At 45.3% G+C, this 46,929-nt stretch carries 47 protein-coding genes and 3 pseudogenes; 23 read left to right on the forward strand and 27 right to left on the reverse strand.

Annotated elements, in window-relative coordinates:
- Positions 1-76 precede the first annotated feature (76 nt).
- The 5 genes from H6F74_RS24945 to H6F74_RS24965 all read right to left on the reverse strand — a co-directional run bounded on the left by H6F74_RS24945 (position 77) and on the right by H6F74_RS24965 (position 9,615).
- Positions 77-664, reverse strand: a complete 588-nt coding sequence (locus tag H6F74_RS24945; RefSeq protein ID WP_190444835.1) for a ParA family protein — start codon at positions 662-664, stop codon at positions 77-79.
- A gap of 87 nt (positions 665-751) precedes the next feature.
- Positions 752-1,024, reverse strand: a complete 273-nt coding sequence (locus H6F74_RS30735; RefSeq protein WP_190444836.1) for a recombinase family protein — start codon at positions 1,022-1,024, stop codon at positions 752-754.
- A gap of 13 nt (positions 1,025-1,037) precedes the next feature.
- The gene (locus tag H6F74_RS24955) at positions 1,038-7,112 is read right to left on the reverse strand and encodes a hypothetical protein (RefSeq protein ID WP_190444837.1); all 6,075 of its coding nucleotides are present in this window, start codon (positions 7,110-7,112) and stop codon (positions 1,038-1,040) included.
- Positions 7,109-8,458: a P-loop NTPase fold protein gene (locus tag H6F74_RS24960; protein ID WP_190444838.1), complete on the reverse strand. Its 1,350-nt coding sequence runs from the start codon at positions 8,456-8,458 to the stop codon at positions 7,109-7,111. The genes H6F74_RS24955 and H6F74_RS24960 overlap by 4 nt, the downstream gene beginning before the upstream one ends.
- 392 nt (positions 8,459-8,850) lie before the next feature.
- Positions 8,851-9,615, reverse strand: a complete 765-nt coding sequence (locus H6F74_RS24965) for a LuxR C-terminal-related transcriptional regulator (protein WP_190444839.1) — start codon at positions 9,613-9,615, stop codon at positions 8,851-8,853.
- Positions 9,616-9,713: 98 nt separating this feature from the next.
- Between H6F74_RS24965 and H6F74_RS24970 the strand changes: the two genes are divergently transcribed.
- From H6F74_RS24970 to H6F74_RS24980, 3 genes are all read left to right on the forward strand, one after another.
- Positions 9,714-10,136: a DUF6220 domain-containing protein gene (locus tag H6F74_RS24970; protein ID WP_190444840.1), complete on the forward strand. Its 423-nt coding sequence runs from the start codon at positions 9,714-9,716 to the stop codon at positions 10,134-10,136.
- Between the two features lie 78 nt (positions 10,137-10,214).
- Positions 10,215-10,574, forward strand: coding sequence for an MAPEG family protein (locus H6F74_RS24975; protein ID WP_242022451.1), 360 nt, complete (start codon positions 10,215-10,217; stop codon positions 10,572-10,574).
- 617 nt (positions 10,575-11,191) lie between these two features.
- Positions 11,192-11,656, forward strand: coding sequence for a hypothetical protein (locus tag H6F74_RS24980; RefSeq protein ID WP_190444842.1), 465 nt, complete (start codon positions 11,192-11,194; stop codon positions 11,654-11,656).
- Positions 11,657-12,043: 387 nt separating this feature from the next.
- On the opposite strand, the gene H6F74_RS24985 is transcribed toward H6F74_RS24980, so the two are convergent.
- Positions 12,044-12,391: a hypothetical protein gene (locus H6F74_RS24985; RefSeq protein ID WP_190444843.1), complete on the reverse strand. Its 348-nt coding sequence runs from the start codon at positions 12,389-12,391 to the stop codon at positions 12,044-12,046.
- 101 nt (positions 12,392-12,492) lie between these two features.
- Here H6F74_RS24985 and H6F74_RS24990 point away from each other — a divergent pair.
- Together H6F74_RS24990 and H6F74_RS24995 are read left to right on the forward strand one after the other, a co-directional pair.
- A pseudogene (locus tag H6F74_RS24990) lies at positions 12,493-13,560 on the forward strand (IS630 family transposase).
- A gap of 24 nt (positions 13,561-13,584) precedes the next feature.
- Positions 13,585-15,528 (forward strand): AbiA family abortive infection protein, encoded by a 1,944-nt coding sequence (locus H6F74_RS24995; RefSeq protein WP_190444844.1) that lies wholly within the window; start codon positions 13,585-13,587, stop codon positions 15,526-15,528.
- A gap of 191 nt (positions 15,529-15,719) precedes the next feature.
- On the opposite strand, the gene H6F74_RS25000 is transcribed toward H6F74_RS24995, so the two are convergent.
- From H6F74_RS25000 to H6F74_RS25010, 3 genes are all read right to left on the reverse strand, one after another.
- Positions 15,720-16,133: an HNH endonuclease signature motif containing protein gene (locus tag H6F74_RS25000; protein ID WP_190444845.1), complete on the reverse strand. Its 414-nt coding sequence runs from the start codon at positions 16,131-16,133 to the stop codon at positions 15,720-15,722.
- Positions 16,134-16,343 carry a hypothetical protein gene (locus tag H6F74_RS25005; protein WP_190444846.1) on the reverse strand — a complete coding sequence of 70 codons (210 nt, stop codon included), beginning with the start codon at positions 16,341-16,343 and terminating at the stop codon, positions 16,134-16,136. It lies immediately after the preceding gene.
- 251 nt (positions 16,344-16,594) lie between these two features.
- Complete coding sequence (locus H6F74_RS25010; protein WP_199301613.1) at positions 16,595-16,786, reverse strand: ribbon-helix-helix protein, CopG family; 192 nt, start codon at positions 16,784-16,786, stop codon at positions 16,595-16,597.
- A 176-nt stretch (positions 16,787-16,962) separates the two neighbouring features.
- On the opposite strand from H6F74_RS25010, the gene H6F74_RS30220 reads away from it, so the two are divergent.
- From H6F74_RS30220 to H6F74_RS25025, 3 genes are all read left to right on the forward strand, one after another.
- Complete coding sequence (locus tag H6F74_RS30220) at positions 16,963-17,547, forward strand: hypothetical protein (protein WP_190444847.1); 585 nt, start codon at positions 16,963-16,965, stop codon at positions 17,545-17,547.
- The gene (locus H6F74_RS25020) at positions 17,544-17,846 is read left to right on the forward strand and encodes a helix-turn-helix domain-containing protein (protein WP_190444848.1); all 303 of its coding nucleotides are present in this window, start codon (positions 17,544-17,546) and stop codon (positions 17,844-17,846) included. The genes H6F74_RS30220 and H6F74_RS25020 overlap by 4 nt, the downstream gene beginning before the upstream one ends.
- Before the next feature lie 96 nt (positions 17,847-17,942).
- Positions 17,943-18,089: a hypothetical protein gene (locus tag H6F74_RS25025; RefSeq protein WP_190444849.1), complete on the forward strand. Its 147-nt coding sequence runs from the start codon at positions 17,943-17,945 to the stop codon at positions 18,087-18,089.
- 95 nt (positions 18,090-18,184) lie between these two features.
- Here the strand turns inward: H6F74_RS25025 and H6F74_RS25030 are convergent, their stop codons facing one another.
- Positions 18,185-18,634, reverse strand: coding sequence for a hypothetical protein (locus H6F74_RS25030; RefSeq protein WP_190444850.1), 450 nt, complete (start codon positions 18,632-18,634; stop codon positions 18,185-18,187).
- Positions 18,621-19,421 carry a ParA family protein gene (locus tag H6F74_RS25035; RefSeq protein ID WP_190444851.1) on the reverse strand — a complete coding sequence of 267 codons (801 nt, stop codon included), beginning with the start codon at positions 19,419-19,421 and terminating at the stop codon, positions 18,621-18,623. The genes H6F74_RS25030 and H6F74_RS25035 overlap by 14 nt, the downstream gene beginning before the upstream one ends.
- A gap of 501 nt (positions 19,422-19,922) precedes the next feature.
- Here H6F74_RS25035 and H6F74_RS25040 point away from each other — a divergent pair.
- Positions 19,923-20,870 (forward strand): class I SAM-dependent methyltransferase, encoded by a 948-nt coding sequence (locus tag H6F74_RS25040; protein ID WP_190444852.1) that lies wholly within the window; start codon positions 19,923-19,925, stop codon positions 20,868-20,870.
- Complete coding sequence (locus tag H6F74_RS25045; RefSeq protein ID WP_190444853.1) at positions 20,867-21,706, forward strand: SDR family oxidoreductase; 840 nt, start codon at positions 20,867-20,869, stop codon at positions 21,704-21,706. The genes H6F74_RS25040 and H6F74_RS25045 overlap by 4 nt, the downstream gene beginning before the upstream one ends.
- On the opposite strand, the gene H6F74_RS25050 is transcribed toward H6F74_RS25045, so the two are convergent.
- Both H6F74_RS25050 and H6F74_RS25055 read right to left on the reverse strand, forming a co-directional pair.
- The gene (locus tag H6F74_RS25050; RefSeq protein WP_190444854.1) at positions 21,681-21,842 is read right to left on the reverse strand and encodes a hypothetical protein; all 162 of its coding nucleotides are present in this window, start codon (positions 21,840-21,842) and stop codon (positions 21,681-21,683) included. The two genes, H6F74_RS25045 and H6F74_RS25050, sit on opposite strands and share 26 nt — an antisense overlap.
- Positions 21,843-21,888: 46 nt before the next feature.
- Positions 21,889-23,247, reverse strand: a complete 1,359-nt coding sequence (locus tag H6F74_RS25055; RefSeq protein WP_190444855.1) for a TrpB-like pyridoxal phosphate-dependent enzyme — start codon at positions 23,245-23,247, stop codon at positions 21,889-21,891.
- 446 nt (positions 23,248-23,693) lie between these two features.
- On the opposite strand from H6F74_RS25055, the gene H6F74_RS25060 reads away from it, so the two are divergent.
- The 3 genes from H6F74_RS25060 to H6F74_RS25070 all read left to right on the forward strand — a co-directional run bounded on the left by H6F74_RS25060 (position 23,694) and on the right by H6F74_RS25070 (position 25,086).
- Complete coding sequence (locus H6F74_RS25060; protein WP_190444856.1) at positions 23,694-23,909, forward strand: element excision factor XisI family protein; 216 nt, start codon at positions 23,694-23,696, stop codon at positions 23,907-23,909.
- 198 nt (positions 23,910-24,107) lie between these two features.
- A complete protein-coding gene (locus tag H6F74_RS25065; RefSeq protein WP_190444857.1) occupies positions 24,108-24,491 on the forward strand; it encodes a hypothetical protein in 384 nt (127 codons plus the stop codon).
- 7 nt (positions 24,492-24,498) lie between these two features.
- Entirely contained in the window at positions 24,499-25,086 is a 588-nt protein-coding gene (locus H6F74_RS25070; RefSeq protein WP_190444874.1) for a YdeI/OmpD-associated family protein, read from the forward strand.
- An 89-nt stretch (positions 25,087-25,175) separates the two neighbouring features.
- Here H6F74_RS25070 and H6F74_RS25075 read toward each other — a convergent pair whose 3' ends face one another.
- Both H6F74_RS25075 and H6F74_RS25080 read right to left on the reverse strand, forming a co-directional pair.
- A complete protein-coding gene (locus H6F74_RS25075) occupies positions 25,176-25,628 on the reverse strand; it encodes an Hsp20/alpha crystallin family protein (RefSeq protein ID WP_190444858.1) in 453 nt (150 codons plus the stop codon).
- 245 nt (positions 25,629-25,873) lie between these two features.
- Positions 25,874-26,899 (reverse strand): tyrosine-type recombinase/integrase, encoded by a 1,026-nt coding sequence (locus H6F74_RS25080; RefSeq protein ID WP_190444859.1) that lies wholly within the window; start codon positions 26,897-26,899, stop codon positions 25,874-25,876.
- 242 nt (positions 26,900-27,141) lie between these two features.
- Between H6F74_RS25080 and H6F74_RS25085 the strand changes: the two are divergent.
- Positions 27,142-27,243: pseudogene (locus H6F74_RS25085) on the forward strand (antibiotic biosynthesis monooxygenase); the annotation flags it as partial.
- On the opposite strand, the gene H6F74_RS25090 reads toward H6F74_RS25085, so the two are convergent.
- Positions 27,240-27,860 carry a heme-binding protein gene (locus tag H6F74_RS25090; RefSeq protein ID WP_190444860.1) on the reverse strand — a complete coding sequence of 207 codons (621 nt, stop codon included), beginning with the start codon at positions 27,858-27,860 and terminating at the stop codon, positions 27,240-27,242. The pseudogene H6F74_RS25085 and the gene H6F74_RS25090 sit on opposite strands and share 4 nt — an antisense overlap.
- A gap of 489 nt (positions 27,861-28,349) precedes the next feature.
- Complete coding sequence (gene pyrC / locus H6F74_RS25095; protein WP_190444861.1) at positions 28,350-29,402, reverse strand: dihydroorotase; 1,053 nt, start codon at positions 29,400-29,402, stop codon at positions 28,350-28,352.
- Between the two features lie 250 nt (positions 29,403-29,652).
- On the opposite strand from pyrC, the gene H6F74_RS25100 reads away from it, so the two are divergent.
- The gene (locus tag H6F74_RS25100) at positions 29,653-30,150 is read left to right on the forward strand and encodes a cupin domain-containing protein (RefSeq protein ID WP_190444862.1); all 498 of its coding nucleotides are present in this window, start codon (positions 29,653-29,655) and stop codon (positions 30,148-30,150) included.
- A gap of 152 nt (positions 30,151-30,302) precedes the next feature.
- Entirely contained in the window at positions 30,303-30,821 is a 519-nt protein-coding gene (locus H6F74_RS25105) for a DUF1993 domain-containing protein (protein ID WP_190444863.1), read from the forward strand.
- A gap of 21 nt (positions 30,822-30,842) precedes the next feature.
- Here H6F74_RS25105 and H6F74_RS25110 read toward each other — a convergent pair whose 3' ends face one another.
- Positions 30,843-31,295 (reverse strand): phage integrase N-terminal SAM-like domain-containing protein, encoded by a 453-nt coding sequence (locus tag H6F74_RS25110; RefSeq protein WP_190444864.1) that lies wholly within the window; start codon positions 31,293-31,295, stop codon positions 30,843-30,845.
- Between the two features lie 387 nt (positions 31,296-31,682).
- On the opposite strand from H6F74_RS25110, the gene H6F74_RS25115 reads away from it, so the two are divergent.
- Positions 31,683-32,723 (forward strand): restriction endonuclease, encoded by a 1,041-nt coding sequence (locus H6F74_RS25115; RefSeq protein WP_190444865.1) that lies wholly within the window; start codon positions 31,683-31,685, stop codon positions 32,721-32,723.
- Between the two features lie 163 nt (positions 32,724-32,886).
- Positions 32,887-33,240, forward strand: coding sequence for a 4-fold beta flower protein (locus H6F74_RS29720; RefSeq protein ID WP_206756352.1), 354 nt, complete (start codon positions 32,887-32,889; stop codon positions 33,238-33,240).
- Between the two features lie 394 nt (positions 33,241-33,634).
- Here H6F74_RS29720 and katG read toward each other — a convergent pair whose 3' ends face one another.
- Positions 33,635-35,863, reverse strand: a complete 2,229-nt coding sequence (gene katG / locus H6F74_RS25120; protein WP_190444866.1) for a catalase/peroxidase HPI — start codon at positions 35,861-35,863, stop codon at positions 33,635-33,637.
- A gap of 365 nt (positions 35,864-36,228) precedes the next feature.
- Positions 36,229-37,731, reverse strand: a complete 1,503-nt coding sequence (locus H6F74_RS25125; RefSeq protein ID WP_190444875.1) for a Rieske 2Fe-2S domain-containing protein — start codon at positions 37,729-37,731, stop codon at positions 36,229-36,231.
- Positions 37,732-37,893: 162 nt separating this feature from the next.
- Between H6F74_RS25125 and H6F74_RS25130 the strand changes: the two genes are divergently transcribed.
- Entirely contained in the window at positions 37,894-38,514 is a 621-nt protein-coding gene (locus H6F74_RS25130) for a DNA-3-methyladenine glycosylase (protein ID WP_190444867.1), read from the forward strand.
- Positions 38,515-38,624: 110 nt separating this feature from the next.
- On the opposite strand, the gene H6F74_RS25135 is transcribed toward H6F74_RS25130, so the two are convergent.
- From H6F74_RS25135 to H6F74_RS25145, 3 genes are all read right to left on the reverse strand, one after another.
- The gene (locus tag H6F74_RS25135) at positions 38,625-38,810 is read right to left on the reverse strand and encodes a DUF2283 domain-containing protein (protein WP_190425484.1); all 186 of its coding nucleotides are present in this window, start codon (positions 38,808-38,810) and stop codon (positions 38,625-38,627) included.
- Positions 38,811-39,015: 205 nt separating this feature from the next.
- The gene (locus H6F74_RS25140; protein ID WP_190444868.1) at positions 39,016-40,140 is read right to left on the reverse strand and encodes a GUN4 domain-containing protein; all 1,125 of its coding nucleotides are present in this window, start codon (positions 40,138-40,140) and stop codon (positions 39,016-39,018) included.
- Between the two features lie 55 nt (positions 40,141-40,195).
- A complete protein-coding gene (locus H6F74_RS25145) occupies positions 40,196-40,555 on the reverse strand; it encodes a hypothetical protein (RefSeq protein WP_190444869.1) in 360 nt (119 codons plus the stop codon).
- Positions 40,556-40,854: 299 nt separating this feature from the next.
- Here H6F74_RS25145 and H6F74_RS25150 point away from each other — a divergent pair, with 299 nt between their 5' ends.
- Both H6F74_RS25150 and H6F74_RS25155 read left to right on the forward strand, forming a co-directional pair.
- Positions 40,855-41,238 carry a hypothetical protein gene (locus H6F74_RS25150; RefSeq protein WP_190425458.1) on the forward strand — a complete coding sequence of 128 codons (384 nt, stop codon included), beginning with the start codon at positions 40,855-40,857 and terminating at the stop codon, positions 41,236-41,238.
- Positions 41,216-41,575: a DUF5615 family PIN-like protein gene (locus tag H6F74_RS25155; RefSeq protein ID WP_199301617.1), complete on the forward strand. Its 360-nt coding sequence runs from the start codon at positions 41,216-41,218 to the stop codon at positions 41,573-41,575. Before H6F74_RS25150 ends, H6F74_RS25155 begins: the two co-directional genes overlap by 23 nt.
- Positions 41,576-41,615: 40 nt before the next feature.
- Here H6F74_RS25155 and H6F74_RS25160 read toward each other — a convergent pair whose 3' ends face one another.
- Both H6F74_RS25160 and H6F74_RS25165 read right to left on the reverse strand, forming a co-directional pair.
- Positions 41,616-42,980, reverse strand: a complete 1,365-nt coding sequence (locus tag H6F74_RS25160; RefSeq protein WP_190444870.1) for an aminotransferase class V-fold PLP-dependent enzyme — start codon at positions 42,978-42,980, stop codon at positions 41,616-41,618.
- A 360-nt stretch (positions 42,981-43,340) separates the two neighbouring features.
- The gene (locus tag H6F74_RS25165) at positions 43,341-44,237 is read right to left on the reverse strand and encodes a pirin family protein (RefSeq protein WP_190444871.1); all 897 of its coding nucleotides are present in this window, start codon (positions 44,235-44,237) and stop codon (positions 43,341-43,343) included.
- A gap of 414 nt (positions 44,238-44,651) precedes the next feature.
- Between H6F74_RS25165 and H6F74_RS31205 the strand changes: the two genes are divergently transcribed.
- Positions 44,652-44,783: a zinc ribbon domain-containing protein gene (locus tag H6F74_RS31205; protein WP_190444877.1), complete on the forward strand. Its 132-nt coding sequence runs from the start codon at positions 44,652-44,654 to the stop codon at positions 44,781-44,783.
- A gap of 91 nt (positions 44,784-44,874) precedes the next feature.
- On the opposite strand, the gene H6F74_RS25175 is transcribed toward H6F74_RS31205, so the two are convergent.
- Complete coding sequence (locus tag H6F74_RS25175) at positions 44,875-45,543, reverse strand: TetR/AcrR family transcriptional regulator (RefSeq protein WP_199301619.1); 669 nt, start codon at positions 45,541-45,543, stop codon at positions 44,875-44,877.
- Between the two features lie 164 nt (positions 45,544-45,707).
- Here H6F74_RS25175 and H6F74_RS25180 point away from each other — a divergent pair, with 164 nt between their 5' ends.
- A complete protein-coding gene (locus H6F74_RS25180; protein ID WP_190444872.1) occupies positions 45,708-46,877 on the forward strand; it encodes an FAD-dependent monooxygenase in 1,170 nt (389 codons plus the stop codon).
- Here the strand turns inward: H6F74_RS25180 and H6F74_RS25185 are convergent.
- Positions 46,841-46,929: pseudogene (locus H6F74_RS25185) on the reverse strand (IS1 family transposase); the annotation flags it as partial. The gene H6F74_RS25180 and the pseudogene H6F74_RS25185 overlap by 37 nt on opposite strands.

A 46,929-nucleotide genomic window follows, 5' to 3' on the forward strand; every position in this document is an offset into this window, starting at 1 on the left:
TCGGGTTCTTTATCCTTAGAACGAGCTTGGGAGAGCAGGGATTTGAACATAGAAGGCTTGTCATCTTTTTTGGAGGTCATTGTAAAACCTCCTTGCCCATTGCTAAGTATCCTGACCATCCATCTTTTGCACGAGCATCGGGATAATCTTTGATCGTCGTCCCCAGTAGCGGCGCTCGCTCAAAAGCAACCAATCTTTTAATTTCTGCCTTAAATACAGGCAGTCCCAATTCTTCCAAAGATTTTCTAGCATCTCGTGCTGCTGTACTTCGCGGTGGAACCTGCGTGAGCAGGATTTTAAACGTAGCACCCATTTGCTTTAACACATCTACTGTCTGTGCCAGGGCATCTAAATCTAATGCTCGTGGAGTTGTCGGCAATACAAGCAGGTCGCATCCATCGGCTAATTCTTCAAAATCTTTCGGAGATGGTCGAGCCTGGGTGTCGATAACAATGTGGGTATAGTCTTTGATGTATTTCGGTGCCGCTGTTTCCGAAACAACCTTGAAAGAAAGCTTCTCTGGTTTCGCCCAGGTTAGTGCTGAGCGATTTTTATCTGCATCAATGAGTAGAGTAGGTGCTTTCTTTTGGAGGTAAGCTGCCAGATGAATAGCAGTAGTGGTTTTTGAGCAGCCACCCTTTAGGGATGCGATCGCAATAATCATGGTGTTTTCAAGAGTGCTTCCACAAGCTTACCTGAAACGATAGCTCACTGAAATACCAGTATTTTGCGTATGCAAAATTACACAATGCTATTTATACAAATTCATGCGACGCCTGTAATACGTTGCTTTCGAGATCCCGAAGGAGTGACAAATTTCTTCAATTATTTCGGGGCTGTCATCAGCCAACTTGATCGCGGTGAGAATTTTCTTGTCAGAGTGCTGTTCTTTTCTACCACTCTTTCGACCTCTAGCTCTGGCAGTAGCTAATCCTGCAAAAGTTCTTTCTTTGATAATCTGCCGTTCAAATTCCGCGAAGCGCAAGCGCGACGACCAGTCGTTCGCGCCAAAGATGCTACTCACGGGCGTAACCCTGCTAATTTTGAGTTTCAACCCCATCGCAAAGAGCGCGATCGCTTTCGCCCACATTCGGGTTCGTCTTTAGATAATCCCGTACCTGACGGCAACCTCGCTCTAAAAGCTCATCAAGATTCAAACTCCAAAGTGAAGGTTGTCTCTTACCAAAGTATTCATTCCAGACCAAAATCTTCTGTCCATCAGAGCTGAAGCTGATGTTTTGGCCTTCCAATCCCGAGCTAAAGCTTTTCAGCAATGTCCCGTCATGGCTCCAGATTTTTACTTCATCGTTATCATCAGCCGAGGCAAGCATCTGAATCTGACTATTTGGGTTGAAACTGACATTTTTGATACTAGCGCTGTGTCCTTGCAAAGCTCGATAATTGTTATTATCAATATTCCAAAGGATAATAGTGCCGTCATCACTACCTGAAGCAATTATTTTGCTATCGGGGCTGAAAATTACATCCCGAACGTCACTTTTATGTCCTTCCAGTGGTTTTAGAAGCGTGCCGTTTTGGTTCCAAATCCTCACAATTTTATCGCTGCTGGCAGAGACAATAAACTGACCGTCAGGGCTAAACCGAACGCGATTAACTTTATCTGCATGCTCTGGCAAAACCTTTAGTTGAGTGCCGTCAAGCCTCCAAAGTCTCACCGTTTTGTCATCGCTGGCGGAGGCAATAAGCTGACCTTTGGGACTAAAGCTGACACTATTAATGATATCTTGATGGCCTTTCAATAGGGCAATTATCTCCCCCTTGCTGTTCCAGAGTTTCACCACATCTTCAACACCGGAAATGGCAACTGTCTTACCGTTAGCACCAAAGCTGACACGCTCAACCCGATTGCCATGTCCATTAAGAGTTTGAATCAGCGTGCCGTCAGTGCGCCAAAGTTTTACGATTTTATCTTTATCCACAGTTGCAAGCGTTTGACCATTTGAGCTGAAACTTACCAAAGTAATTTTGCTCTGATGTCCCTTAAGAATTTGAATCAGCGTGCCATTACTGCTCCGAAGAGCTACCTGATGATTCTTATTAACAGAGGCAATAAACTGACCGTTAGGGCTAACACTGATTTCAGGAGCTTCATCTTCTTCATTTTTTATCGTTGTAATCAGCTTACCTTCTCGGCTCCAAAGACTGATACTATCTTTACTAATTAAAGCAATAGTCTGACTGTCAGGGCTGAAACTAATCTTAAGCTTTTGATCACCCTGTCCTGTAAGAGTTCCAATCAGCTTGCCGTCACTACTCCATAATTTCGCTGTACCCCAATTGGCAGTGACGAGCAGCTTGCTGTCAGGGCTGAAACTGACATCAGTTCTATAGAATTCTTCCTCTAGTGTTTTAATCGGCGTGCCGTTCCGTTTCCAAAGTTTTACCTTGTTATCATCACTAGCCGCAGCAATTATTTGACTATCGGGGCTGAAACTTACGCTATTCACCTGCCCGTCATCCTTCTTGAGGGTTTGAATCACTTTTCCATCTCGACCCCAGAGTTTCACATCGTTGTAATCGCTGGGAACAAATAGCATTTGGCTGTCGGGACTGAATGTTACCTCCCTATTTAAGAAATCTCCGAATCGATCTACTCCATCGTCGTACTCCTCACTAGCTTGAATCAGCTTGCCCTTACGATCCCACAACTTCACTGTGTTATCCCAACTTACAGTAGCTATGAGCTGACTATCATCGCTAAAAATTACCTCCGTAATGCGCTCTTTATGACCTCGCAGTGTGTTAATTAACTTACCATCACGATTCCACAGCTTTACCGTATTGTCTCGACTAACAGTGCCAATAAGCTGGTTACTAGGGCTAAAAACTACCTTAGTAATACGATTTTTATGACCTCGCAGTGTTTTAATTAACTTGCCGTCAGCTCTCCACAGATGTGCTGTATTATCCGAATTGACGACAACAATTAGCTGGCTGTCAGGGCTGAAATCGTGAGATAAAGCATTCCCACCAAAGGTCTTGACGGGAGTTCCATTACGATTCCAAACTTTGACGGTTGCATCAGTAGCAGTTGAAGCAATAATCTGACCATAGTGACTGAAACTTACGCTATCAATATCATCTAAGACCTTAATAGACCTGGCTAGAGTACCGTTGAGATTCCAGAATTTCAATGTGTCGTTATCAACCGATACTGGAGAATTGCTAGGGCTAAATCCTACAATCCTGCTTCTACCCCTATCATCCTCTTGAACTTTAAAATTCTCCGTTTGAAGGCTTATAAGTGTCACTACATTGTCCTTACTAGCTAAGGCAATAATTTTCCCGTCGGGGCTGAAGTCACCACCCGTAGGAATAGGCAACTGTAGGTTTTCCAATAGTTTAAATTTACTACCTTCAATTTTCCAGAGTCTCCCCTGACCATGCCTGTCAACGACTAGCACCTTATCATCAGGACTGAAAATGGTGAAAACAGGTGTACTCCAGGAAATATTGTTAGTGGTTTTGAGCAAAGTACCATCAAGACTCCACATTTTAAGGGTGCTATTGCTACTTACCGCGAGCAACGCTTTGCCATCCGAGCTAAAGGCGAGGCTAAGGACACTAACGGGATTCTTGATAGTTTTAGATTTCTTGCTCTGTAGGTTCCATAGTTTAATGGTGCCATCCTCGCTAGCCGAAGCAATTGCTTGACCATCTGGACTAAAACGCACGACTGTAACCTTAGATTCATGCTCTTTAAGAGCTGCAATTGGAGTATTATCGCCATCAATCCTCCAAAGCCTTACGGTTTTATCCTCGCTAGCCGAAGCAACAATCTGACCGTTAGGGCTAAAGCTAAGGTCTCTCACCCAATCAGTATTTCCTCTTAACGTTTTTATCTGTGTACCATCAAGATTCCAGAGGATAATGTTTTTATCCTTACTACCAGAGGCGATGATTTCCCCATCGGGACTAAAAGCAACGCTAGTAACACCATCGCTATGCCCCCGTTGTAAGGTCTTAAACTCTTTACCATCACGACTCCAAAGTTTCACAGTTTTATCATTACTGGCAGTAGCAATTAGTTCGCCATTGTGGCTAAAATTAATATCTGTAATGGTATCAGTATGTCCTTCTAAGCGATTGCGCTCTCTTACGCCATAAATCACCTCTTGCAATCTGGACTCCACTTGATTGCGGGTATTCTCTTCCACTCCAAATTTGTGCTTCAGTTTTTTCCCAGCTTTTATACCTCCTACCAACGCCTCTAACTGTTTGTCTGAAGCAAAAAGAGATTCTGATGCGGCGCTAATTTCCTTCAATTCTGCATTAGCCTCACCAATTTTCGCTTGGACTCCGAATATACCTGCCATGACAGCAAGAACTGCCATTAGGATTCCACCTGTGAGGGCTAGTTTTAATTGTTGTTTCAGGACTCGATTTAACTCAGCTTCACTACGTTTTCTCTGCTCTCTTTCTTGTTCCAACTCTTCAATAAGTTCGTTATTTTTTTGCTGACGAACAAAAGCAGCTAGATAATCATGAACCAGTTGATAAAGATTTTCTGGAAAACTTGGTAACAGCAATACTAGCCCAGATTTTACAAAAATTTCTAAGACTAAATCGAGGTTACTGGTGTCTGTTATTAATTCTTTTAAACTGTTTTTTAAATCGTCTTGAGTTCTGAGAGGACGAGTGCTATTTTCATCGGTTAATAGCCACAATACGAGTTCGGCAAGCTGCTGGTTTTCCGAACCACAATCTTTAATGACTTCTTCTAAAAATCTCTCTACCAGCGCGGATTTTGGGCCTTGTTTTTGATATTGAACTAGCGTAGTAATATTCTCAGCTTGTAATTGTGCACCCACAATTTGCAACTCGACTGGACGCACTTCGTTAATTCCTCCTGCTAAATCTTTGACAAGTTCATCGATTAAAGCGGGTTCTAGATAAAACTGAGTTTTTTCCGTTAAATTTTTAATGACTAGCTTAGCTTCATTAGGCGTAAAGTTACCTAAATGAAAAAGAATATTTTTGTCGAGAATATTATTGTTAATAACCTCTAATGTTATAAACCGAGTACACTCTAATAAATAATGTAAGTAATCTTCCCGTAGTGACAGAATGATTTTCACATAGGGAATATCTAAGCATTCGCGCAGAAAATTATAAAATTTCTTTCTTTGCTGAGGAGATTTGCAAGTAAAGAAAAACTCTTCAAATTGGTCGAAAATTAAAATAGTTAACAGATTATAATCAGAATTTTTGCGTAACTGAGTGAGAATAGCTTCTGTTGAATCCAAGGTGACAAAGGTAAGCCCAAGTTCTGACTTATCGTTTTCTATCTCTCCGCGTTTCAAAACAATTGGGAAAAATCGTCTTTGAATTTTTACAAGTTCTTTAGCCAAGCCCTTGCCGAGTTCTTCAGTCCAATCTGCATAAACCTGCTGCAAAACCGTGAGGACATTACGGGCATTAATCGGTGTCTGTTTCAAAGCTGGGATTAATCCAGCCTGCTCAATTGAACTTTTACCAACCCCTGATTCCCCGTGAATGACTGTCAGTTTACAATCATCTCGTCCAATCCGCTCAAGCAAACGTTCGACGCTATGCAAGCGTCCTGAAGAGGCGATTTCCTGAGCTACTTCGCTTTCCGGTTCAGCCGATAGTAACGCTGGGTTAGTAACCTGCTGTTTCGGCTGCAACCTCCCTGCACCGATAAACGCCCGTAAACCAAATTGACTTTCAATTGCTTGTCGCTCTTGCTTAATATGAAATGCAGTAAGATATTCTTTTTGTTGGAAGTAGCTGTCTCGCAGGGCTTTTAGAATCAGGATGTAAAGCTCTGGATCGTAATGGGGTTTGGTTGTGTCCCTGGCAGTTTCTAAAGTGGTGATTGCTTCTTTGACTTGACCAAGGTACCCTTGTGCTTTCGCTAACGAGAATAAATACCATCCTTGATGAAAAGAAAGTTCCCAATCTAATAAAACGGTTTGCTCTGGTGACGGATGCGAGATAGCTGCTGCATTAGTTAGGAGAAAAATAGCTTGTTGAGCAGCTTGTTTTGCCTCAATCCATAACGATTTAGACAATGCTACTTCAGCCAGAAAGCCATAATCTCGTGCTTGTCTGAATGGATCAGAATAGGCTTGATGGAGAGCTAAGGCTTTTTTTGCTACTGCCTCTAGTTCGTTCCAACGTTTCAGCCGATGTAGCACCTCTGCCAGGAAATTGATAAATTTAGCGGCTAAATCGGGACGGTTGGCTTGCTCAAAAACCTCAATCGACTGCTGAAAATAGTCTTTGGCGCGAGCATACGCTTGCTGTTCCTCCACTCGATGTCGTACTGCATAGCTACGCCACCATAGCCCAAGATAGTACAGTAAAACTCCACAACCCTCTAGGTTATGAGTTTGCTGCCACAGAGCCAAACTCCGCTCGTAATGCTGCCGAGACTCTACCTGGGAGTTATCGGCTACTCGACCCAAGACAAATTCTAAACCCGCTTCCGACTCCGCGTCTAACTTTACCCCCCGATTTTGCATTTCTTGGCGAGTTGACTTCAGTTCAGCGCATTGCACCGAACCTTTTTCTAGGTCAAGAGCCGCATTATCTAAAAATACGTTTTCGTGAGAGTTTAAAACTTTAGCAAAGACTTCATTAACAGTTTGCCGAATGAATTCAATTAACTCATCCGTCGTCATTTGAAACTCCGCTGCCGTCGCCCAACTGTGGAAATCTGGAATTAACCGAATCAGCTTTTGCATTATCTCATCTGTTACCCACAGCACTAGAGGGAATACAAACTTGCGAAACTCCTCTCGAATTTGATTGGTTGCTGTCAGAACTTGGTCGAGGTCGCGCACGGACTCCAAACCAAATATCATTAGTGCATCAGGCTGTTCTCCACCGAGTTCTTCTGCAAGCCTGGTATAGAGGGTTTGAACAGACGGCTCTAAGACCAGTTCACGTACCTCAACTGGACATTGCTCCCGCAACTGCTGCACGATTTGCTCCCGCAACGTCCTGTAGTTGCAAACTGCCAAGATTAAAGAAAACTCCCCTTGAAACTGAGTAATGCCCCGAATTAGAGTTTTTAGAGAGTCTTTATTGATCTGCATTATGTCTGCCTGATTTAGGTCACTCATGACTGCAACTCCTTTGCCTCTGCTAAAACCGGGTTGATATCAAACCAACCCTCCTCAGCATCGCGATACTCAAAGACAAACAAACTTCGCAGCAGGGTTTGGTACTCCTCCTCGCCTCTGACAGTTTTTTGTTGTGCTACCTGCGCGAGCAGTTTCCACTCTTCTGGCGTGATGGCTTTGCTTAGTTCGTTGCGACGCTGGCTGATTACCCGCTCTACTAGGTCACGCGACCAAGGCGGATCGTCTTTTTTCAGGCAGCTATTCAGCAACACCAGCAAGTTCCGCACATGACCACCACTGACCTGGCACAGGCGATTTAATGTTTCTGGTGCGTCAAACACTTCTGAAATTAAGCTAAGCCGTTGCTCTGGCTCTAGACCAGGGAAGGCTCTTGCCAGTACCATTTGCCGCAGCAAAGCAATGCCCTCTTCGCACGGACTGCCGTCTCGTTCCTGTACCCGCACCATCGGCAACAGTTGAGGGTCTGACCCAAAGCGATTGGTCAGATTTTCTTTGTCGTTGGAGAACGCTAAAACCAAAGGGACGGTATAGACAAGGTGGCACTTGAGCTTGTTGAGTTGTTCTCCTCGGTCTACAAAAAGGTACTCAGGTTGGGTTCGCCCTGACGGCCTTTGCCTGTTATCAATCCGGTCGAGATTGTCAATAATTACGACCAGTCCTGCTTTTCCTTGCTGCTTGAGCTGCTGTTGTGCAGGTTCGATCAGCTCCTGATTAATGGCTTCTAGGATATTATTAACCCGTGGTTCTAGGTGTTGTCGCAACAGGGAGCGAATATCTTTACTATCCTTAGCTTTGGTGGTAATTTCACCAATGCCCATTGCCAGCGAAAACTTTCCTGCTTCTGCATTAATTCCAACATCGCCCACGCCAGGAACTTTGGCTTTAATCCCTGTGATTTCTGAGTTTAAAAGGTTGGCAGCTCCTTGAAGTAAATTTTGGAAACGGGTTGGTTGGAGTTTAATTTGAGCTGCCTCCAAACTCTGGCTCACTTGACGGGCGATTGCCAGTACAATATCGCTGATATCCACGTCTCCCATATCTAAGTCTTGAGAAGACTCGAAGTATGCTACATGGAAGCCCTTCCGTTCTAACTCGGTTTTCAGTCGCGATAACTCGGTAGACTTACCACAACCGATGTGTCCAGTGAATAGCTGACAAGTTGGCTCGTCTTCAGAGAAGATAATGGTGCGTCCCAGTTCTTTAATTAGATTGCTGCCTCGTACTGCCGAAAAATCGATGTAATACTGCCGATCTTCAGGTTGGCTTAGATCGAGAGTTCGGCTGGGATTGGATGCTCTAAAGAATCTCCGGAAATCTAGTACCATTAAACTTCACTCATACAATTTAAGTAGTCAGACAAAACTAATTACATAATTTTTACCAAATTATCTCAGATTTTTTTCAACATCTGTAACAAAAGTCCCCTAAGTTTTGTAAGCATCCATATCAATGCGTTTTTACTTAATAAACCGCCATAAATTTTAAATCAAATTCAACTGAGGAAAATAGGAGGGCAGCCCCAAAATAGAGATGACGGCCATGTTACTGCATAACTCAATTACTGAATAATGAATTGTTTAGACTCCACCTAGTTGGACTCTGTTAGGTAGAGTCAGTGCCAGCGGCTAACAGATTCATTAGAGTTCCGTGGTTGCTGCATTTACCCAACCAAATACTGTTTTAGGTGGTCTTTAGTGGGGACACAACCGAAAGATTATTAATGGGAATTCAGCACCGAGTTAAATAAATCTGAGTTTGCTTCCCATGAACGAAACCTTGTATCTGAAAGCTGTGCAACCATCTGTGCACGGGATGAAACCTCAAGCTTACGGAACATTCGTTTTAAAGCTTGCTTGACAGAATTTTCAGTAATCCAAAGTTGATTGCCAATTTCCGCGTTGGTTTGCCCCAACGCCACCAATTGTGCAATTTCCAACTCACGAGCTGTTAAACGTTCGGCTTTGCCGTTGTGAAGGAAACCGCTGTTAAACCGTTGCTGCTGTGACTTTCCTGCAAAAATCCCTTCTGAACCCACCGTTGCAACCCAACCCGATAAGTGTAGGCAGATGGCACCTAAATCGACTAGATTTTCGCTATCAAAGGCAGGCATTGCCTTTTCACGTGTGCAGCCTACTACGCCCACGATTTGACCGTGATTGATAATAGGCCCCGCCATCACATGCCAGTGATCTGGACGAGGACAGATTAATTTCCAAGCCTTGGGGGTTGTCACTAATGCTTCATGAACCGGAGCATAGCGCTCCGCTAAATAACGCGCCACAGGATTCTGCTCGATTGAGAGTGCGACTTTCAAGATTTTCTGAAAATTGCGATCGCTTAAGGGCAGTTGGTCAAAGAAAAAAATCGCCCATCGTTTCGCTGCAAAATATTCACCAATTTTCGGTGCAATTTGCGCTCGTAGGTCGGATTTACTATAGGTTTGGCGAATCGCTGACAATAGAGGCTCTAAGGGACTTGTCATACGTGAAGGGGTAAAGGGGTCTAAAGTGTACCCGTTCGAGGTCTAGAAGCATTAAGGCGCTCAGCCTATATTAGCTTTAATCTCAATAATCGCCTGATATGACTATCAATCCAGAAATTGAGCGCGCGGATAGAAGCGGGATGCAAGTTGGCTTTTATGTGACTTCAGCCATCTTTAACCTATGCTTGATTACTCAATTATTAACAGTCGGAATCGCCTACTTTATTAGTCCTGTATGGTGGAATATTCACGTTTGGCTAGTCCGAGGATATGGCGGACTGTCATTACTATTACTAGGATGGTCATTTATCACCCCATTTTCACCTCAAATACAACGCCTTACTGCGAGTCTACCAGTGCTGCTGGGACTACAGTTTCTCAGCATTCATCTCAAGAGTCCTTTACACCTAGAGATACTACACCCTTTGATAGGATTTTCATTACTCTACGTTTCTGCAAGCCTTGTCCATCGTGTATGGCGCAGTCTATCGCTCAATCATCAGCACAATGAGCAAGCTTAAGAGATAGAGATGACACAAGAGGCAATCTTTAGTCCGTTCTTTGCAACAATGTTTTTAACACTCTTAGTCTGGGTGTATATGTACATTTGTCGGATCGGTTTCATCAAAAGCCAGAAGATCCATCCGCAAGACCTTGTTGCATCTAGCGCACCCATGCAAATCTGGCCGCGAAACGTATCCAATCCATCAGATAACCTAAAAAATCTATTCGAGATTCCGGTACTTTTCTATGCACTCGTGCTATACCTTTTCGTCACAAAACAAGTCGATGCAGTGTACGTAAACGCCGGGTGGATCTTCGTTGTGTTTCGCACATTGCATAGTGCCGTCCACTGTACATTCAATCTCGTGATGCTTCGGTTCTACCTCTACCTGTTCGCCACTCTGGCGGTTTGGTTCATTGCGATCCGTGCAGCCCTTACCCACTTTGGGGCGTAGGTATGCTTTCAAAGGGATCTCCGCAACAACGCCTTAAAGATATCCCGTGCCGGTTCGCAGCCTGACACCAGTCAGGCTTAGTATGACGGTGGTAGTAGGTGGTACGACTAATTGCTAACTGTTTACAGATGTTCGCATTTATGTCGGGTGAGGAATCAGCCAATTTAACGGCAGTGACGATCTTCTTAAAGTTGTGCTGCTCTTTCCTGGCACCTCTCCTACCTCTAGCTATGATATTTGCTAATCCGGCAATATCCAATTTTCATTAAAAATGTCTCACAACTCATCTATTAATTATCTCATAAGACATAGATAAAAAGACGGGTTATGAGACCCGGGGCAGGTAGATTTGAGGCGTGTTGCGTCAGATCAAAAAATCTGTCTCATAAACGGTTGTTTGTGATACACAATACGATATCGGAAGATATTGAAGCTGGCGATGCTTGAGAATTTAACAGATAAAGTGCAAATCACTATCTAAGCCTGCTGCCAAAAACTTAAGCACTAACAGCCATTGCACTTACCCCATGCGAAATTAAAAGCCCTAATGTTATTCTTATTGTTATAGGGGACTCACCAGTATATACATTATTAAACCAGTAAATATATTTACAATCATGAAAGAATTAATAGAAAATGTAAAACAAACGATAACGCAAAAAAAAATACTTTGGGCTTATCCAATTGCAAACAGACTACAAAACTATCACTATAGTTTAGCAATCAAATGGGCAGTAGAATGTATACAAATATATTCATTTGAGATTAAATCGGACAAACTCTCCCAGCTCAATAAATACGTTCAGCAAGCAATGGATGAGCAACATCTTTTAACTCCTTCGCAGTGTTTTGAGATTAGTCAAGAAATATGGTATCTCCCTGAGAGGGAAGAAATTCAAACTGCCATAGCTCGACTGTGGGGTTCTATCGCATCTTTTAAAGAAGGAGAAGAGCATGGTGGAATAATGGAAGCCATATCGGCTGTTGAATTAGTATTACCCAATATATCTGATCGTCATCTATTGGATAGATATCTAGAAGCTGCTGTAAAAATTTGTGAAGAATACGAATCACAAAACTAGGCGTGTGAGCAGTTGTCAGAAAACAAATTATTTGTCGCTACTAACACATTAGCGTCGTTCATCCAAAAAACTTTAAAATCCTTTAAAACAAAGAATTTGAGCCAAGTAACACTTTGGTAGAGATTCCTAATTAAAGCCGTAATTGTCTTAACCCAGCTTTTCTTTATCCAAATAGATAGAGGGTTTGATAGCGATAGAAATGCTCAACAACAACGATTCGTTAAGACGACGAATAACCTGTTATTGGACAAGAATCCGTTGTGGCTTTGGATTTTTCTCGGCTGAAGTTAACTGGTTTCTCGAAAGTAAAAGTGAAAGGCGAGTTCTCCAACTTCTTTAATAAGTCTATATCTGAACTCTAGTCCAATCTTGTCAAAAAGTTGCCTATCAAAACCTTTTACTGTCCAGCTTACAACTGAGAAACTTGTCCCAAAGTTCAAGAAAGCGATTCCATGCTTCCTTTTCTGATTTAGTTTCGTTTATAATGAAGAGATACCATCCAATTGCATTACCCATGCCAAACTGTTGCCGTAACCAATTATCAAACTCTTCCACAAGACAACAATCAAGTCGCTCTGACTTGGGAATTTTATGTTCTTCAACAGCCATTTCATAGCCAGTCAACATACACCAAAGCCCAGTAAGAGGAGCCTTCCCGAAGTACATTCCTGGTCGAACACGAACTGTTTCCAAAAACACTTCAAAAGTTGAGTGCTTGAAAAGATGAGATGTCATACCAACAATCCATCAAATATCTATAGCAGCCCTAAATGAGTTGTGCAAACAAACCCCTACAGGTAAAATAAAAATAAAAGCTAGGAAAGAGATACTTGCAGATGTTAGTGGAAGATAAAGAGAATTGGGTAGCAGAAAATTTACAGAAATTACAAGACTTTATTTCTAATACTAGAGACGTGAGGGAATGGAAAAGAGCCGAAGCGGTTAAACTAAGATTGCGGGGATTTAGTTATAGAGAAATCCAAGAAAGATTAGAAGTTTCAACAAGTTTTATTGCCCAAACCCAAAAAAAGTTTTTAATTCACGGAATTAGGGGTTTAAAGCTAGGGTATCGCGGGTCAAAAAGTTATTTAACAATTGAAGAAAAGATTGAGGTAATGTTATGGCTAACCCAGCCAAAAAACCGAAACATCTCAGAATTAGAAAGGCATCTAATTGAAACGTATGATGTTCTCTTTAAATCTCCGCAAAGTTATTATCAAATTTTAAACGAAAGCCACTTAACTTGGCAAAAAGCAAATAGAGAAAATCCTAAAAAAAAACCAGAAGTTATCGCACAAAGGAATCAAGAGATAGCTAAAATTTTAGAAAAAGCTAGGCCAGAAATAGAAGCTGGACTATTGGTGGTGTACGCCTTAGATGAGTGTCATCTGCAAGGTGATGATATATGTAACTATTTGTGGGGTAATAGTCAAGAAAGAGAAATTGTTCTCGTGTCGAATGAACGGGATAGACAAACCTATTACGGAGCCTTGAATCTGTTGAATCAAGAATTTATTGTTAGCCCGTATTCAGCGGGCAATGGGGAAAATACGGTGAAATTTGTTGAGAAATAAAAAAAAAGAAATCCCCAAAAGAAACTTTTGTTAATTTGGGACGGTGCTAGCTATCATAGAGGAGAGATTATGCAAGAGTTATTAAGCAGGGAAAATCAAGGTAAAGAGCCAGAAGATTGGTCTATAACTTGTTGTTTGTTTGCGCCATACGCCCCCGACGAAAATCCAGTATAAGCTGTTTGGCTACAGGTGAAAAGCTTTATCAGACGTTTTCATTATATCTGTAATAGCTTTAGCATCGTGAAAAAATTATTTCAATTTTTCTTTAAATTTCAGCTTTTCAACCGACCTAACTTAAAAAAATATGATGCTTTTGCACAACTCATTTAGGGCTGCTATAGTGAAAGAGGAGTGATGACCAATAGCAACAAAACACAACTTGGATACTTCGTAAATTGTAGTCTCTGGCAAGATGCTTTGGATCTTCTGAATTTTCAGATAAAGCAGAAAAAAAACAACAGACATTTTAATACTCTCAGTATGTTTTATTATGAAAGGCTTGATACAATATGTCTAAATAATGCCGCACAAGACTACTTCAATATAAAAATTTCAAGTAGCCTTTTTTATGGTTTAAAGAAAGGGTTCTCTGTTCTCTCATATGTCATACCAAAGCCAGGTCTTGGATTGAGAGATTATAAGTTCTTTACCTACCCAATGAGAACAGTGTACTATGCTGTTGGACTTTATCTACTCAAGCTGTCACAAGAATTTTTAATTGAAAACTATAAAAAAATTGGAAGTATTGATGCTTTTTACGGTGGTAACTTGAGTTATAAGTCTGAAGCACTTCAATTAAGTTCTAAAAACATTTACTATCGCAGTTTTCACGAACAGTTTAAATCAAGAATTAAAGAAGAAATCACATTGGTAAGTCTAGATAAGGTGATTTTGAAACTTGATATTGAGAATTATTTTAATGAATTGTCAATTTCTAGGCTACTTCATCTTCTAAGCCGTTTCATCAAGCCCAGCATTCAGGCAAACATGGCTTACGACATTTTTACAAGAGAACAGATTATTTGCTTGTTTCAATTTATATCCAATGGCAAATCTGGAATTCCCCAATCTGACAATAATATTATCTCTAGTTTTATTGGTTACTTGTATTTGGTTTTTGGTGATTTATTTATAGACGATATCTTGACAAAGTATAAAGATAATATTGATTCACATAGAATTATTAGATATACCGACGATATATATATCTCTATAACGTTCAATCAAAATATTAATCAAGAATCTCAAGGTTCATTTATTCAATCGATCGCTTCTCAAATTGCCGAGGTTTTGTATAGTCAGCTTGGTCTTAAGCTTAATCTAAAAACTAGGTTGTATCGCTTGTCAAAGAAAGAAGAAAAAGAGGAGCTTCTTAAGAATATACGCAAATCATCTCCTAGTGATGAGTACTTTAGTGCTATTCAAGATGAGCAGGAAGAAGAAAAGAAAAATGAACCGATTATTGAAACTCCTCAAGATAAGCTCAACAAGATATTTCGAGAGCTAAGGAAAATTAAAGAATCTAGTGTCGAGGAGTATTTTGTAAGGGGTAACTCAGCACAAGAAGAAATTCTTCAAGAGGTATTTGATAAGAGCGTAGAGCAGATACTTGATAAAGCGGAAAATAAAGAGGAGATTAAAGAGATATTCAAGAAGTTTAATTTTGATCTTGTGAAAGTTCAACCACTCGAAATACTAATTATTCTACTGAAAGACGAGACGGCAACTAATGGATTCAGAAAATTTTGTTTAGATAAAGCTATTGTTACTACGGGTGATGCTGACTTAGTCATTAAGTTCCTATGTCAAACTAATTTTAATGATTGTAATCTTCTTCATAAGCTTAGACAGAATGTTCATATGGATGACATTGTCGATATATTCCTTGATGAAAAACTTAATTGCGCTCAGCCTGGATACTATAAGTTGGCTTGTATGCAAATGAAAAAGCTGTCAGAGATGCCTGATGTACTAGAGCAAACTCGACTGCGAATTTTGAGTGAGAGGAGTACATCCTATTCAGTTGCACTTAATCACCTAGTCAATGAAATTCATGCCGTTTGTATCAAACAGGAAAAAGGGAAGAAGAATTATGATGTTAACGATGTAGTCAGATTCCTACAGTCAAAAGGTATCCGGCATGAAACATGTATAAAAATAAGAAATTTGTTTGATCGCAGAAACTCTAATAGTGTTTCTCATCCTGGTTCTGACGGGAGCCTCGCTTGGGAGGTTACAAAAGAAGAGTATCTAGATTATTATGAGCATGTCGGTCAATGTCTAGATTTTCTCCTGTAGCAGCTCTGTTCAAATAAATCGCTGAACCACAACAGACTAATAAGCTGTCTGTTGAGTTGCAAACCTTGTCTCTGTCCGGTTAGCTCAATCGTTAGACCGTTACGTTATTTGTGAGGGCATGTACATTAGCTTTGTCTGTCTGAGTTCACGTCCCAAAAGTCCTTAGAACAGCAACTTCAGTCAATAGAAGTTTATGGTGGTGGATGACGACCTAGCAATTGCTCTTCTGCCCTAATCGCTAACATTGTTGCTCGATTCAAATCAAGTGCTTGCATCGTTGCTCGACCTGTAGCTGTCAACCCGACAACTTGCACACCGTTCCAATCAAAGTGTTCTTTCCATACCTGTTGGCGAGGATTAAAAATGGAGACAACTTCACCCGTCTCCGAATCCTCCAGATTTTGCCGTGCACCCTTGCGAAGTGAGCAGGAGACACAAGCAAGAGCCAAGTTTCCAGCAATCGTCTCGCCACCTGCTACGACAGGAAGAATGTGGTCGATATGGAAAGTTGCTACTTGACCAATTTGCGATATCCCGCAATATTCACAACGGTTATCTGCTCTTTGAATGACTAATCGACGAAGGGAAGCTGGAATCGTTACCATCTATGCTTGCTTCATCACCCGTGTTGATCGCAAACGCAGTAGAGATAAAAATTCCACCAGTTCAACCAGTCCTTCTGCTTCCTGTCGTTCTGCCTGAGACAGGGTATAGCCCTTGTCCTGACGATCCAATAAAAATTGTAAGCGTGCGTGAACCGCTTGGGGAAGCTGGAATCGGGTTAGTTCGATAGGAATCTCTACGATTTCTGGCATAGAGCAGTTAGTTTAATTAGCCACTTTGCTGTAGCCTCATTGTAGGCGAAAGCATCCCAAGGGCGTATGTGTCGCAATCAAACACTGTTTTGGTGCGGACGGAAGGGATAGTGCGGTAGCAAAGTATGCCGAAGAAAGCTTATCGCTCATTCCTTCCCTTCCAACTTTTCCAGCAATGCTTGCCACACTCAATCTGCTGCTGTAACTGCTAGATGCGATCGCCTTTGGCATGAGGTAAGTATGCGATCGCCTTATTCATCCCCCTTACTCTGATTCGGCAGAATTTTCCCTTCCTCCTGAGCTTGTCTAATTGCTCTTTTAAGAATTAACACCGCCATTTGAGACAAAGAGCGCTCCTCCGCGTCTGCCAATTGTTGCAGCGCCTCCTTGTCTTCTTCATCCATATAGAGTGTCACAGTCACTTTCGCCATGTCATAAATCATAGGCGCTCCTGTGTGTTTTCCTCTTTTATAAATAGAAACACACAGAAACACATAATAGTTGTGTTATTCTGTGTGTCATTCATCCTGTCCTATTCCTACAAAGTTAAAAGCCAGCGCTCAAACCTTCCACAGTCCAGCGCTGGCTCTTAGCTCCCCAATAAAAGGAGACTCTAACAATGGTAAAACCAAGCTATCGAAGTGGCAGCCTGTGTTTGTATCAGAAAGGCTATCAGCAAGCCTTAGACGATTTTGCGATAGCGAAGCGCTGCTGCGAAGCGCAGATCGCGCCTTTTCTCACCCGCCTAAAAACCTACTCCGACGCTGACTTCGATGCAGCGTGGATGAACCATACCCAACTCGAACTCGAAAGCCTAACCGCGATCCTTATCCAAGACTTTACCGCCAACCTGAAAGGAAAAGTGATCGCTGGCTACTTGAACGCCTTGCGTCACGGCAGCACCGACATACCCCCCAGCTTAGTTCATCTGATATTTCCGCCCCCATCTATTGACCTGCCTGCCAACTTCCCCAATGTTCAGACCCCTCGCTACTTGTACGGCGACAAACTGCGCTGGATTCCTGACAGGGATAAGACAGACTGGGGTGTTGCAATTGGAAGATTTTACAGCTTTGCTACCCACCACTGCGCTTGGACGTGGTGCTACCTGATCTGGCTCGATCAACTCTCCCCCAGCGCCGCTATTACAGTTGCCGATATCGCCTGGGAAAACGACCTCGAACCCTTGGAGGACGCTGCATGAAACCCCGTCCTCTCACCGAACAAGAGCAAACCCTAATCGACCTCTACGGATACTGCCAGCTGGGAATGACACCGCAGCAATTCTACGCCAAATGGCAGGTGAATCACGAAGCGATCGCCTTCATCTGTTCTCGTTCCATGTCTACCGTTCGACGCTGGTTTAGAAGGGGTAAAAACTACCGCCGTCCGCAACCTGCCGATTTACGCCATCTCGCCTTGATGGACTTCCTATTGGAGCATGATCAGGACATTCCCGAACAACTCTTAAAGGCGCTGTGCTGTCTTAAGGGCAACCCTTAAGAATCCCATCACCCAATGTAAATATCCATTTGAAGTGATCTCGCTAGCCATCCTATAAGTAGGGTGGCTTTAGTTGTTTAGAGCGATCTACAAACCTTGAGAACAACCAAAGCGAACCAGCGCAAAGTCAACAACCGCAGAGCTTTAGGACTGCGTATCGCCCAAGAAATTGAAGTTATCCACGCTGCACTCAAACGACGCGGCTTGCAATACGCTCCAGCGTTGCCGATTAACCGACGATGAGGATTGACTTCTATGTTGAGCCGGGAGCAGATTGCAGTCCCAGGTAAGCTTAGTAAGTCAAACCTCAATGACCAACTGAAGTTTCTTATTAAAGCTTAACCGCTGTACTTTTGAACCAGTGCCATTGTCCTCTTTACTAATCCAGCTCGTTTACGTTCACGCAACCGCACCTTGGCATCCGCTACTACTTCCTCTTTCAGTTCTGGTTTGGACTGCAACAAGGCTATTGCTGCTTCAATAAACGTTTCTGGCGTAATCTCCTCCGACTCACACACTCGCAGTAAATCAGCTCTAATTCCTTGCTCTAAATGAACTGCCAACCGCTTTCCAACCTGTGGCAGGTTGTCTAACTCCGCCTGTAGTCGCTGTAACTCTTGAGGCTCAGCATTAATTTGGGCAGAATCGTCGGCATCACTAATTTCACTCTTGTCAGAAGCTTCCTCCTCCACGTCTTTAGAGCGATTAAGTGAGAGTGAGGCATCGCGGGGAGTTACCTTAGGGCGCGACTTGGATGTAATCAACGAACGAATGTCAGGATTTGTCATGCCTACTCTTCAACGAATAAATCTTGTCTACTAGAACCTCAATTGGATAAGCCAAATCTTCTTGCCCCATTTCGTGCAGCGTTAACCCTTGGTTAATCGCTTGCTTAAACTTCTCCGACTCCCGAATCGAGGGCAGCACCAAATCCTCTTCAAACCATTGGGTAGTAATTTGCTTCATCGACTCAATGTTGCTCTCGCTCTCCGTCGTGCGGCGCAACCCCACCCAGCGATCGCGAAACGGAACTACACCCAAAACTCTCCCTCCAAACGTTTCATCCTCTTCGTTGAGTTCGTTAATCAACTCCAGGGTGCGAATCAATGACTGTAAGCCTTTTACCGAAGCTTCAACCGGAATTATCAACCCATCAGATGCACCAATTACCGTCAGGGAAATTTGCGATCGCTGCGGGGGGGCATCAATCAGGCAATAGTCGAAGAGTTTGGCAACACTCTTTAGCCGTCGTCCCAGCGTCAAAGCACCAGTGCCGCTACCTGCGAGATAATCTTGCACCGTGTCCAGAGCATCATCAGAGGGAATCAAAAACAGATTGTCGTACCTCGTCTCGTAAATTCCATCCTTAGTATCGACCTGCTTTTTGAGAACTTCGAGCAGAGTGGGGCTGTCGGGTTCCACGGTGAAACCCAGGAAAGTCGTCAAGCTGCTCTGAGGGTCGGCATCGATTGCCAAAACTGTATGTCCTTTCGCGGCTAACAGACGAGCCACGAACAAAACCATTGTCGTCTTCCCCTGACCTCCAGCCAAGGATATGGAGCTGACTGTCTGCATCGTTGAACAAGTGACGCGGTGAGATTAGGTAGATATTCAGTAAGTGTATGTTGAAAACTTGACATTTTACAAATATGCAAAACTGAAAAACTACATATTCTCTATAGTGTATAAATCTAAAACTGCACTTTTCCAAAAGTGCAGTTTATAAGAAATTGATTGAAGTATGAGCATCTTCGACTCCAATAGAGACAATCGCTCACTCATCACTGTGTTCTTTAACTACACCCCCGCTGAATAGGACTGGGAACTCAGACACGTATAGACCAGTTCCTGACTATTTCCGGAGGGCTGGACTGTATCATCAACGGATTAGAGCAAATCTTCAAGTATCCAATTGACAAACAAGAGGAGATAGCCGTGGGGTTCTTATGTTTAATTCAAGAACAATTCACAGGAAGCGGACAGCATGCCTTTGAAACCTAGTAGCTCTAAGGACACAACCTCGTCAACACAACCTTTTACATACAATAGAGAGCGTTCCGACTGTGTTGTGGTGCCATGAGTTTCCAAAGCAAACCGGCTTGGGCAGGGGATGATTTTCTCTCTCGTTGTGTCAATCTCCTGATTCAGACCAAACCTATCTACGCTGTGATGAAGCAGCAGGCGCGCCAGGTGCTGATTAAAACTGCTGAGAAGAATGGCATTCCCTGGCGCAAACACTATGAAGAATTAGCAGCCTCTGGGATTCAGCAGCAGGCTCCCCAGGTCACGAATGCCGCAGTCCGTTATCCTGATTATTATCAAGTGCCCTTCCACGCTTATGAAAAAGGGAACTTGTGCTGGGAGGCAGCCTTTGAGGCAGAATCTGCAACTCAGGCAATGGCACTACGAGTTTGGAAAGATGAATCTTTAACCTGGCAAGTCGCACAGGAACGGCTTCGTAGCAGTTTCCATCAAGTGCTTGCCCAACACATCACGCAACCTGTGCAAGACATTCTCGACATCGGTTGCTCGGTTGGCATCTCGACATTGGGATTGCATCGCTTCTATCAAACCAAGTTGGATAGTTCGGTTCGCACCGTCGGCTTAGACTTATCGCCCTATATGCTGAGTGTTGCTCAGCATCGAGATGCCAAAGGTGAGATTGCTCAATGGATTCATGCCAATGCCGAAGAGACTGAGTTACCGGATTGCTTCTTTGATCTAATCACGCTTCAGTTTGTGATTCATGAGTTACCCCGTCAGGCAACGACCGGAATTTTTAGGGAAGCCATGCGCTTATTACGTCCCGGTGGTCATCTGGCAATTGTGGACAACAATCCCCAATCGTCTGTCATTCAGAATCTGCCGCCTGTGCTGTTCACGTTAATGAAGAGTACGGAACCCTGGTCAGATGATTACTACACGTTCAACGTTGAAGCTGCCATGCAGTCTGTTGGCTTTGAACACATGGTAACAGTTGCTAGTGACCCTCGACATCGCACAATTTTAGGGCGTAAACCATGAGTTTTGCGAACAAAACAATTATTCTTACAGGTGCGTCTGCTGGAATTGGACAAGCGCTGGCACTCTCCTTGGCTCAACAAGGCGCGAATTTAGTATTAGCCGCCCGTAATCAAGCGGCATTAGAAGAAACAGTTGCTGCTTGCACCAATCAACCAGGAGTGGCGATTGCCTCTGGCACTGCGCCTCGCGCGATCATCGCACTGACCACTGATGTGACTCAACCTGAAGCCTGTCAGCAGCTAATAGAGAAAGCTTACGCCACCTTTGGGCAGATTGATATTTTGATTAATAACGCCGGAATTTCAATGCTGAGCCGCTTTGATGAGATTACAGACCTCTCCATTTTTGAGCAGGTCATGCAGGTTAACTACCTCGGTGCCGTCTACTGCACCCACTATGCCCTGCCTTATCTCAAAGCCAGTCGAGGGCTTTTGGTAGCTATCTCTTCACTGTGTGGCAAAACGGCTGTACCTACTCGCACTGGTTACGTTGCCAGTAAGCACGCGATGCAAGGTTTCTTTGATACCCTCCGTATAGAGTTACAGGGAACTGAAGTGGATGTGCTAGTTGTCTCACCGGGGTTTGTTGCAACTGACATCCGGCAACGTGCTCTAGGAGCAAATGGGCAACCATTGGGTCAGAGTCCTCGTGATGAGAGTAAGGGGAATATGCCGGTAGACGAGTGTGTGCGTCAAATTGTCTGGGCGATGGAACGACGCAAACGGGAACACCTGATGACGTTGAAAGGCAAAGTGACACCTTGGGCAAAGTTGATTGCGCCTGGGTTCGTTGACCGCATTGCTGCTTATACTACCCGCACGACAACTTCCACCTAGAAGTAGTAATCCAGTCCTGTCGCCAGTCAATTGTTTCAGTCAGTTGTGTGAAAAAGCGATCGCTTTCCTGCTCATCTAGCAGAGACGGGTAGAACACGATATCTGCGTCAGGCAGTTGGAGAGGGACACTGAGCATAACTCAAACAAAACTGAGGGCGGCAATTAATCGGCTCTCCAGAACCCTAACCGACAACAGGTAATCCTGCCAGAGCCATCGCTACTTCCTCTGCACTGTACTCGGTGTCTACCAGTTTTCCTGCCTGATAGTCCATGTACGCCTGCATATCAAAGTGCCCATGACCGCAGAGGTTAAACAAAATCACCTTGCTCTCTCCCGACTCTTTGCATTTCAATGCCTCGTCAATCGCTCCCTTGACTGCATGGTTGGCTTCTGGAGCGGGAAGGATACCTTCGACACGAGCAAAGGTCAATCCCGCAGCGAAACAACCTAACTGATATTCAGAGCGGGTTTGTGCGAGTCCCAGGTTAACCACATGACTAACCAGCGCAGCCATCCCGTGATAACGTAGACCACCCGCATGAATGCCTTCCGGTACAAATGTGCTTCCCAAGGTATGCATCTTTACTAGCGGAGTCAGGTGAGCTGTATCGCCAAAATCATAGGCGTACTTGCCACGAGTTAGAGTTGGACAGGCGGCGGGTTCCACGGCAATGATTTCAACATCTCGCTCACCCCGTAACTTTGCGCCCAGAAACGGAAAGGCGATTCCGGCAAAGTTGCTGCCCCCACCTGTACAACCCACGACAATATCTGGATAATCTCCTGCCATTTCTAGCTGTGCCAAGGCTTCTTGTCCAATCACCGTCTGGTGCAGCAAAACATGGTTGAGGACACTGCCCAAGGCGTACTTGCTCCCCTCATCAGAGGCGGCAACTTCTACCGCTTCACTGATAGCGATGCCCAAGCTACCTGTGCTGTTGGGATACGCGGCTAGAATTGAGCGCCCTGCCTGGGTTTCTTCACTGGGACTGGCAACGACTCTGGCTCCATAGGTTTCCATCAACGCTCGACGATACGGCTTTTGGTTGTAGCTGACTTTCACCATATAGACCAACACTTCCAGCCCAAACAGTGCCCCGGCAAACGCGAGTGAGGAACCCCACTGTCCGGCTCCGGTTTCCGTGGTCAGTCGCTTTACGCCTGCTTGCTTGTTATAGTACGCCTGAGCAACGGCAGTATTGGGTTTGTGGCTTCCGGCAGGGCTAACGCCTTCGTATTTGTAGTAAATCTTGGCAGGGGTATCGAGGGCTTTCTCCAGTCGGCGTGCGCGATAAAGCGGTGTCGGTCGCCATTGACGGTAGATGGACTGAACCTCGTCAGGAATCTCTATCCAACGTTCCTGGCTGACTTCCTGTTCAATTAAGCTCATAGGAAAGAGGGGAGCCAGGTCATCGGGAGCGATCGGTTGCCCAGTGCCGGGATGGAGAACGGGGGGCAGAGGCGTGGACAAATCCGCCTGAATGTTATACCAGGCAGTGGGCATTTGGTCTTCCGACAGGAGGTATTTGATGGTGTCCATTTGGGGTTCTAGAGAGAGTAGCGGCAGTTTGCGTTGAGGCTTCTATTGTCGCTGATTCCGTGAAGTGGACGCTATGCGCTATGCGAAAGCGTCTGCGAAGCGATCGCTTCGCATAAAAGCTTAAACCTTGTGAAAGAAAGTCTCCCTTCATCCCGGAGTGTGAGCGATATGTTCATGGCAGTCTCTTGCATAAATCCTGGAATGCCTCCTATCCCTCTTCTGTCACTCTCCGAAAACATTTGCCATTTCTAAACTCTAGAGCTTTTCTATACGAAGCGATCACCAATTTTTTTTATAACAACAAATACAGCCACCAAGTTTTTCTAATAGGATAACTTGTATTGATTGACTGATAAGGCTTCTGGAGATTGCCTGCCCGGAGAGTGGATAGATCGCAATCAAGTTAAATTGTTAATCGTTGATGCAGAAAATGAAGTAATTGTGCAATGGATAGATTAAAGTATTATCACCAAATCATTAGGCGGATTAAGAGTGTGATGATTCATATCCGTTTGAAAGATAACAAAATTTGGATTGAGGAAGATTGGACAGAAGATGGGGTGGCGACAGATTTGTTGCACCAAGGGATTGCACGAGAGGAGATTGTTTTAGCGTTTCATCCACCTCATGTTAAACAATATATAGAATTTGCGATAGCGTAAGCGCCGATGCTTGCAGAAGAGTGCGTAAGGCCTGACTTGTCAGTTCGCGGGGCGATCACACACTCTCCCTTCAACCTAACCCAAAGGAAAATTTCGCTAGACTTGCTGGAAGGGAAAAGGTGAGGTTGCAGCAGCCTTGTATAGCGAGACAATTGAAGGATGAGCTGTTGTTAATACTAATCCTTGGGTGAAAAACGAATGAAATTATCCGATTTATCCCCAGAAGTTCTTGAAAAAGTTAAGTCAGTACGGTGGGACAGGATTATTGAAAAGCACGAAGGCCCAGAAAATTGGGAGTCGGTTCTGAGATACTACGAACCAGAGTTCCTGGAAATTGAGGGACGTTGGGTGCTTCTACCCGTTGAGAAATCGCATCATCCCAATATCACGATTCTGCGTACTATTTGGAGCGGAGATGGGAACTCGCTGACGCTGTTTTTCAAGGACACTACCTACTATGACGACCCCTTTTTCTCTGGATTTATGACGGTTTGCGATCGCCTGAAGGGAGAAGATTTTTTTCTAGCAATTTTATATCACGAATGGTTTGTTATTGAAAGAGCAGAAATTTTTGAACCCTGACCAATATATGGCGAAATTTGATAACCAATTAGAAACCTTTCATGCCACAGATCGTAAACAATGGCGGGAATGGTTGGAGAAAAACCATCACACCTCTGTCGGTGTATGGCTCATCTACTACAAAGTAAAAAGTAGTAAACCCAGCATTCGATATAGCGAAGCGGTAAAAGAAGCCTTATGCTTTGGTTGGATTGACAGTAAAGTCAAATCCTTAGACGAAGAACGTTATATGCAAATATTTACACCCCGAAAACCGAAAAGCGTATGGTCAAAATTAAATAAGCAATATATTGAAGAACTCATAGAACAAGGGTTGATGACTCCGTTGGGTCTTGAAAAAATTGAATCGGCAAAACAAGATAGCTCATGGAACACGTTAGATGCGATAGAAGAGTTAATAATTCCGGTAGACTTAAAGCAAGCATTAGAAGCCAACGAAACTGCCAATAGGTATTTTGAGGCATTTAGTAATTCATCTAAAAAAAATATATTTTTTTGGATTGAAAGTGCTAAACGCCCGGAGACAAGGCTGAGGAGAATTGAGCAAACTATCAGCTCAGCCGTGCAGAACAAAAATCCATTAGCACGAGCTTGATACACCTAAGCTCATTAATAAAAAAGCCTGGTTGCTATTGAGCAACCAGGACTAAGACTTAGGTGAATGTTACTAGCTAAAAGAATGGGTTAGGCAGCAGTTTGGACTAAATTAACTTTGACGACCTTATTCTTTTCTTCTTCAGACTTGGGCAGTGTCAGATTTAAGATACCGTCTTTGTACTCAGCCTGTACTTGGGTATTTTGAATACGGGCGGGTAAAGGTATCACACGCTGGAATTTACCATAGTTAAATTCGCTCTTGGTTACGCCGTTCGCTTCAGTTTTAGTTTCTTTTTTTCGCTCACCACTGATGGAAACAGCTTTCTCTGTAACTTGCACATCCAAATCTTTGGCTTCGATTCCTGGTACTTCCAGCTTCAGATGGATAGCATCTTGTGTCTCTTCCATCTCAGCAGCAGGAACTCTTACAAAACTTTTTTCTCCAACTGTAGCAGGGACTAGAGCCTCATCAAATAAGCGGTTCATTTGCTGTTGTAGTGTAGCCATTTCTCGCCAGGGATTCCAACGAACTAATACCATAGCTGTTACTTTCCTTGAACTGATTCAGTCTTGCATCTTTGCCTTTGATTTTTATGTTATTCAGTACAACAGCCTGGTTAATTCGGTTTTAACACCAAAATTAATGATGATTACCGTCCAGAATTTAGGTTCAATAAGAAGTACGGGAAACTGAAAACTCCGGGTTCGGTAAACTCGATAAAAATCTTGATTTCCTAAGTTTCTCTAGTCATAAAGCTCTTATTGCTGCTGACAAGCCATCAAGCTTATTCGACAACAGCCGAACTGACTTCTATGTCCTGATCACTCCTCGATTCGGGAAGCTTTGGAATCAGACTTGAGGGTAGAACTTCCACTGTTATCGGAGCGATCGCTTCTGTCACCTTGTTACCCTCTACCTGATTGATTTGTTCATCAGAAACAACTCCTATCAAAAATCTCACCGAACTATCCATCGGCTGAACGTGGAGATAAACAGCGACAGATTGAATTTGCGAGTGTCCTAAGGTGTGCTGCACCAAATGTAGTGGCGCTCCTCGCTCTAGAGCATGACTGGCGTGGGCGTGTCTCAACCAATGCGGACTAACTGGCGCGTCAATCCCGGCTTTTAGAGCTGCCGCTCGGACAATCCGCATCACCATCGAGCGGCTTAAATGTCCCCCTTCTTTGCGCGAGGTAAACACGGGGTCACTAGCACTCGCCGTTCCTCTTAAACGTTCCACAGCCATCCATACCGGAGTCGGGAGCCAAAGGTAGCGAGTTTTCCCGCCTTTTCCCCGCACCACCAGTTGTCCCCCGCCCTCTTTGGCAACCAGATCGCGCCATTTCAAGCCACAAATCTCAGAAACTCTTAACCCCGTTGTATACGCCAACAGCAGCAAAACTTTGTTGCGATCGCTCGTCGCATTCTCGATTAATCGCACAACGTCCTGCTGGGTAAGTAACCTTTCGGCTAAGCGATTGCGAACTTTAGGAGGCTTCAGTTTCAAAGCCACATTAACCGGGCAATAGCCCGCTTCGTGAGCAAAGCGAAACAAAGACTTCAACGTATTGACAATCCGAGCGAGGGTGGCGGGTGCTAAGTCCCCACGACTGTCAACATACCTGTAGAGGTCTACTAAAGTGGCTGCTTTTAAAGGCTTATTGACCCAAGCTAAAAACTTCTGCGCTTCCTCTCTATAGACAGTGCGGGTGCGATCGCTTTTGGCGTGCAACCACATCCACAACAGCTCTTGGTCTTCCACGCCTTCATCCGGCGCAGAGCAATCGGGAGCCTTCGGTTTGGCTCTCATGAATTCCTATGCAAATAAACAGAACATTTGGTTGCATTCACTCTACCACATGCTTAAGTCTCAAAAACGTCAACTCGCAGAAGCGGCTCCATCTTTCCGATGGAATCAAAGTGCGCCTGCGGCTTTTTGTGTCGATGAATTATGCGCTCAATATTGATACATTAAGCATGTAGGGATGAGTTCACTCCATGCTAGAAGCCAAACCAAGAGCGATCGCCTCCGTTGACGATCTCATCCAAATCTTCGAGCGATCGCCAGAGTCCCAAGAGTGGCGTTCCTGGTTGCATCACTTCTATGACCCGTTCCCAACAGTGGAACACTATGAGGTCGTTGCTTTTGGCTAACCATCTACCCGGCGAATTGAAATTTGAATTTCACTGCGCTTGGCAGGTTCGGGGACATAGGGAGCATCGTAGAAGAAGCGGCGAGGTGAACCGACGACAGTCCACTCCGGGTGCTGCGCTAACCACTCCCTTAATCGCTCTATGTTCTTTTGATAGCTGGAGTAATCGTAACTGCCTTTTAGCCCAAGGCTGACGACTGTCATGGGTGCGATATCTTCTACCTGAATGTTTTGGGCAATCTCAGAAGGGTAGATGTCAGTGCTGCGATAGAGGAATGAAACAAGCGCTTCACCTCGTTGATTGGGTGCGCCTATCTCACTGGCTTCCAGGGTGCTAACTGGATAACGGGTTTCTACCGGAGCCGTCATGGAGATATTGTTAGAGCTGATGTGGCGATAGAGAGGGTCAAACGCTCTGTTTGCTGCCATTGAGAGTTCTCCTGAATAGCGAACTGTAGCAGAACGGTATGCCGGATATTGTTTGACTTCAATTTGCCCTTCTGGCGTTGGAGGGGGAAATCCTTCTGGCAAGGGAGCGGCGGTAGCACTGTAGGCGAAAAATGCGATCGCAAATACTGCCAGGATTCCTACGGGGAATAGTATGTTCTCTAGCTTCACAGGGAACCTCAGAAATTCATTCTATTCTAAGTCTGACAGTTTTTCAGGGGGGGCAGGGTTTCACCTTCCTTGCACAGCGCAATCATGCGATCGCAATCCCCTCTCGACACAGTACCTATCTTACCTTTACCCATCACCTCCGAACCTGCCATCACTCATGTCAGGTGACTTCACTTCAAACTCAATTCCTTTTTCGCGTAAGGCAATCTTAGTCTTCTGATACGTATGATGAGGTTGAGTTTTCGTAGAGGATGACCATTGGGCAAACCTTCTCTGCTACTTTAAAATCAATACTAGAAACCGCCAGCTAACACCACGCTGAACCGAAACGGAGCATAAGCTATCTGTTAAGTTGCAAGGATTGTTGCCGTCCGTTTAGCTTTGCCGTTAGCCCTCTCCAAAACCTTTTTTGCGCCGTAAAGAGTCCTTGCCGATTCTTTGACCATCAATCACTAAAGAATAGCGTGTCTATAACACTAATCATCCAAATCAATTAGCTTCAGCCATGCTAGCGTCAAGCATTTTCCACGTCATCTCCTGACCTGCCCGTAAGGGCACAAGTCCGGATTCAGTAAATGGCACTTCATCAGGAACGCACCAGGTTGTTCTGGTCAAAGTAATCTGTTCGGTATTGCGCGGGAGTTGATAAAAATCTGGCCCATAGAAACTGGCGAAAGCTTCAAGTTTGTCGAGTGCATCAACGCTCTCAAAAGCTTCTGCATATAACTCCATAGCATGCAGAGCCGAATAGCAACCCGCACACCCACAGGAACTTTCTTTGCCATTGCGGGGATGGGGGGCGCTATCGGTGCCAAGAAAAAACTTAGGATTGCCAGAGGTTGCTGCTTGCAAAAGTGCCAGACGATGATCCTCTCGTTTCAGAATTGGCAGGCAATAGAAATGGGGGCGAATGCCACCTTGGAATAGGATATTGCGGTTAAATAACAAATGTTGTGGCGTAATCGTTGCAGCGATATTGTTGGCAGACAGGACATACTGCACAGCGTCTGAGGTGGTAACGTGTTCAAGCACCACGCGCAGGTTGGGAAATCGCTGCTTGAGGGGGATCAAATGTCGCTCGATAAACGCTTTCTCGCGGTCGAACATATCAACATCTTGAGCGGTCACTTCCCCGTGCAGGAGTAAAGGCATATCTACCTGCTGCATCGCTTCAAAGACGCGATCGCACTGACGAATGTCCGTCACACCGAAGTCTGAATTGGTCGTTGCACCGGCTGGGTAGTACTTTACCGCTTTGACAAACTGGGATTCTTTAGCCCGGATAATTTCTTCGGGGCTGGTGTTGTCGGTGAGGTAGAGCGTCATCAGCGGCTCGAACTGTTTGCCAGCCGGAATCGCTGCGAGGATGCGATCGCGATAGGCCGCAGCATCAGCTACCGAGCGTACTGGGGGCTTCAAGTTCGGCATGATGATAGCGCGGGCAAACTGACGCACCGTGTGGGGCAGAACCGCTTTTAGCGCTGCACCGTCGCGCAGATGCAGATGCCAGTCGTCAGGTCGGGTGATCGTAAGCTTTTGCATCTTTTCATCATAAAACACGTAGAATAGTTGGGCGGAGAAGCCGTCACCAAATTAGCTGCTATTTGTGACTTTATGAACAATGAAGCAGCTTAGTCTTCGGTAAAGAGGCAACCAAAAGGCTATTTGTCGATGCTTAGGATTGAATTATTTTGAGGTTGCGGTAGGGCGGCAGGTGAAGGGTGTCTGCGGAGCGGTTTAGGCTTTATTGTGGTGCTCAGACCCTTTACCAACTTGATAGGAGGACATCAACGTGACTGATGAACAACATTCCCTGCTGAAAGCATCAGATATCAATTCAATGGATGCATTTGAGTTTCGCCATCCGCTTAACCCCAATTCAGAAATTTATTTACGCTTCCTTGGGCGTGCTGTCGGTCTTAAACGCATTGGTGTAACAATTGCTCGTGTACCATCAGGCAAGGAATCTTTCATTTTCCACGCTCACCAAAATGAAGAAGAATGGGTTTACATTTTGTCGGGTCGAGGTATTGCGGAAATTGGAGATGTGGAGTACGAAGTCGAACCAGGAGACTTCATGGGCTTTGGGCTACCTCAACAACCCCATCATCTTCGTAATCCATTCGATGAAGACCTTGTATATCTGATAGGTGGAGAAGCAGGACGCTTAGATGTTGGCGTTTTTCCTCGGCTTGGTAAACGAGTGATTAGGGATGGTGAGTCCGCCTACATATTTGATGAGTCAGCGCTTCAACTTTTTTGGAGCAGCAAGCAATCTACTGAGGATTGATATCTGTTGGAGTGGTCGCGGCATAACAACCCTAGTGCAGCGGCCACTTGTGGAGTTAAATAAAGTGTTGGCAACCGCTGGCCAAGAGTGTTCGGCTGAAATTTGTTCTAAGTACAGCTAGGGTTCATAGAAAAGACTTGAGGGATCACAAAATGCAAAGCCAGAATATAGATTTAATCCGAACCCTCTTCCAAAGCCGCTTAGCGACTCTTGAGCATCTTTTGGAGTCAGCTCAGACTCATTTTTGTGATGACGAGTCGTTCCTTCAAAAGCGCATTGCATCTGATATGTTTCCCTTCGGTACACAGATTGCTTTCACCTGCAATCAACCACGCAACTTTGCTCTCTGGTGTGATGGCAAACCTGCGAATAATCTAGAGCCAGACGTCATAGCTCTCACACAGACATACGAGCACATAGCAAACACTAAGGAACTTCTTTTGGGTGTTAACGCTGAAGATGCAAAGCTAGCTGAGGTGACGCGCATTGACTTGGGTCAGAGCCTCTACGTCGAGTTGTCTGGTAATGCCTACGTGAATGAATTTCTAATTCCAAACTTTTACTTCCATATGGTCACGGCTTACGATATTCTTCGCATGGCTGGTGTACCAATTGGAAAACGAGATTACATGCTGCACTTGGTGCCATTAATCAGAAAGAATGAAGCCTAACTATTCAAATGCAGCGAACGGTCAAGAGTCACTCGCTCTAAATTCGGGATTATTGCCACAGCGTAAACCAGTGCCATAAAGCAACTTAATTAAAAGTTGATATACGCCGGATAACTTTTGAAGAATTGCTAAAACTTCATCTTTTGTCAAAACGGTTGGTAAATAGTTAGATTTCTTTGCACGAACTGCATCGACTTTCAAATCTAAATCTTGTTTTAATACCTCTTTGTAGAGAAACGAAACAGCATGAAGTGCTTGATTTTGCGTTGATGCAGCCACATTTTCATTGACAGCAAGATGTGTTAAAAATTCTTCAATTTCCTTACTTTCCATATCTTTGGGATGGCGCTTATTATGAAAAAGGATATAGCGTCTAATCCAATAGATATAGGTTTTCTCTGTTTGATAAGAATAGTGCTTAAGCCTGATAACATCTTGCACCTGTTCGAGGAGTTTCTTTGGACGTTGTTCCATTGGAAGTTGTGCAGAAAATTCCGTGTAATATCCTAAATAAGGATGTTATACGGAAAAATTCTATATAACATCAAGGGATACACGGAAAAATTCCATATAATCCTCCTGTAAAGGGTGGTTATACGGAAAAATTCTGTATAATACCTAAATAAGCGGGTAAAAAAGAAGTTTTCCGTAGATTCAGGCAAGAATCCGTTATAATGCTTGATGTATTAGGATTGAGAAAAAGATTATACGGAAACTTTCCGTATAATAAATATATCGGTTCTCGGTTGCGTGAGGTACAGTCTCAAAACTGGGAAGCTTGATAATACTAGATTTTGGTGTACCTCACTCGTATAAGAACCGCTATAGTTAGACAGCAAGAATTACTCCTGAAATAAATTTATGGGTAGTTTTTTAAGCACAAATCAGTCCCTACTAAACACCCTGCAAGAATTAGTAGGTTTGAAGTCTGGTCTTGCCCTAACTTTTACTCAACTAGTTGAACATCTTGAAGCAACTCATTCAGAAGTTGAAGCTAATGTCCATGTGTTAGGTGGAGCTATTAAATGGTGGTGCGGGGAAGATATTAGACCTGTGCGGGTTAGAGTAGAGAATCTTGAAACCAATTTGCTACTTGTCCTGCATAGCATAGGTGCAATTTCAGACTGCTCAAATTCAATGAAAATTTTACGGAATTTTTTACTTAGAGAAGTAAGTACAAAAACAGGAAAACAATCTGAAGACTTTGTTGGATTAATTGGATCTGTTTCAACAATTTTGAATGTTACAGATTTTTTCCCACACTTACTACCTTTTCCAAAGATTGATCCAGAGATTGAGTTGCTCATTCAGAAGTTTAGAGAATCTGATGATTTTTATGAGTTTCATAGACGAAATCTTATGAACCGTGGCTTACCGATTCAAAAAGCGTGGGATGGTTACATTCCATTATCAGACCTATTTGAGAGCGAGGATATTCCAGGCAAGGTTATTACGGGTCAGTATTTCGATCAGAGATATATTGACTATCTCAATGTACAAACTAATCAGTTAAGAAACATTCAATGGCGACAGTTTGAATATTTAACGGCTGAATATTTTCAACGGAACGGTTATCAGGTTGAAGTTGGTCCTGGAAGAGGAGATGGTGGCAAGGATGTTACTGCAAAGAAGGAAGGCGAAATTGCTGGTCCGGATTTGATTTTAATTCAGTGCAAACGTTACTCTGAAAGTAATCCAATCGACATTGATACAGTTAAAGCCTTCTGGACAACAGTTAATGAGGAAGGAGCAACCAAAGGTTTAGTGGTAACTACTAGTAGGTTAACCAGTGGAGCTAAAAACTTTTGTGAAGCCCATAAATATAGACTAACTGCTGCTGAGTATGGAATGGTGCAAGTTTGGTTGAAAAACTTATCGTCTCATAAGATATACAATGCTTGATGAAAATTGTTTAGCCTGCTGTCTAACAACCGTGTTGCAGCGGACGATATCGAGTTATTGGTATTGATGCAAAAGTTACTAGCTGCCGCTGAACACGAACGTTGTGCCGTCGCGCGCGGCTTGGTTGGGCGCAGTATAATTTTAAACAGAAAAAGGAAGAGTTATGACACCTGTTTTTGACCGGGGCGGGCGAACGATTGGCTGGCTAAATGACAGCGTCGTGCTTGACCGCAGCAACCGTTGCAGAGCTTTCATCAATAATGGCGCGGTTTATAGCTATCAGGCGCGCTATTTGGGCACATTTGACAGTGGATTCTTCAGAGATAAGCATGGCCGCGCTGTAGCATTCGTGCAGAACGCCTCAAATGGCCCTCTCACTCCAATTACCCAAATTCCGCCTATCCCACCGATTCCACCAATCCCGCCCATTCCTCCGATTCCACCTATCGCGCCTATTCCTCCGATCCCATCTCTTACCTGGTCTGGGCAAGCGTGGGACGAGTTCTTGGCGGGCTAAACTCGTCTAACAACGGCACAACAAGTCGTTGCACTCCGACAACCTACAGCTCCGGTCGTTCCTCCCTACGCTTCCGGTTGCGGGTGAACTCAGTCGTTATGCTTCGGAACAAGTAGCGACGTACATCAAGAGGTTAGATTTACTCTGCATGCAGCTGCACATAACGTTGTGGACAGCTATTTTATATATTGGATTTTCTGTGTGCTTTGGGTCATGTTAACGATCGCACAATTAGGCACCAACAAGAACCTAATTGCAGTTTTTAAGCAGCTTTGCATCAAGGTATAAAGCCGAGAGCGGCGTTTCAAGAAAAGTTGAAACGCCGCTCTCATTTTTGTCTTTGGCTTCTACTCGCGTTCAAAATTACTGCAAGTTAGCGTAGCTGATACTAGGCTTAAAAACTCCTCGCAGAGGTTTTCGCTAAGACTGAGCGAAGGTCATAGCGATCGAGGTTCATCACCTTGTCCCACGCCGCCACAAAGTCATTCACAAACTTCTGCTGCGAGTCCACACATCCGTAAACTTCCGCGAGAGCGCGGAGTTGAGAGTTCGAGCCGAAAATGAGGTCAACACGGGTAGCAGTCCACTTAGGTTGGCCCGTTTTGCGATCGCTCCCCTCGAACTCATATTCATCTTCAGAGGTCGCCTTCCACGTCGTGCCCAAGTCGAGCAGGTTCACGAAGAAGTCATTGGTCAACGCCTCTGGCCGATGGGTGAAGACACCGTGCTTAGATCCTCCAAAGTTTGCACCCAGGACACGCAAGCCGCCCAGGAGAGCTGTCATCTGAGGGGCTGACAGGGACAGCAATTGCGCCCGATCAACCAGCAGCTCTTCGAGCGATTCGCTGTGTTTGCCGCTAGTGTAGTTGCGGAACCCGTCCGCAGTCGGCTCAAGCATGGCGAAGGACTCGACATCCGTTTTCTCTTGCAGCGCATCCGTGCGTCCCGGCTTGAAGGGAACCGTCACCTCGTGACCGGCATTCTTCGCCGCTTGCTCAATGCCCGCGCATCCGCCCAGAACGATCAAGTCAGCGAGTGAAACCCGCTTGCCGCCAGACTGCGAGCTGTTGAACTCCTGTTGAATTCCCTCCAGGGTTTGCAGCACCGTTGCCAACTGCTCTGGCTGGTTGACTTCCCAATCCTTCTGCGGCGCAAGACGAATGCGCCCCCCGTTCGCTCCACCGCGCATATCGGAGCAGCGGAACGTTGACGCCGACGCCCAAGCTGTCGAAACCAGTTGGGAGACAGACAGTCCCGAAGCAAGAATCTTGCCCTTGAGGGCAGCGATGTCCTGCTCATCAATCAATTCATGATCAACTGCCGGAATGGGATCTTGCCACAAGAACTCTTCCTGGGGAACCTCCGGGCCGAGATAGCGTGAGCGGGGACCCATGTCGCGGTGCGTCAGCTTGAACCACGCCTTGGCGAACTGAAGAGCGAACTCATCCGGGTTATCGTGGTAACGCTTCGCAATCTGGTTGTAGATGGGGTCTATCTTCATCGCCATGTCTGCCGTGGTCATCATGGGGGCGTGCCGTTTCGACGGATCGTGCGCGTCGGGTACCGTACCCGCACCAGCGTCGCCCTTGGGCTTCCATTGCCACGCGCCAGCGGGGCTTTTCGTCAGCTCCCAGTCATATTTGAACAGGGTTTCGAGATAGCTGTTGTCCCACTGCGTCGGAGTGGGAGTCCATGCGCCTTCGATACCGCTGGTGATCGCATCAACGCCGACACCCGTGTTGAAGGCGTTCTTCCAGCCGAGGCCCTGATCGATAATGGTGGCACCCCCAGGATCAGCCCCTACGTGCGTCGCCTCACCCGCACCGTGACATTTGCCGAACGTGTGCCCACCGGCGGTGAGCGCGACTGTCTCCTCGTCGTTCATCGCCATCCGACCAAAGGTCTCGCGAATATCGCGCCCTGATCCGACCGGATCGGGTTCGCCGTCTGGCCCTTCCGGGTTGACGTAGATTAGACCCATCTGAACAGCGCCGAGGGGATTCAGGAGCACCCGATCGCCTTCGTAACGCTCATTGCCGAGCCAGGCTTTCTCAGAACCCCAGTAGATGTCTTCCTCTGGCTGCCAGACATCCACGCGCCCACCGGCAAAGCCGAGCGTCTTGAAGCCCATCGATTCCAGGGCGCAGTTGCCGGCGAAGATCATGAGGTCGGCCCAGGAGATTTTCTTGCCGTATTTCTGCTTAACTGGCCAAAGCAACATGCGTGCCTTGTCGAGGTTGGCATTGTCAGGCCAACTGTTGAGGGGTTCAAACCGCTGGCTACCCGAACCCGCGCCGCCGCGACCGTCGCCAATCCGATATGTGCCGGCGCTGTGCCAAGCCATCCGGATGAAGAGCGGCCCATAATGACCGTAGTCGGCTGGCCACCAGTCCTGGGAGGTGGTCATCAGCTCGTAGATATCTGCCCTCAAGGCAGCTAAGTCAAGACTCTTGAACTCCTCAGCGTAGTTGAATTCCTCACCCATAGGATTGGCCTGGGGGGTGTGCTGGTGGAGGATGCTCAGATTCAAATAATTTGGCCACCAGTCTCGGTTCGACGGCATATGACGAGGCTGAGATTTCTGACCGCCGCCCGTAAATGGGCATCCACTTCCGTTGCTCATAGTATTTTCCTATCGAGGTGTGTGGTGTAAATTTTTTTGATGTACTGCGGGTATTGCCAACAAATAGCACATAGTAATTACTGAAATAATCGATGAGCAAATAATCGAAGAGAAATATAATCAACGTTATGATTTGAAACAATGAATTTGTGATTTGCAACAATTAGTTAGTTATCAATAACCCAAGAGTGCGATACCGTTAGCGAAGCGGGACGTAGTCCAGCGCTGCTGTATTCGCCCTACAGCCCTCCCTTGCATCCTACAGCAGGCGTGACCGAAGCGTCGCGCAGATGGCAACTCTATTAGGTTTGTTAAGTCACTACCACAGCGTACTCATTGCGATCGCACTCACTCTAGTTGATATATCAGTGATTGTGAGCGTGTTCAAACTCATAAACATAGAAGAGCCGACTGAATTTCTTAAGCAGGTATCCCACTATTGCAAATAAGATTGCACTCAATAGCGCCAACCAAAATCCGGTAGGAGGGACAACCGTTAAAACAGAGGGTGCTGTTTGTTCTATAGACGCTGCCGCTACCTTCATCGCCACAGCTCGTGCATCCACCATCACGCCTAGACCAAAACACACCACCGCAGCTACATAAGCCAACACAGAAAGACGGTTAATCGTTTTCAGGGCATCCTGACAAACCCGGCAATGTTGAGTATGGGTTGTCCACACATCAAACAACTTCTGCTTGTCTCGCTCCGCTGAGGGAAGCTCCGAAATACATCCTGAATCCCAAGGGATACCGCCTCCGGCTCTTTTTGAGAGCCATTGACGAAATGCAATCACCATCTTGTCTTGAGGATTGGGCGTATAGACAGCATCCAGCCATCTGTCCTTGCCCCGTTTGGCTAGAATCTTCTCCTGGTAATGGAGAAACACCGCATCCTGATGCAGGAACAGGGAACCCAACACATGACCTAACCAAATCGGCATCGGTAGTCCAAAGACTCCTAAGCCTTTCGGTCTTTTCCCCGCCTCATTCTTCACAAACACCTGGCCTCCAATATGACGGCACCATCCGGGACGAGTCGGACTGGCGTATAAAGCCAGGATGAGCTTCCCGCCATCTTTAAAGGTTGAGACAATTCTCATATGGCAGGGCGGTTGAAAGTCGTGAACCACTTGCTCAATGGTGGGAGCTGTGGGTGTAATTGCAAAGGAGAATCCTTCCTGGGTAGACATCTCCCGGATGCGAGGCATATCGTAGTACTTGGCATCCTTGTACCGACTGCCGACAATGCCGTGGTGGGAGACGGGCACATGGGCAGGATCTGCTACATTCTCCATGAAGAAGTCCCATCCATAGGGGAGGTCGCGCACATTCCAAAAAAGCTGCACTACCCTGTCGGAGTCCTCCTCAAGCTCTGGAATAATTCGCGGTGCCCTTAATTGACTTTCAACTTGTGCCTGTTGACCTGACTCAGCCCATACCCACAAAAGACCCTGACGTTCCTGGGTGGGATAAGCAACAGCACAGGACTTTTTGTTTGAGCAGTGCTTCGCCTCAGTCTGCTTATCTATGGACTGGGGAATGCTAACGCAGTTTCCCTCAGAATCAAAGCGCCAAGCGTGGTAGGCACATAGAAGGGTGCCATCCGACTCAACGCGCCCTTCCGAAAGTGGGGCTAGTCGATGGGGACAAACATCTTCAAAGCAGCGCCATTGACCAGAGCCATCCCGCCACAAGACAATATCCTTTCCTAGCAACTGCATGGCATGGGGACGAGATGGGTCTAGGAAATCTACAACGGCTACTGGATACCACTGCTTTGTCCATTGGAAAAGTTCTTTCTCTTCCTCTTTAAATTGTTCAACAGCGTCACCTATATCCCCTTGTGGACTGGTCTGGGTAGTCACAGGTACTCCTTGGTCTTCTTCTAGCGCATTCGCCTTCTTAATAAATTTTAGTGCAGGTATTTTTCTAGGTAACGTTAGGGTGAAGAAGTTACATTGAGTTTCACTTCGTTTAATTACCGGAGTGTTGGTAACAACAGCTTCTACGTTTTTAGTAACATCGTGATGAATTACGCGATCGCCATTGACCATCTCAAGGATTCCGACCCTATCCTGGGACGACTCATTGACCAAATTGGTGCGTGTCAACTGCATCAGCACGAGTTGGAAGGAGATTTGTTCTTTTGCCTATCCCGGTCAATTCTCCACCAACAACTTTCTACCAAGGTGGCTAAAGTCATCCACCAAAGGTTTCTCCAGCTTTACCCGGACACTCTGTTTCCTTCAGCGCAAGATGTTCTCAACACGCCAGATGAAGTCCTCCGCCGTGTGGGAATTTCGCGCCCCAAAATCTCTTACATTAAAGACTTGGCACGTCATGCGCTCGACGAATTGCCCACCCTTGAGGAGTTGGAAGTCATGGATGATGAGGCGATTATTAAGAGTCTGACGCCGATCAAAGGCGTCGGACGATGGACTGTGCAGATGCTCCTGATTTTCCGTCTCAAACGATGGGATGTTCTGCCCGTGGATGACTTGGGTGTACGTGCAGGCATTCGGAAACTCTACGGTCTTGAGACACTTCCTGATCGCAAGACTACAGAACATTTCGGACAAAAGTGGAAACCCTATTGCAGCATTGCCTCGTGGTACTTGTGGCGCAGTTTGGAGCTTAAGCCAGTTTGAGGATTACTGGAAAAGGGGAGAAGATGCGATTACTCTTACCATTCATTTTCTACATCCAGAGCGTGCGATCTGCTTAGCAGCAACGCTTGCGCGAGCGCAATTAGCCAATATCAAGACGTTGAAATAAGTTCAGCAATAATATCTTCAGCGATAAACTGCTTGAAATCTAAAATCTCAATCAGCACTAACTTTTCATTATTGGAGTAGTGAAGAATTACTCGTCCTTCATCTTCTGCATAAGAGATCGCGTCATCCGATAGCTCAATTAGAAGTGCATCGACATCTTTGCTATACATATACAGCAGTTTGCAGGTAGATAGAGTACAAGCTATCCCCAGAAGAAAAGCACTTTGCATCTACACCTGTACTTCACTTACTTGCAAACTGCTGTATCTAATTTTTTTCATAATGGAAGGATGGATGCTGCGATCACTCTCACTGTTCATTCTCTACATCCAGAGCGTGCGATGCCCATCAACATAAAGATGAGTATTGTTAAATTTATTCAATAAATAACCAATTTTCTAGCCATGATGGAATAAATGGAATCCTATAATATTCACGCTCCATAAGTTTCTTAAAAAAAAATTTATTAAAATCACAATAATTGGAAGAATAACCAGAATACCAATAATCTTCAAACATTAAAATTGCAGGTAAATGACCCCGTGGTGCTTTCAGAGAGTATTCTATATCACTATGATATATACGGTTATTTTCTCTAGGCCAGCCGACACGATCAATAAACACTTTGTAGACAGAATCATCAATCCAAAATCTATTTTCGTTGGCATTGTAATCCTTTAATATTCTTCTCCAAATATTTTGCTGAACACTAAGACCAAACCGTCCATTACTAAATTTGACCCAAAGTTGATTTATTCTTTTAATATCTTTAGGAGGAATCTGATATACATCGATGTATCTATAACTGCGATCTGGCATTAAGCGACAAATAACCTTTACTGTTTCTTCATCAGCTTCTTCCCATTTTTCTGCTTCGAGTAAATCATGCAACCTTTTATACTTGCCTTCAACCCTGAAATCCGAGTTACCGAAAAAATTAGAAGATTTTTCAGCGGCAAAATTGACTACTCTTTCAGCCAAATCTCTATCATTAGGACGATTGCTAGTAGAAATTCCTAGTTGTTTTTTCCACTTAAGTAGCTTTGTTCTAATTCTAGAATTTTTAGGAATTTGGATTTTCAATTCATCAATAACTTGTTCTTGGGCAGCTACTGCATCGCATCCTTGATTTTGTAGTTGATGTAATATCTCTTTAATTTGATTAGTAAATTCCGATAAATCTGAACCTAAATATATTTGATTTCCCTGTATATTAATGGAATCACCTTGAATTTGCTCATTGTAAGTACCGCCATCCATACTTACATTTCGATTTTTAGCATCGAGCCTATCTTCAGGAAAATGTATCCTTATCCTTCTTTTCCTTAGCTTATCACTCAAAAAACATAAGTAAGAACCAATTCCAACTAAGATACCACCTACTATTAGACCAGGAATGGGAAAACTCCAAACGAGCAGAATTCCGGCAATCATCGCCCCCAAAGCAACTAACAAAATTCCAATAATGTAGTAAAGCCATTGCTTTATAATGTTGCTCATTGTTGATGATTGAATTCCTGCTAATTTTGCCTAATTTAAGCCTCTAGTGTGTTTTTTAAGGCAGAGGAAATCCTGCTGATGCTAGTGCCACTTTAACTACCTCTACAACAGCTTCACCTATTAATCCATTAGCGGCAGCATTACCTAAGTAATGCCCTAGTTTAGTTAATTTAGTCCTAGTGCTAGGTTCGTTTTTTGCTTGAGTGGCTAGATCTTTAGCAACTTCCTGTTGAGCCGCTTGTGAACTATATCCTTGAGTTTGAAGCTGATTCAAACGCTCCTGAATCTGAGCTGCATATTGAGCTATCTCTTGGCTTATATTTATATAAGAGTTGCCTTGAATGTTAATAGAGTTACCTTGTATTGATTGGTTGTAGGTGCCACCACTCATATTAAAAATGCGATCGCCACTCATAAAATCTCCATGTATTTAGTAGTACGTTGAGCAGACTCATCACAATCTAGCAGAATGATAAATAATGCTTTGCTTTCCTAAGCCTACACAAATGATACATAATTGAAGTCTTGTGAAGACAAGCAGCAGTGTGATTGCCTATCGCAGTAGATTAGTTTGACGTAACAAATCTAACATTTTAGTTATCCACTGTGCTAGTAGAATAAGCTACTGGTAATGGTAGAAAGCGTTTCAGCTGTGGCGATGAAGCGATCGCTCATACTAGAATTCAAACACCAGCATTAGGTTGGAGTACCCCCATGTCCTTGCAAGAACTCCAAAAGCAGGTTCGCCAGTTGTCCGTGAGCGATCGCCTCATACTCATCAGTACTATCATCCAATCCTTGCAAGATACAGCCCAGGATGAAGACTGGCAATATCTAGTAACACGTCCCCATCCTTGGCGACGGCAACTCTACATCAAAGGACGCAAACTCCTTGCCTCAACCGTCTGGCAAGACATGATGGCAAACGAGATGTCTCCAGAACAAGCAGCAGAAAACTGGGATTTACCTCTAAAAGCAATCTACGAAGTTATTCGTTATTGCTCAAGTCATCGGGAACTGTTGAAGCTAGAGGCAGACGAGGAACGCTATCGCCTAGAAGAAAAAGGAGTCTCACTTGAGCCTACGACTGCTCCTTGATGAAGACTCCCAAGCAAAATACCTCGTCAATTTGCTTCAGACAGCAGGTCATGATGTACTTACTGTGAATGAAGCAGATTTGATGAGTCGGTCAGACTCTTTTGTATTGGACTATGCAAGACAGCAGGAACGAGTGCTATTAACCCGTAACTGTGCTGATTTTCAGGAACTTCATCAGGCTAATCCCGTACATCCAGGTATCTTGGCAGTATTTCAAAACCCTGACCTAGCTAAAAATATGAGTTACCAAGCGATCGTGCAAGCAATAGCCAATCTCGAAGCAGGAAACTACACCATTGAGAATCAGTTTGTCATTCTGAACCAATGGCACTACTAAAGAGAGATCGCAATCTGCAATCGTCAAGCGATCGCTAATCCTAAAATTCACCAGAACAATATTTTCCAGCTACTCGCAGCATAGCCGCCAAACTTTTTTCTACATCAGCATCCGTTGTTGCCCAAGACGAAACACTAATTCGCATCGCCGTCTGCCCTTGCCAAACCGTACTGCCACACCAACAAGTCCCCTCAGCTTGAATATCAGCAATCACCCGATGAGTCGTTTCTGCATCCCCAAAAGACACTAAGACTTGATTCAACACCACATCGTTGAGAACTTGGTATCTAGCAGCTTTTAACTCCTTGGCAACGTGTCTGGCATGGCGACAGGTACGCTCAATTAAATCTGCCAAACCAGAACGACCGAGCGATCGCAATGCTGCCCACACTTCAACGCCACGCGCACGCCTCGATAATTCAGGAGTATAGTCTGACGGGTTGCGCTGCTCGCTGACGGTGGGTAAATACTCCGCAGTAATCGCCATTGCCGCTTGCAACGCATGGGCATCGCGAACAAACGCCAACCCACTATCATACGGCACGTTCAACCACTTGTGAGCATCGGTCGCCCAAGAATCTGCCTCTTCCATACCAACGGTGAGGTGCGCCAATGATGGAGCGGCCGCTGCCCAGAGTCCGAATGCGCCGTCTACATGCACCCAGGCTCCTACTTCTCTTGCGCGATCGCAAATTGCTTTAACTGGATCGCACGCGCCTGTGCTCACATTTCCGGCTTGAGTACAGATAATCGCAGGACGAGTCAGGGATGGAATGGCATCCGGACGCAGCCGCCCCTGTCCATCAACGGGAACTTTCACCACTCGGCTTCGACCTAATCCTAGCAATCCTAAGGCTTTCAACAAGCTTGGGTGTACTTCCTCGCTAACTGCAACCGTAATCGGTGGCGCACCAAACAACCCGTCTGCTTCTACATTCCAACCCTCTCGTTCGAGTACGGCGTGGCGGGCAGCGGCTAATGCGGTAAAGTTAGCAACGGTTGCTCCCGTAACGAAGGCACCCCCGCAGTCGGCGGGGAGATGCAGTACGTCGAGGAGCCAGCGCAGAGCTACCTGTTCTAGTAAGGCTGTGGCTGGAGTGATGCGATAGAGTCCACAATTTTGATCCCACGCGGCGGCGAGCCAGTTGGCTGCCAAGGGGGCAGGCAGGGAACCACCCGTGACAAGTCCGAAGAAGCGGGAACCTGCTTGTGCGATTGATGCAGGTGAGCCAATTTCATCGAGCTGTTGCAAGACGAGTTCGGGTTCAACAGGTTCATTGGGGAGGGGTTGATCGAATTGGATGAGATTAGCGATCGCGTCCGCCGTTGGCGCAACTTTCCGAGCGTCCAAGCCTTCAAGATAGCGAATCGCGAATTGGGCTGTTGTTTCCAAGAGTTTTCGCATATCTTCTTCCTTCCATGCACCAAGCTAAACAATCCCGCATAAGCGAGCATAGCGCTGATGGAATGATTTTTGGATGCAACAAACTGCCGCCACGCCTCAATAGGAATAAGCTCCTGTACCTAACCCTCTTTTGTCACTCTCGGAAAATCACGCTCGAAGCTAAACTCTGAAAGCTTCCAGACGTAAGGATTCGAGGCGTGAGTTTCTATCAGAAACTCAAAAATGTAGACCTATTGCGAGACCTCTTGCCATATCAGGGTTTCAGCGTTTGCAATCACCCAGAGTGACAAAAGAGGGCTAAAAAAGATAATTTTAAACAGGTAGGGCTGAACAGCGTTAAAACAAGTCTGAGATAGCCTTTTAAAGAGGTTGTTCAGGTCGCGAGAGGGGTTCTTCAGGCAGCGGGATAAACTCGGTTTCATGTGGAACCTGCTCAAACCGTCCGTTCTTCCAGTCCGCTTTCGCTTGCTCAATGCGATCGAGGCGGCTAGAAACAAAATTCCACCACTTGTGCCGCTTACCGACAGGTTCACCACCTACCACAATGCAACGAGCGTCGGCTTTCGCACTAATGCTCACAGTCTGATTGGGATTCAGTACAATCATTCGTTGTGGCTCCAGCGGTTCGCCATCTATGTTCAGACCGTTTGTAACACTGTAGACGGCTTGTTCACTATAGTCCGGAGGCAGCGTGAACTGGGTTCCACTCGGCAGTTGTACATCAAGGTAAATCATCGGTGAGAACGTTTGAACGGGTGATGTGCGACCATACGCCTGCCCTGCAATCAGTGTGATTTCGACACCCCCATCTTGCCAAACGGGGATGTCAGTAGCTGGGTAGTGACGAAACCAAGGTTCAGTCTCCTCATGTTCCGAAGGAAGTGCGAGCCACGTCTGGATGCCATGTAGCCGTCTTTCGCGACTCCGAACCGCATTGGGCGATCGCTCCGAATGAACAATGCCACGACCCGCAGTCATCCAGTTCACTGCTCCGGGATGAATTTCTTGAACAACCTTGAGACTATCGCTATGGAGTAGCACCCCTTCAAACAAGTAAGTCAGTGTTGCTAAATTGATATGCGGATGCGGTCGCACATCCATCCCTTGACCCGGTGCAAAGGTAGCTGGGCCGAGATGGTCGAAAAAGATGAATGGTCCAACCATCTGCCGAGTTGCGTGAGGCAAGATGCGCCGAGCCTCAAATCCGCCCAAATCTTTAACTTCGGGTTCAAGAACATCACCAATGCTGTTGGACATAGCAAAGATTACCCCGTAATTCTGACCAAAGCCTGATTAATTTTCTAATCTTAGAGTAAATTTTCCCCGAACCCAATCCCAGTCGTTTTGCCACCTGGTCGCAAGACTGCCCGAGTTGATGGCAACATCCAGGAAAATTTTCCTGGATGTCTCGACTTATAAGGAAGCTAAAATCTGCGCTCTGAATTTGCACATTTCACCACTGCTGTTTGAGATGATTGGCTTTTCGGTTGATATGCTTTGGCATATTAAAAATAATAGCGATCGCGGTCATGTTTGGTTGCGGACAATACTGATGCAACTTTGTGTATCCTTTCGGAGAGATAGAACGGGACTCAAACCAGAGGACATTGCAGCTGAAGGAGAAACTGGAGAGACGGAAGTTGTGAGCAAGCCAGTTCGGTTAGCAACAATATCCGTACCTGGCTTTGTCCAAGTTGCGGAACACATCATGACAGGTATATCAATGCGGCTAAAAATATTGTTGCTGAAGCTCTAAAGCTTCTCGCCTCTGGGACGGGGCAACTGCTAGCGGAGGGAGCGTAAGACCAAAATCAGGGAGAAAATCCTCGGTGGAAGCAGCTCCCTATGAGGATAGAAGCGTAGCTTCTACCCAGAACGGATGACGTGTGGTAGTTCAAGTGGGCTGCACACCAGCCAAAATCAAATCAATTGCTTGCTTTACGTGCAATTGGAGCATTTGTTTACTCAGCATTCGTTTACCTGGAAAAAGATGCTTGATACCCTCTCTACCCAGGAAGTAGAAAACACAGATGCCCATAATGTCAGTGCCAGTAAACCGGGGTTCTAGAGGACGAAAGCTACCATCTGCAACGCCTCGCTCTAAAATCGCGATCAATTGTGCGTCAATGCTCTGGATGTTGGCACGCTTGTAATACTCGCCTTGATTTTGCAGGGCTTCGTAGCACATGATGAGAGGCCAGTTAGGATTTTTAACCAATATCTCCAGCAGGCAGCGCACAAATTGCTCTAATGCAGTCTTAGCTGGTAACTCATCTAACGCCAGCTCTTGTAGTGGACGAAAGTATCTGTTAAAGCCCCGTTCTAATACCGCCTCATATAAACCTTCCTTGCTGTTGAAGTAGTAGTAAATCATCGCTTTAGTCACGCCCGTATTAGCCGCGATCGCTTCAATGCGGGCATTAGCAAGACCGTGCCGAGCAAATTCTTCGACGGCTGCATCGAGAATCTCAGCCTGGGTTGCCTCGCGATCGCGGGGACTTCGGGCAACCTTGGATGAGCGTTTGACTTTGGTTGGGCGAGCCACAGATACAGGGAGTTTCAACTAACCTTCACGTTAATCAGCATAAACAGGAGCTTCCTTGCATGTCAAAGGAAGTCTTCCGAAGCGCATGTTTCAGGCGTTGACACGGGCAAATAATTTCCTCTAAACTAAACATCGCGTAGGTTAGTTTATAAAGACGAAACTTAACTGTGGCAGGTAATCGGATGACACAAACAGCGAAAAAAGTCCTTGTGATCGGCGGCGGAATTGGAGGTGCGGCAACGGCGCTTGCTCTTCACCGTGCTGGGTTGGAACCTGTGCTTTACGAGCGAACCGAAAAGTTGCGGGAAGTGGGTGCTGGAATCGCACTTTGGGCGAATGCTACCCATGTTCTGAAACAGTTAGGCGTGTTGGACGATGCGTTACGTGTGGGCGATGTGGTTACGAACTATCAGTTCTTATCCCAAAAAGGCAAAGAACTGGTGAACGTAGGTGTAGATATCCATGAAGTACCAGCCATCGGTATCCATCGCGCTGATTTGCAGGCACTCCTGTGGCAGAAACTGCCGAGCAAGCAGTCTGTTTTGGGTCAGGCGTTCGAGCAGTTCGAGCAAGTCGGAACCCAAGTTCGCGCCCATTTTGCTGGAGGGTTGGTAGACGAGGGGGATGCGCTGATTGGAGCCGATGGACTTCGTTCGCGGGTGCGAACTCAACTGTTTGGTGAAGCTCAACCGATTTATCGAGGAATGACAGCGTATCGGGCGCTGACTGCTTACGTTCGTGGCACCTACAAACCGGGTTACATCTGTGAATTCATCGGTTCCGGCAAAGCCTTTGGATTTCTGAGAATCGGCAAAGGGCGGATGTATTGGTACGTGGCTTCCATTGCCTCACAAGGACAAGCCGACGCACCTGTCGGACGCAAACGAGAGCTTCAGGAAATGTTTACGGATTGGCCTGAACCGATTCCCGAACTGATTGCTGCCACTGATGAAGCCAGTATTCTCAAAAACGATCTGTGCGATCGCATTCCTATTAAAGAATGGGGTAAGCAGAACATCACGTTGCTAGGAGATGCCGCACACCCAACTCTGCCAACGATGGGACAGGGAGCGTGTATGGCACTTGAAGATGCCCTGGTTGTTACCAAATGTTTGCTAGAACAAGCAAATCCCGCAGATGCTTTCCGTCAATATGAATCCCTACGGGTTGGAAGAACCAAAAAGATTGTCGAACAATCTTTGGCGATCGGCAAATCGTTTCAAATCGAGAATCGCGTTTTTATCGCCTTGCGAAATACATTGATGAAGCTTTCCGCAAAACAGTTTGATAAGGCGTTGCTGAATCAAGGTATGAGTCATGGAGGAACAGGAACATCCCAGAATTTAAGATAGTGAAGTAGCAACCGAACTGAGTGCTTCAGCATTTCTACCGACTTTGAATAGC

Origin of the sequence: Trichocoleus sp. FACHB-90, assembly GCF_014695505.1 — a bacterium.
Taxonomy (GTDB): Bacteria; Cyanobacteriota; Cyanobacteriia; order Cyanobacteriales; family FACHB-T130; genus Funiculus; species Funiculus sociatus.

Excerpts from the sequence above, each read along its gene's own strand:
- H6F74_RS25005 (WP_190444846.1), bottom strand. The coding sequence starts at position 16,343 with ATGCCAGAAATCGTAGAGATTCCTATCGAACTAACCCGATTCCAGCTT.
- H6F74_RS25105 (WP_190444863.1), top strand. The coding sequence starts at position 30,303 with ATGCAAAGCCAGAATATAGATTTAATCCGAACCCTCTTCCAAAGCCGC.
- H6F74_RS25020 (WP_190444848.1), top strand. The coding sequence starts at position 17,544 with ATGAAACCCCGTCCTCTCACCGAACAAGAGCAAACCCTAATCGACCTC.
- H6F74_RS24945 (WP_190444835.1), bottom strand. The coding sequence starts at position 664 with ATGATTATTGCGATCGCATCCCTAAAGGGTGGCTGCTCAAAAACCACT.
- H6F74_RS25165 (WP_190444871.1), bottom strand. The coding sequence starts at position 44,237 with ATGTCCAACAGCATTGGTGATGTTCTTGAACCCGAAGTTAAAGATTTG.
- H6F74_RS25010 (WP_199301613.1), bottom strand. The coding sequence starts at position 16,786 with ATGATTTATGACATGGCGAAAGTGACTGTGACACTCTATATGGATGAA.
- H6F74_RS25060 (WP_190444856.1), top strand. The coding sequence starts at position 23,694 with ATGGATAGATTAAAGTATTATCACCAAATCATTAGGCGGATTAAGAGT.
- H6F74_RS25070 (WP_190444874.1), top strand. The coding sequence starts at position 24,499 with ATGGCGAAATTTGATAACCAATTAGAAACCTTTCATGCCACAGATCGT.
- H6F74_RS25035 (WP_190444851.1), bottom strand. The coding sequence starts at position 19,421 with ATGCAGACAGTCAGCTCCATATCCTTGGCTGGAGGTCAGGGGAAGACG.
- H6F74_RS25180 (WP_190444872.1), top strand. The coding sequence starts at position 45,708 with ATGACACAAACAGCGAAAAAAGTCCTTGTGATCGGCGGCGGAATTGGA.
- H6F74_RS25000 (WP_190444845.1), bottom strand. The coding sequence starts at position 16,133 with ATGGTAACGATTCCAGCTTCCCTTCGTCGATTAGTCATTCAAAGAGCA.
- H6F74_RS25075 (WP_190444858.1), bottom strand. The coding sequence starts at position 25,628 with ATGGTATTAGTTCGTTGGAATCCCTGGCGAGAAATGGCTACACTACAA.
- H6F74_RS25080 (WP_190444859.1), bottom strand. The coding sequence starts at position 26,899 with ATGAGAGCCAAACCGAAGGCTCCCGATTGCTCTGCGCCGGATGAAGGC.
- H6F74_RS24955 (WP_190444837.1), bottom strand. The coding sequence starts at position 7,112 with ATGAGTGACCTAAATCAGGCAGACATAATGCAGATCAATAAAGACTCT.
- H6F74_RS25050 (WP_190444854.1), bottom strand. The coding sequence starts at position 21,842 with ATGCTCAGTGTCCCTCTCCAACTGCCTGACGCAGATATCGTGTTCTAC.
- H6F74_RS25150 (WP_190425458.1), top strand. The coding sequence starts at position 40,855 with ATGTCCTTGCAAGAACTCCAAAAGCAGGTTCGCCAGTTGTCCGTGAGC.
- H6F74_RS25040 (WP_190444852.1), top strand. The coding sequence starts at position 19,923 with ATGAGTTTCCAAAGCAAACCGGCTTGGGCAGGGGATGATTTTCTCTCT.
- H6F74_RS24980 (WP_190444842.1), top strand. The coding sequence starts at position 11,192 with ATGAAAGAATTAATAGAAAATGTAAAACAAACGATAACGCAAAAAAAA.
- H6F74_RS25140 (WP_190444868.1), bottom strand. The coding sequence starts at position 40,140 with ATGAGCAACATTATAAAGCAATGGCTTTACTACATTATTGGAATTTTG.
- H6F74_RS25130 (WP_190444867.1), top strand. The coding sequence starts at position 37,894 with ATGAATTACGCGATCGCCATTGACCATCTCAAGGATTCCGACCCTATC.
- H6F74_RS25045 (WP_190444853.1), top strand. The coding sequence starts at position 20,867 with ATGAGTTTTGCGAACAAAACAATTATTCTTACAGGTGCGTCTGCTGGA.
- H6F74_RS24985 (WP_190444843.1), bottom strand. The coding sequence starts at position 12,391 with ATGACATCTCATCTTTTCAAGCACTCAACTTTTGAAGTGTTTTTGGAA.
- H6F74_RS25030 (WP_190444850.1), bottom strand. The coding sequence starts at position 18,634 with ATGACAAATCCTGACATTCGTTCGTTGATTACATCCAAGTCGCGCCCT.
- H6F74_RS25055 (WP_190444855.1), bottom strand. The coding sequence starts at position 23,247 with ATGGACACCATCAAATACCTCCTGTCGGAAGACCAAATGCCCACTGCC.
- H6F74_RS24965 (WP_190444839.1), bottom strand. The coding sequence starts at position 9,615 with ATGACAAGTCCCTTAGAGCCTCTATTGTCAGCGATTCGCCAAACCTAT.
- H6F74_RS24975 (WP_242022451.1), top strand. The coding sequence starts at position 10,215 with ATGTACATTTGTCGGATCGGTTTCATCAAAAGCCAGAAGATCCATCCG.
- H6F74_RS29720 (WP_206756352.1), top strand. The coding sequence starts at position 32,887 with ATGACACCTGTTTTTGACCGGGGCGGGCGAACGATTGGCTGGCTAAAT.
- H6F74_RS25135 (WP_190425484.1), bottom strand. The coding sequence starts at position 38,810 with ATGTATAGCAAAGATGTCGATGCACTTCTAATTGAGCTATCGGATGAC.
- H6F74_RS25065 (WP_190444857.1), top strand. The coding sequence starts at position 24,108 with ATGAAATTATCCGATTTATCCCCAGAAGTTCTTGAAAAAGTTAAGTCA.
- H6F74_RS24960 (WP_190444838.1), bottom strand. The coding sequence starts at position 8,458 with ATGGTACTAGATTTCCGGAGATTCTTTAGAGCATCCAATCCCAGCCGA.
- katG (WP_190444866.1), bottom strand. The coding sequence starts at position 35,863 with ATGAGCAACGGAAGTGGATGCCCATTTACGGGCGGCGGTCAGAAATCT.
- H6F74_RS25160 (WP_190444870.1), bottom strand. The coding sequence starts at position 42,980 with ATGCGAAAACTCTTGGAAACAACAGCCCAATTCGCGATTCGCTATCTT.
- H6F74_RS24995 (WP_190444844.1), top strand. The coding sequence starts at position 13,585 with ATGACCAATAGCAACAAAACACAACTTGGATACTTCGTAAATTGTAGT.
- H6F74_RS30220 (WP_190444847.1), top strand. The coding sequence starts at position 16,963 with ATGGTAAAACCAAGCTATCGAAGTGGCAGCCTGTGTTTGTATCAGAAA.
- H6F74_RS25110 (WP_190444864.1), bottom strand. The coding sequence starts at position 31,295 with ATGGAACAACGTCCAAAGAAACTCCTCGAACAGGTGCAAGATGTTATC.
- pyrC (WP_190444861.1), bottom strand. The coding sequence starts at position 29,402 with ATGCAAAAGCTTACGATCACCCGACCTGACGACTGGCATCTGCATCTG.
- H6F74_RS24970 (WP_190444840.1), top strand. The coding sequence starts at position 9,714 with ATGACTATCAATCCAGAAATTGAGCGCGCGGATAGAAGCGGGATGCAA.
- H6F74_RS25145 (WP_190444869.1), bottom strand. The coding sequence starts at position 40,555 with ATGAGTGGCGATCGCATTTTTAATATGAGTGGTGGCACCTACAACCAA.
- H6F74_RS25115 (WP_190444865.1), top strand. The coding sequence starts at position 31,683 with ATGGGTAGTTTTTTAAGCACAAATCAGTCCCTACTAAACACCCTGCAA.